This window comes from Xanthomonas sp. DAR33341 (assembly GCF_003992815.1).
In the GTDB taxonomy this organism is placed as follows: Bacteria; Pseudomonadota; Gammaproteobacteria; order Xanthomonadales; family Xanthomonadaceae; genus Xanthomonas; species Xanthomonas cissicola.
In genome coordinates, this window is record NZ_QEYV01000021.1 from 57,672 (window position 1) to 115,342 (window position 57,671).

Consider the following 57,671-nt stretch of genomic DNA (forward strand, 5'->3'; position numbering starts at 1 on the left):
CGCTGTAGCCACACTTCGTAGTCGAGCCTGATGGGGTGCTCGGGCGTGGTGAGGATGTCCTGTAGTTCTTCGATCGCCGCACGCGCCATGCGGTCGGCCAGGCTGTCGCCGATCTCTTCGATCGGCTTGACCCAATTCACCGTGCCGACCAGCTTGGGCCATTCGCGCCGCGCGTAACGCACGATCAATGCAGAAGCGCGCGTCTTGACCTGCTCCTGGTCCAGCCATTCGCCCAGCCGCAGCAACACTTCGTCCAGCAGCTTTTGATGGCGGCCGTCGGTGGTGAGCAGGGCCATGACATCGCCGATGGTGGCAGCGGCGTTCCATTTGCGCAGGCGGTCGACCACGAAACCTTGAATCGCGCGGCGGACGGCTGCCTCGTCGAGCAGTTCCAGCGCCTGCAACATCCAGCCGCGCGTCATCTGCGCCAGCATGCGTGCCTGCTCAGGTTTGGCCAGCCAATCGCCCAGCCGGCTGGCGGGATCGAATACCCGCAGTTTTTCCATCAACGCATCCGGGGCGAGGAATTGGTCGCGCACGAACACTGCCAGCCCATCGGCCAGCCGTTCCTTGCCGCGCGGCAGGATGGCCGTGTGTGGAATCGGCAGGCCCATTGGGCGGCGGAATAGCGCCACCACTGCAAACCAGTCGGCCAATGCGCCCACCGTGGCCGCTTCGCAGAAGGCCGACACCCAGGCCCAGATGCCGTGTTCGCCCATCAGGTGGCTGACGACGAAGCCGGCGAACATCGCCAGCAACAAGGCCACCGCCAACAGCTTCATGCGCTGCAACTGGGCACGACGAGGATCGTTCGGACGGGGAATGCTGAGACTGGGTTCCATCAGTGAAGTGTACCCAGTCGTTTGACCAGGGCATGTCCACGGCAGCTGGCGTCATTGCGCGCCCAAGTTGGTGGCCGCGTCTTGCGTGCCTTGTGCTCCAGCTGCGCGTGGGTTGGGGCGACCCAGCGGCTGTTGCTGTCGTTGGCGCGCGCCTGGGCGCGACGGGCTTTATCGGGGAATGCCTGTCGCGCCCAGGCGCGCTTCTACGTGTTGCTGTCGACTGTCGGGTGCACTCAGCCGCGCAGGCGTTCCAACTGCGCCTGCAATGCGGTCACCTTCGATTGCAGCGCGGCATTTTCGTTTTCCAGTTCGGTGACGCGGCGCTGCAGGGCCTTGATGTCGCGGCGTTCGGCTTCGCCACCTTCGGCTTCGTCGGCCTTGGGCTTGCGCTTGGCGTCGCGCACGCGCTTGGCGGCCTGTTTGAGCTCGGCCTTGCCGGCCTGCGCGGCGGCGCGTTGTTCGTCCTCGGACAGCGTGGCCACCGCAGCGGCGGCGCTGATCGAAATCTCGCCCGCCTTGACCGCCTGCACCACTTCCGGCGCGGCCTGCTTATGGATGCGTTCGATCATCACCACCTGGTTGCTGCTCAGGCGCGCTTCGCGTGCCAGCTCGGCACGGCTCACCGGGCTGGCGCTTTCTTCCCACGGCGGACTGTCGTTGTCGTCAGCGGCGTGTGCGCTGCTCTGGTCCAGGCCAGTGTCGGCCTGGTCGTCGTCCACGGCCGGCGCTTCGGCAGCGGCGTCGGCGTCGCGCTGGCTGCGTTGGCGCGCGGCCAGGATCTCGCGCTTGCGCAACGCCAGTACGCCACGCTGGAAGTCGGACACGCTGCGCCGGCCCAGGTGCTGTTCGATCATCCACAGGTGCACGTCCTGCATGGACTGGAAGCGCGGGTTCTGCACCGTCTGGAACGGCAGGCCGTGCTTCTGGCAGAGACCGTAGCGGTTGTGGCCATCCACCAGCACATCGCCCCACAGCACCAACGCATCGCGGCACCCTTCGGCCAGCAGGCTGCGTTCCAGCGCCTCGTGTTCGTCGGGCGTCAGCGGGTCGATATAGGCCTTGAGTTCTTCTTTGACAACGATGTTCATACGGCAACTGCTGGGGTACGGGGCGGGCATTGTAGTGAGCCTGCCCCGGCTTTGCGCGCTTGACGGGTGCCTGCATGCGTGACACGCGGGCGCCCGTCGCCAGCGCAGTTTGTGGTCATCCGTGGCCAGCCGGGCTTAGTCCACCTGGCGAAGAATCTTGCCTAGCGTCTCCACCATCTGCCCGATCTGCTCCGGGGTGACGATCAGCGGCGGTGACAGTGCGATGACATCGCCGGTGACGCGCACCAGCAGGCCGCCCTCGTGGAAACAGCGCTCGAAGACGTCGTAACCGCGCGCGCCCGGGGCGCCGTCGCGTGGTGCCAGTTCGATCGCGCCGATCAGGCCGATGTTGCGGATGTCGATCACATGCGGCGAGCCGCGCAGGCCGTGCAATGCGTCTTCCCACTGCGGGCCAAGCGTGATCGCGCGCGTGAACAGTTCTTCTTCGGCATAGGTGTCCAGCGTGGCGATCGCCGCTGCACAGGCCAGCGGATGGCCGGAATAGGTGTAGCCGTGAAAGAGCTCGATCGCGTTTTGCGGCCCGTGCATGAAGGCATCGTGGATCGCATCGGCCACCAGCACCGCGCCCATCGGCACGGTGCCGCTGGTCAGGCCCTTGGCGGCGGTGATGATGTCCGGGGTGACGCCGAAGCGCTGTGCGGCGAAGGCGTCGCCCACGCGGCCGAAGCCGGTGATCACCTCGTCGAACACCAATACAATGCCGTGGCGGTCGCAGATGGCGCGCAACCGCTGCAGGTAGCCCTCCGGCGGCAGGATCACGCCGGCCGAACCGGACACCGGTTCGACGAAAACCGCCGCGATGGTGGACGCATCGTGCAAGGTGATCAGCCGTTCCAGATCGTCGGCCAGTTCCGCGCCATGCACAGGCAGCCCGCGCGCGTAGGCGTTGTGCTGCAGATCCAGCGTATGCGGCAAATGGTCGGTGCCGGCCAGCAATGGGCCGAACCACTTGCGGTTGTTGGGCAGCCCGCCGATCGACATGCCGCCGAAGCCGACCCCGTGGTAGGCCTTCTCGCGACCGATGAAGCGGGTGCGCTGGCCTTCGCCGCGCAGCCGGTGGTAGGCAAGCACGATCTTCATCGCGCTATCCACCGCTTCCGAGCCGGAGTTGGTGAAGAACACATGGCCCAGGCCCGGCGGGGCGATTGCGGCCAATCGCTGCGCCAGCACGAAGGGCAGCGGCGAGCCCATCTGGAAGGTCGGCGCGAAATCCAGCGTGCCGGCCTGGTCGCGGATGGCTGCCACGATGCGCTCGCGGCTATGTCCTGCATTGCAGCACCACAGGCCTGCCGTGCCGTCCAGAATCTGGCGCCCTTGGACATCGCGGTAATACATGCCCTGCGCCGAGGCCAGCAGGCGAGGCCGTGCCTTGAACTGGCGATTGGCGGTGAACGGCATCCAGAAGGCATCCAGCTGCGTCGGTGCCTGCAGCGCATCGGCGGCATCGCTGGGAAGGTGGTCGGGCATGGCAGGCTCCGTCGTTCGGGATCGCCCGACTGTACGCAGCTGGCGCCTGGGCCGTCACCTGAGACGCCCGCAGACGCACAGCAAGCAGGCGCGTCGTGCATCCCCCGGTCGAGCGACACCAGGACCGGACCATGCCAGCACGTGCCGCAGTGCTGCGCGTACAGCCGGTGCCGGGAGCGGTTTCGCGACGCGGTTGGCGAAGTGCGGACGGACTAGTCAATTAGTCGCAGCTGCGGCCGCTAACCCCAAGGCACGCTTACGCGACATGGGTATCGGCGGCGCTTTGCAACACTGCAAGGCGCTGGAGAGCATTGCAAACAGGCAAGGATCGCCGATGATGCGCCAGACGACCGCCAGTTGGGCCTGGTCGGTGTCGCTGCCCATATCGCAACGCGTTATTTGATTGCAGCTATCAATCGTATTCGGAACGGCCGACAGGACGTCGCCATCGCCCGCCAGGCGTTGGTGGTGAGTCCTGTCAGCCGTGCTTTCGCAGTTCATCGTTGTCTTTTTGGGGGAAATGAGAATGACGCAAGGGTCCACCGTGGCGACAGCCAGCGGCGCAGACGCCGGTCTACTGTCCAAGGAGCGCATCATTGCGCGGCCGGGGTTCAATCGTTGGTTGGTACCGCCGGCGGCATTGGCGATCCACCTGTGCATCGGCATGGCTTACGGCTTCAGCGTGTTCTGGCTGCCGTTGTCCAAGGCGCTGGGCATCACCGAGTCGATCGCGTGCCCGGCCGATATGGGCCTGTTCGCGCGCATGGTGGCCACCACCTGCGACTGGAAGATCAGCGAACTGCAGTGGATGTACACGCTGTTCTTCGTGTTGCTGGGTTGCTCGGCAGCAATCTGGGGCGGCTGGCTGGAACGGGCCGGCCCGCGCAAGGCCGGCGTGGTCTCGGCGCTGTGCTGGTGCGGTGGGCTGGTGATCTCGGCGGTGGGCATCCACTTCCATCAGATCTGGATGCTGTGGCTGGGCTCGGGTGTGATCGGCGGCATCGGCCTGGGTCTGGGCTACATCTCGCCGGTGTCGACCTTGATCAAGTGGTTCCCGGACCGTCGCGGTATGGCGACGGGCATGGCGATCATGGGCTTTGGCGGCGGCGCGATGATCGGCAGCCCGTTGGCCGATGCGCTGATGCGCCATTTCGCGACCCCCACCTCGGTGGGCGTGATGGAAACCTTCCTGGTGATGGCGGCGCTGTACTTCGTCTTCATGATGGCAGGCGCGTTCGGTTATCGCGTGCCGCCGAGCGGCTGGACCCCGGCCGGCTGGACCGCGCCGGTGGCCAGCAGCAATGCCATGATCACCGCCAACCACGTGCACGTGAAAAAGGTCTGGGGCATCCCCCAGTTCTGGTTGCTGTGGGGCGTGTTGTGCCTGAACGTCTCGGCCGGTATTGGTGTGATCGGCATGTCCTCGCCGATGTTGCAGGAAGTGTTCGGTGGCCGTCTGATCGGCGTGGATGTGGGCTTCGCCAGCCTGGATCCGACCCAACTGGCCAGCATCGCGGCCATCGCGGCCGGCTTCACCGGGTTGCTCAGCCTGTTCAACATCGGCGGCCGGTTCTTCTGGGCCAGCATGTCCGACAAGCTCGGCCGCAAGAACACCTATACGTTGTTCTTCGTACTGGGCATCTGCCTGTACGCAGCGGCTCCGTCGGCTGGCGGCATCGGCGGCATCGCGCTGTTCGCGGGCATCTTCTGCATCATCCTGTCGATGTACGGCGGCGGCTTCGCCACCATTCCGGCGTATCTGGCCGACCTGTTCGGTACCCAGATGGTCGGTGCCATCCACGGCCGGTTGCTGACCGCCTGGGCGACCGCCGGCATCCTGGGCCCGGTGGTGGTGGGTTACATGCGCGAATACCAGCTGGCCCATGGCAGCCCGCCGTCACAGGTCTACAACACCACCATGTACATCCTTGCCGGCATGCTCGTGCTTGGCCTGATCTGCAATCTGTTGGTGCGCCCGGTGGCCGCGCGTCACTTCATGACGCCCGACGAACTGGCACGCGAAAAGCAGCTGGCGCACGAAAAGGTCGACCGCACCGGGCACGGGGTGATTCCACCGGAACAAATGGCACGCATCGGTCATGGCGGCAATCCCGTCCTGGTCGCGTTTGCATGGCTGGCGGTGGGTATCCCGATGCTGTTCGGTATCTGGGTCACGCTGCAAAAAGCCTTCGTGCTGTTCCATTGAGATGAGATGACCAGTCCGTCTTCCCGCTCCGTGCGTCCCGGCAGTGTGGTGCGCACGGTCCGTCGCCATCGCGGCGGCCGCAGCGCCACGGTGCAGGATATGGTGGCGGCCGAAATGCCGGTCGCCTTCATCTACAACGGCGTGCCGTTCGCGGTGATGATGGCCACGCCGGAGGACCTGGAGGATTTCGCACTCGGGTTCTCGTTGAGCGAAGGCATCGTCGATCACGCGCAGGACTTGCGCGTGATCGCGGTGGAGACGTTTCTGGAAGGCGCTTCGCTGCAGATCGAAATTCCGCCCGAGCGGGCAGCCGCGTTGCACCAGCGGCGGCGCAATCTGGACGGGCGCAGCGGTTGCGGGGTGTGCGGCAACGAGTCCATCGAAGCGGTGCTGCGTGTGCCGCCGGTGCTGCAATCGTCCCTGCAGATCGACGTGGATGCCTTGGCGCATGCGTTGGATGCGCTGCACGCACGGCAGCCCATCGCCGCGCAGACCGGCGCCGTGCACGCCGCCGGTTGGGCCGATGCGCAGGGCAATGTGCAGCTGGTCCGCGAAGACGTGGGCCGGCATAACGCCTTGGATAAAGTGATCGGTGCATTGGCGCGCGCGCGCATCGATGCATCGCACGGGTTTGCGGTGGTCACCAGCCGCGCCAGCTTTGAGATGGCCATGAAAGCCGCGCAGGCCCGAATTCCGCTGCTCGCAGCGATTTCGGCACCTACGGCGCTGGCGATCAGCCTGGCCGAAAGTGCGGGACTGACCCTGATCGGGTTTGCCCGCGATCACGATTGTGTCGTTTACAGCCATCCGCAGCGCCTGGATCTGGGCGTTGCCGTGGGAGAGCCCGCATGAGCAAGAAAACCATCAAGCAGTACGACAATCCCGCGGGCGGCTGGGGCGCATTGCGCTCGGTGGCCAAGCACCTGATGGAACAGGACATCGTCGTGCAGGGCGCCAAGACGCTGCTGCACGCCAACCAGCCGGACGGCTTCGACTGCCCCGGTTGCGCCTGGCCGGATCGCGACCATACGTCCACCTTCGAATTCTGCGAAAACGGCGCCAAGGCCGTGGCGGCCGAGTCCACCGCACGTCGCGCCGGGCCGGAGCTGTTCGCTTCGCACACCGTCAGCCTGCTGTCGCAATACAGCGACTACTGGCTGGAAGGGCAGGGTCGACTGACCCACCCGATGCGCTACGACGCTGCGAGCGATCACTACGTGCCGGTGAGCTGGGACGATGCCTTTGCGCAGATCGCGCGGCATCTCAATGGCCTGGTAACGCCGGATGAGGCGATCTTCTACACCTCCGGGCGTACCAGCAACGAGGCAGCGTTCTTGTATCAGTTGTTCGTGCGCGAGTTCGGCACCAACAACTTCCCCGATTGCTCCAACATGTGCCACGAGCCCTCCGGCACGGCGCTGCGTTCGCAGATCGGCGTGGGCAAGGGCACGGTGTCGCTGCACGATTTCGAGCTGGCCGACGCCATCTTCATCTTCGGGCAGAACCCGGGCACCAATCACCCGCGGATGCTGGGCGAGTTGCGTCAGGCGTCCAAGCGCGGTGCGGCGATTGCGGCGTTCAACCCGCTGCGCGAGCGCGGGCTGGAAAAGTTCGCCGACCCGCAGGACAAGCTGGAGATGTTGCACAACGGTTCCACGCGCATCGCTTCGGATTATTTCCAGCTCAAGATCGGCGGCGACCTGGCTGCGGTGAAGGGCATCATCAAGCATGTGCTGGAGCGCGACGCGCAGGCGCAGCGCGATGGTACGCCGCGCTTGCTGGACCTGGAGTTCATCCAGGCGCACACCGCCAATTTCGAGGCCTTCGCTGCCGACGTGCATGCGGAAAGCTGGGGCACCATCGTCGAAGAATCCGGGCTGGACGAAACTGCGCTGCGCAAAGCCGGCGAGATCTATCTCAATGCCGAGCGCGTGATTGCCTGCTGGGGCATGGGGATCACCCAGCACAAGCATTCGGTGGCGACCATCCACATGATCACCAACCTGCTGCTGCTGCGCGGCAACCTGGGCCGTCCCGGCGCGGGCGTCTGCCCGGTGCGCGGGCACAGCAACGTGCAGGGCGACCGCACGATGATGATCTATGAAAAGCCGCCGGCCGCGTTCCTGGACAAGCTGCAATCGGTGTTCGGTTTCGCGCCGCCACGCGCAGACGGGTTCGATACCGTGGGTGCGATCGAGGCGATGCTGGATGGGCGCGGCAAGGTGTTCTTCGCGATGGGTGGCAACTTTGCTGCCGCCACGCCGGATACCGATGCCACGCACCGCGCGTTGCGCAACTGCGAATTGACCGTGCATGTCACCACCAAGCTCAATCGCAGCCACTTGGTGCATGGGCGCGATGCGTTGATCCTGCCGTGTTTGGGGCGCACCGAGATCGACATCCAGGATGCCGGCTCGCAAGGCGTGACGGTGGAAGATTCGATGAGCATGGTGCACCTGTCGGCCGGCATCAATCCGCCGGCCTCGCCGGACCTGCTGTCGGAGCCGGCGATCGTGGCGCGCATGGCCGAAGCCACGTTGGGCGCACGCAGCGCGATCCGCTGGCGTTGGCTGGTAGGCGATTACGACCGCGTGCGCGATCTCATCGCGCAGGTGTTCCCGGACTTTGCCGGTTTCAACGAGCGCGTGCGTACGCCGGGTGGGTTCCGTCTGTCCAACACCGCCCGCGATCGCCAGTGGGTGACGCCGGAACAACGCGCGGTGTTCAAGCCGCATGCGGTGCCCACCGACAACCCCATCCATCGCGCGCGTCGTGGCCACGCCGAGCAGATGGTGTTTACGCTGGCCACCACGCGTTCGCACGATCAATACAACACCACCATTTATGGGTTGGACGACCGCTATCGCGGCGTGTTCGGCGAGCGCCGTGTGCTGTTCATCAATGGGGCGGACATCGCGGCATTGAACATGAAGGCGGGCGATTGGGTTGACCTGGAAAGCCTGTGCGAGGACGGCGTGCGCCGCGAGGCGCGGCGTTTCCTATTGGTGGACTACAACATCCCGCGCGGCTGCCTGGCCGCGTACTACCCAGAAACCAACGCGCTGGTGCCGTTGTCCAGTTTCGCCGACGAGGCGCGTACGCCGACCTCCAAGTCGATTCCGGTGATCGTGCTGCCGCACCGCGCCGAAACCGCTGATGCGGCACCGCGCGATATCGGAGCGGTGCTTGTCCGCTGATCCACAGCTCACCGTGCAGCTGCTGCGTGTGCTTGCCGACGCGCCCGATGGCGTGTCGCTGGCGCGGCTATGCAAGCACCTGGGCGTGCGGATGAGCGTGCTGCTGCGCACGCTCGCCTGGTTGGGGACGGCGAACCTGGACGGTCAACCGGGTCCGGATTGGGTGCGCGTGGAAGATCGCGGCGAGCGGCAATGTGCGGTGCTGACGCCAGTTGGTTTGGCCGAGCATGCGCGGCAAGCCGCGGCGCAGGCGCCGTAGGGCGGCTGCGCGAGTCATTGCCGCTTTGATGAGGATCTGGCGGTCTACGGATTTGGCATCCATTGACGGGCGAAGGTCGAAAGCTTCGACGGTCGAGTGCGCGGTGTGCTTGTTGAAAAGCGGGGGGCAGCGTGTCGCTGCTTGCCTTATTGGAAGCTTTGCAGACCGACCAACTCAACTGTTCCTTGCCCGCCCACCGTCGCGGGATCCGTGGCGGCATGGATGCCGCCACGGAGCCACAAGGACGTACGTGCGGCGTGTCCTGCGATGGTGGGCGGGCAAGGCCCTGCAGCAAACGCGAAGGCCCCACACCTTGCAGGCTGAGCAGTAGACGATCTCCGGTTACGATTTGCCTGACACTGCTGCGAACATCTGGTTCAAGACGAGTGGGACACGATCTACAGCACCGTCAGTCACGCCTGTAACTTTTCACCACCCGGTTCGCCTACGCAAAGCAGTGCTGTGATCTGCCAGAATCGGCCGTCTTGTTTTTTGGATGTCGATCAACGATGACTGCCGCCGCGCCGCTCGCCACACCCACCAATTCACCCGCGCGCGTGCTGTTCGCCAGCCTGATCGGCACCACCATCGAGTTCTTCGATTTCTATATCTACGCCACCGCCGCAGTGCTGGTGTTCCCCACGCTGTTCTTTCCCGCCGGCGATGGCAGTGCGGCGATGCTGCAGTCGTTGGCCACCTTTGCGGTGGCGTTTGTCGCGCGGCCGGTGGGATCGGCGGTGTTCGGTCACTTCGGCGACCGGGTAGGGCGCAAGGCCACGCTGGTGGCGGCGCTGCTAACGATGGGGTTGTCCACCGTGGCGATCGGCCTGCTGCCCAGTTACGCGCAGATCGGTGTATTTGCGCCCGCATTGCTGGCGCTGTGTCGCTTCGGCCAGGGGTTGGGGCTGGGCGGCGAATGGGGCGGGGCCGTGCTGCTGGCCACCGAGAACGCGCCGCCGGGCAAGCGCGTGTGGTACGGCATGTTTCCGCAACTGGGCGCGCCGCTGGGGTTTTTGTTGTCCACTGGCACCTTTCTGGGCATGGGCGCAGTGCTGGACGATGCGCAGTTCATGCAGTGGGGCTGGCGCGTGCCGTTTTTGGCCAGTGCCTTGCTCGTACTGACGGGGCTGTGGGTACGCCTGAGCATCACCGAGACGCCAGATTTCCAGAGGACGCTGGACCGCAAGACGCGTGTCAGGCTGCCGCTGGGCACCGTGGTCTGGCAGCATTGGCCGGCACTGATCGTCGGCACGCTGGGCGCGTTCGCCACCTTCGTGCTGTTTTATCTGATGACGGTCTTTGCACTGGGCTATGGCACCAAGACGCTGGGTTACGACAAGGAACAATTCCTGTTGTTGCAGATGGCCGGCATCGTGTTTTTTGCGCTGGGCATTCCGTTGTCGGCCAAGTTTGGCGACCGGCACGGCGCGCCGCTGGCGATGATGCTGGCCAGCATCGCCATCGTGGCATTCGGCCTGGCGTTTGCGCCGCTGTTTCAGGCCAGCCACCCGTTGCAGGTGCTGGCGTTCCTGTCGCTAGGGTTTTTCTTCATGGGCCTGACCTATGGTCCCTGCGGCACGCTGCTGGCCGAGCTGTATCCCACCGAGGTGCGCTACACCGGCGCGTCGCTGTCGTTCAATCTGGCCAGCATCTTGGGTGCGGCGCCGGCGCCCTACGTGGCCACGCAACTGGCGGCCAGTTACGGCGTGCAATCGGTGGGGTATTACCTGGGCGGGGCGGCGGTGCTGAGCCTGGTCGCGCTGGTAGTGGCGCGGCGCTGGCGTCGCTGACCGGAGATCGCGACGGTTTATGGAGTGTCCGGATCGTGCAGCAGCACGGCGGCGCACGATGACGCGATACCAGGCACGCCTCAGTGCGCTGCCGCAGCGCCGTGCTGCTGATCTGGCTTCTAGCCGAAGATCCGCTTGAGCGTGCGGCCCAGCCAGCCACCGTGCTGATGGGTGCGCGAAAACCGGTCCAGGTGTGCGATCACCTGCGGTGCGTAGGCCTGATCGTCGCCGCGAATATGGTTGAACAGCCAGCGCGAGAGCATGTTGCGCAGCTCGTCGCTGACGTCTTCGCCGGCCTGGAAGCGCAGGCGGTATTCGCCGACCCGTTTGCCGAATACCGCGTGCACGCGCTGGTGCGCCTGGCTGAAGGGATAGCCCGCTTCCTGCATCAATTCTTCTTCGAAGGCGAAGTGCGAGAGCGTGTAATCGATCAGTTCGTTGATCACCTCCGCCACTGCCAGTTGCTGCAGACTGGTCTGCGCAACATGCAGCTGATTGATCATGTCCACAATGCGCCGGTGGTGATGATCGATCACCTCGATCCCGGTGTTGAGGTCGTCCTGCCAGACCAGCAGTGCCATCGAAGTACCTTGCCCAATGCGATGGGCATACGGTAAGCCGCGCGCGCCGGCCGGGCGTTGATCTGGATCAAGGCAGGTCGGCAGGCGCGTCATCCGCACGCGCCGCTTGGGCCTGCAGACGATGCGGGATCAGCTTGCCAGACGCACCTGGTTACGGCCGCCGGCCTTGGCCAGATACAGGTGCTTGTCCGCTTCGTTCAGCAGGTAATGCAGCGACTGGTCGCTTTCGCTGGCGATGCATACGCCGATGCTCACCGTCATGCTCAACGTCTCGTCTCCCACGCGCACGCGCAGGGCGCTGATGCGTTCGCGCAGGGTTTCGAAATAGCTGGTGGCGTTGGCGGCATCCAGCCCGGGCACCAACAGGCAGAATTCTTCGCCACCGAAGCGTGCGACCAGATCTTGCGGCCGCGCATGCCCGGACACCGACGCGGCCACCGCACGCAACGCTTGGTCGCCGGCTTCGTGGCCCCAGGTGTCGTTGATGTGCTTGAAATGGTCGATATCCACCATCGCGGCGGTCACCGTCTGGTCCTCCAACAACAGCTTTGGAATGACCCGTTGGCTCTGTTCCAGAAAATAGCGCCGGTTGGGCAGGCCGGTGAGGAAGTCGCGGGTGGCAAGATCCTGCAGCGTGCCGATCAGTTCCAACTGGTCCACGTTCTGCGACACGCGGCAGAAGAATTCTTCGCGCGAAAAGGGTTTGCGCAGGAAGTCGTTGGCGCCGTTCTTCAGGAAACGCGGGATCAGCGACGAATCGCTGTTGCCGGAGATGCCGATCACCGCCACCTTGTCGCGCGAGCGGATCGCGCGCAGCCGGCGGGTGAATTCCACGCCATCCATTCCAGGCATTTCCTGGTCGACGATGGTCAGGCGAATGTCGGGGTCGCGTTCGATCGCGTCCAGCCCGGCAGCGCCGTCGGCCGCCAGCACCACGCGGTAGCCGTACATCGACAGCAGGGCGCCGGCATAGGTGCGTGCCGACAGCGAGTCGTCCACCACCAGGGCGGCGATCCGGCGATTGCGCTCCAGGCGCTGCACCAGCCATGCCAGGTACTCGATGCTGCCCGGTGCATTTTTCAGCACGTAATCGATGATCTGCTGCTGCAGCACGCGCTGGCGCAGGTCTTCGTCGTACACGCCGCTGACCACCACGGTGGGCAGTTTGCGCGAGAGAAAGAATTCCACGACCTTGTCGCGGTCGCCGTCGACCAGCACCAGGCCGGTGAGGACCAGAAACCAGCCGTCCTCTTCGTCCAATACACGCGCCGCTTCGGCCAGGGTAGAGACGACCGTGACCGGGAGTTCCACGCGTTGCTCGATGGCTTCGCGCAGCATGCTGGTGAACGTGCGCGAGTTCTCCACCAACAGCACCCGCTGCGGTAGGACTGCACTTTCACTATTGCGATGTAGGGTACCTGGGGACATCGGCTGGCCGTCTGGATCGAACCGTCAGGTCAGCTAACGGCCCTGCTCGCCAAAACTTGAGCACCACGTTCCAAAGCGTGGCGGTCACCACAGCGCATCGCGCAGCCGATACCAGCTCATCGCCGCCACCAGCAGCGGGGTCCGCAGCCGCTGCCCGCCAGGGAACGGGCGATGGCCGATGCGTTCGAACACGTCCAGGCGCCGGCTCTGGCCGGCGATGGCCTCGGCAATCACCTGGCCGGCCAGGCCGGTGGCAGCCACGCCATGTCCGGAAAAGCCCTGTGCGAAGTACAGGTTGGGCGCCAGCCGGCCCCAGTGCGGTGCACGGTTGCGCGAGATGTCCACGTAGCCGCCCCACAGCGTTTCCAGCGGCACAGCGTGCAGCTGCGGGAATACCGTGTGCATGCGCCGGGTCATCAGGCGCTGCAAGCCCGCAGGCGGACGCGAGGAGTAACTGGCACGCCCGCCGAACAGCAGGCGGTGATCGGCACTGAGCCGATAGTAATCCAGTGCCCAGTTGGTATCGGCTACCGCCATGTCGTTGGCGATCAGGGCGCGCGCACGCGCTTGTCCCAATGGCGGCGTGGCGCCGACATAGGTGCCGACCGGCATGATGCGCTGCTCCAGGGGCGGGGCGATGCCGTGCAGCAGCGCATTGCCGGCGATCACGCCGAACGCGGCGGTCACGCTGCCGTGGGCGGTATGCATCACCACGCGCGCCCCGGGTTGCTGCCTGGTCACGGCCGAATCTTCGTAGATGCGCACGCCGGCGGCCAGCGCGGCCCGTGCCAGGCCCAATGCATAGGCCAGCGGATGCAGATGGCCGCTGGCGGGGTCGAACATGGCCCCCAGGTACAGCGGGCTGTCCAGCATTTGGCGGGTGCGTGCGCGGTCCCACCACTGCAGCGGGTAGTCGTAGCGTTCGGCCATGCGCACGATGCCGTGCTGCAGCGCCCGTACCTGACGCGGCTTCAGCGGCACATGCGCGTGGCCGTCGCGCCAGTCGCAGGCGATGGCATGGCCGGCGATGCGTGCGCGCAGCAGGCGCATGCCGTCGCGCGAGAAATCGAACAACAGGCGAGCATCGTCGTTGCCGACCAGCGCTTCCAGCGTTTCCTGCTCGCACCCGTAGCCAACGATGGCCTGGCCGCCATTGCGCCCCGACGCGCCCCAGCCCACACGCCGGGCTTCCAGCACGGTGACGGCGTAACCGGCCTCGGCCAGCGCCAGCGCAGCGGTGAGGCCGGTATAGCCACCGCCGAGAATGCAGACGTCGGCGTGCTCGGCGCCTTGCAGGCGCGGTTGTTGGGGTAGGGCTGGCGTGCTGCGTGCGTACCAGCTGTCCGGATACCCGTTGCCCGGCGAGTTGCTGTGCGGCAGTGGCGCGTGCGGGCGAGCCATCACACGGTGCGCAGGTACCGCGCGTAATCCAGGTCCGGTACCTGCGCCTGGTAGTCGAGCAGCTCGCGTCGTTTCTGCTGGCCGAATACGTGCTGGAACTGCGTGCCGAACTGCTCGCCGATGAAGTCGCTGCCGAGGAACGCATCCACCGCGCCTTGCCAGCTGCGTGGGGCGAACGCCGAGTGTGCGTACGCATTGCCGGTGACCGGCGCGGTGGGTTCGGCTAGCTGCCGCAGGCCGTCCAGCATCGCGGCCAGCACGGCTGCAGCGGCCAGATATGGGTTGGCATCGGCGCCGGCAATGCGGTGTTCGATGCGGGTGTTGTGCGCTTCGCTGTGCGGGATGCGCAGTGCCACGGTACGGTTGTTGAAGCCCCAGCTCGCATCCAGCGGCACGAACGCATTGCTGACGAAGCGGCGATAGCTGTTGGCATGCGGGGCGAATATCAAGAGCGAGGCATCTGCATGCCGCTGTAGCCCGGCGATGGCGTGGCGTAGCGACTGCGCAGGCGCGTCGGCGGCGCTGGCCAGCACGTTGTGCCCGGCGGCATCGAGCAGGCTCACATGCACATGCAAACCGCTGCCGGCCTGGCCGGGGAAAGGCTTGGCCATGAAACTGGCCAGCTTGCCCTGCTGCTGCGCAATGGCCTTGATGGTGCGCTTGAGCAGAACCGCCTCGTCGCAGGCGGCCACCGCATCGGCACGGTGTTGCAGATTGATTTCGAACTGGCCGGGTGCATACTCGGCCACGGCGGTGTCGGCCGGAATGCCTTGCTGTCTGCAAGCGACAGTGACCGCATCGGTGAAGTCACGCTGGTCGTCCAGATCCTGCAGCGAATATACCTGCGTGCTGTCGCTGCGTTCGCCGGTGATCGGGTCGCGCGGGGTTTGCGGGCGCCCCTGCGCATCGGCCACCACATCGAACAGATAGAACTCAAGCTCTACGGCGATGACCGGGGTCAGGCCGAGTGCGCCAAACCCCTGCAGCACGCGCTGCAACACCGCCCGCGGGGCGACTTCGAACAGCCCGCCTTCGGGTGTGTGCATCGCCAGCAACAGCTGCGCCATCGGCCGTGGCGCCCAGGGCACCGGTCGTAGCGAGCCTTCGATCGGCCGGCAGATGCGGTCGGCGTCGCCGATCGCGTAGCCAAGACCGGTTTCTTCCACGGTGTTGCCGGTGATGTCGGTGGCGATCAGCGACATCGGCAGGCACACGCCGTCGCGATACACCTTGCTCAGCGCATCGGCGGTTACGCGCTTGCCGCGCAGCACGCCATTGGTGTCGGGCAATAACAGATCGACAGACTCGCACCCGGCGATGCGAGAGAGGGTGTGGGCATCGGCAGCGGGCAGGGACGCGACGGAAGTCTCGGAAGCCATGGGCAACACCTGCGAAGTCGCCGCGCAGCGTAGCAAAGCGCGCGTGAGCAATCGCAAGCGCACTGGCGCGCCTGGCAATGCCGGCGATGGCGCGGTAACTTCGACCGTATCGACGTTCCACCCAACGCATCGGATCTTTGCGCATGGCTGTCGTTCCGCTGGTCGGCCTGCCGACCGATCGAATCCTGCAAGGGCCTCATCCGTTCCTGGCCGCCGGCGAGAAGTACATCCGCGCGGTGGTCGAGGCGGCCGGTGCGATGCCGGTGCTGTTGCCCAGCCTGCAGCCGGCATTGGATGCGGGCGCGTGGCTGGAGCGGCTGGATGGGCTGCTGTTGACCGGAGCGGTCAGCAATGTGGAGCCGCATCACTACAGCGACGAGCCCAGTTGGGAAGGCAACCCGCACGACCCGGCGCGCGATGCCACCAGCCTCGGGCTGATCCCGCAGGCGCTTGCGCGTGGCCTGCCGGTGCTGGCGATCTGCCGCGGGCTGCAGGAAGCCAACGTGGCCTTGGGCGGGCGCCTGCATCAGCGCGTGCACGACGTGCCCGGCATGGCCGATCACCGGGAGGACCCGGGCACACCGATAGACACGCAATACGGTCCGGCGCATGTGGTGCACCTGCATCCCGGCGGTTGGCTGGCGGGCATGAGCGACAGCGCCCAGGTGTGGGTCAATTCCCTGCACGGGCAGGGAATTGCCACGCTGGCCGAGGGCTTGCTGATCGAAGCCACCGCGCCGGACGGTCTGATCGAAGCGTTCCACGGCCCCGGCCCGGGCTTTCTGCTGGCGGTGCAATGGCATCCGGAATGGCGTGTCACACAGCATCCGTTCTACCGTGCCATCTTTCAGGCCTTCGGCGAGGCCTGTCGCCAATACGCCGCGCGACGCGGCAAGTGAGGTTGCATGTCCATCCGCACACGTTCGCGCAAGACCACGTCCACGCAGCCGGAGAGCGCGCTGCGCCGCTGGCTCAAGGAGCGCAGCATCACCGAGGTGGAATGCCTGGTGCCGGACATCACCGGCAACGCCCGCGGCAAGATCATTCCCGCCGACAAGTTCTCGCACGATTACGGCACGCGCCTGCCGGAAGGCATCTTCGCCACTACCGTGACCGGCGATTTCCCGGACGATTACTACGCGCTGACCTCGCCATCGGATTCGGACATGCATCTGCGCCCGGACGCCAGCACCGTGCGCATGGTGCCGTGGGCGGCAGACCCCACCGCGCAGGTCATCCACGACTGCTATACCAAGGATGGCCAGCCGCACGAACTTGCCCCGCGCAACGTGCTGCGCCGCGTGCTGGATGCCTATGCCCAGGCCGAGCTGCAACCGGTGGTGGCGCCAGAGCTGGAATTCTTCCTGGTGCAGAAAAACACCGACCCCGACTTCCCGCTGTTGCCGCCGGCCGGGCGCTCGGGGCGGCCGGAAACGGCGCGGCAGTCGTACTCGATCGACGCAGTCAACGAGTTCGACCCCATCCTGGACCTGATGTACGACTATTGCGATGCGATGGAACTGGACGTGGACACGCTGATCCACGAATCCGGCGCCGCGCAGTTGGAAGTCAACTTCACCCATGCCGACCCGATGTCGCGCGCGGACCAGGTGTTCCTGTTCAAGCGCACCATGCGCGAAGCCGCGCTGCGGCACGGTGTGTATGCCACGTTCCTGGCCAAGCCAATGGAAACCGAGCCAGGCAGTGCGATGCATATCCACCAGAGCCTGCTGCATGCCGGCACCGGCAAGAACGTATTCAGCGGCAAGCGCGAAGGCGGTTTCAGCGATACCTTCGCGCATTATCTGGGTGGCCTGCAGAAATACATCCCGATGGCGATGGGCCTGCTGGCGCCCAACGTCAATTCTTACCGGCGGTTGATGTTCGGCGAGGTGTCGCCGAGCAATGTGCTGTGGGGCTTCGACAACCGCACCTGCGGGCTGCGCGTGCCCATCGATGTGCCGCAGAACATGCGGGTGGAAAGCCGCTTCGCCGGCTCCGACGCCAACCCGTATCTGGCCATGGCCGCGACGCTGGCCTGCGGGTTATTGGGGATCGGCGAAAAGCTCGAGCCGACCGCGCCGATCAGCAGCAATGGCAAGGAGCAAGGCTACGATTTGCCGCGCTCGCTGGGCGAGGCGCTGGATGAGCTGGAAGGCTGCCAGGCGTTGCAGGAGATGTTGGGGCGGCGGTTCGTGCGTGCGTACATCTCGGTGAAGCGAAAAGAGTACGAGACGTTTTTCCGGGTCATCAGTTCGTGGGAACGGGAGTTCCTGCTGTTGAATGTGTGAGCTGCGTGATTGAGACCCGTGCCGAGCGGTTTCCTTCTCCCGTCGGGAGAAGGTGCCCGAAGGGCGGATGAGGGCGACTTTGGCGGCAGTTGAAGTTCTCGAGGCCTACCTGTTTGCCCGGCGTGCAAGGGATTGGCCGGGCGATCTGCAAAGCCATCCACGGTCCGGCAACAGGGCCTGGGTATGCTGGTAACTCCTCATGCGCGGAGCAGGTCGTGGATCCTTCGGTGCTCAAGGCGTTGCAGCAGCTCGACGCCGCCCATCATCTGCATCCGTTCAACGACAATGCGGCGTTGGCGCAGAAGGGCACGCGCATCCTGACGCGCGGTGAGGGCGTGTACGTGTGGGATGCCGATGGCAACCAGTTGCTGGATGCGTTCGGCGGATTGTGGTGCGTCAATGTCGGCTATGGGCGCAAGGAACTGGCGCAGGCAGCGGCAAGGCAGATGGAGCAGCTGGCGTACTACAACAGCTTTTTCCAGTGCACCACCGAGCCCACCATTCAGTTGGCGGCGAAGCTGGCGGAGTTGGCGCCGGGCGATCTGAATCATGCGTTCTTCGCCAACTCCGGGTCCGAGGCCAACGACACCATCCTGCGCCTGGTGCGGCATTTCTGGGCCGTGCAGGGGCAGCCGCAAAAACGCATCTTCATCGGCCGCCATGATGGTTATCACGGCACCACCATGGCCGGCGCCAGCCTAGGAGGCATGAGGGGAATGCATCAGCAGGGCGGGTTGCCGATTGCCGATATCCACCACGTCGCACCGCCGTATCACTTCGGCGATGGCGGGGAGATGGATCCGGAGGAATACGGGTTGCTGGCGGCACGTCGTCTGGAAGACAAGATTCTGGAACTCGGCCCGGAACATGTGGCCGCTTTTATCGGCGAGCCGATCATGGGCGCGACCGGCGTCTACATCCCGCCGCGCAGTTACTGGCCGGAAATCGAGCGGATCTGCCGGCGCTACGACGTCTTGCTGGTCGCCGATGAAGTGATCTGCGGTTTCGGGCGTACTGGCGAATGGTTCGGTGCGGAGTATTTCGGCTTCCAGCCCGACGTGATGACGCTGGCCAAAGGCATCACTTCCGGCTACATCCCGTTGGCGGCAGCCATGTTCAACGACCGCGTGGCCGGTGTGCTCAAGACCCAAGGCGGCGAGCTGGCGCACGGTGGCACCTACGCCGGGCATCCGGTGTGCGCGGCGGTGGCGCTGGAAAACCTGCGCCTGCTGCAGGACGAGGGCATTGTCGAGACCGCGCGCACACAGGTTGCGCCATACCTGGCGCAGCGCTGGGCCGCGCTGGGCGAGCACCGGTTGGTCGGCGAGGCACGCATCGCCGGGCTGGTCGGGGCGCTGGAACTGGTGCCGGACAAACAGCGTCGCGGTGCGTATTTCCCAAGACGCGGGCGGGTAGGGGCGATGTGTCGCGATTTCGCGCTGCGCCGCGGTCTGATCCTACGCGCGACCTACGATGCCATGCTGCTGTCGCCGCCGTTGATCATCACCCCCGCGCAGGTCGATGAATTGTTCGACAAGGCCTGGGCCGCGCTGGACGATACCGCGCAGGCGCTGGGCCGATAGCTCCCGCACAACCGGTCCCACTGCACGGCAGCGGGCCGCGACGAGGACGAGGACGAGTACGAGTACGACCAAGCATGCGCACACATCGGTGCCATCGCGGCGGCTGCCGCGCTCGCCAGCCGGCAAGGCCTCTCTGTGCCGGCCTCGCTGCGCTGGGCAAATCCGGGCGTGGTGGGTAGGCTGGGAAGAGCCCGGATTCGAGACCGGCCGCCCCATCGCGCTGCCTGGAGACCCACATGACGCTGCGACTGCTCGCCCTGACGCTGTCCATCACCCTGTTGTCCGGCTGTGGCGGCGCTGGCGCGCCCGGCAGGGCCGACGCGCAGGCCAAGGTGCTCAACGTCTACAACTATTCCGATTACATCGCCGAAGACACCATTCCCGCGTTCGAAAAGAGCACCGGCATCAAGGTGACCTACGACGTCTTCGACAGCGACGAAATGGTGGAAACCAAGTTGCTGGCCGGCGGCAGCGATTACGACGTGGTGGTGCCCACGCTGAACTTCTTCGGCCGGCAGATCCAGGCCGGCGTCTTCCTGCCGCTGGACAAGAGCAAGATCCCCAATCTGGTCAATCTGGATCCGGACGTGATGCGCCGCATCGCCGCGCAGGACCCGAACAACGCCTATGGCGTGCCGTACATGATCGGCACCACCGGCATCGGCTACAACGTCGACAAGCTCAAGGCGATCTTCGGCAACACCGATGTCGCCAACAGCTGGGATCTGGTGTTCAAGCCGGAGAATCTGTCCAAACTCAAGGACTGTGGCGTGACCATCCTGGACACGCCTTCGGACATGATTCCCATCGCGCTCAATTATCTCGGGCTCGATCCGCACAGCACCACGCCGGCCGAGATCGAAAAGGCGGCCGCGCTGATCAAGGCCATTCGCCCGTACGTGCAGAACTTCCACTCCAGCCAGTACGTCACCTCGCTGGCCAACGGCAACACCTGCCTGGCGGTGGGCTGGTCCGGCGACATCATCCAGGCGCGCGACCGTGCCGTGGAAGCCGGCAACAACATCAAGGTGGCCTACGCCATTCCGAAGGAAGGTGCGCCGCAATGGTTCGACATGCTGGCCATTCCCAAGGATGCCAAGCACCCGGACAACGCCTACGCCTTCATCAATTATCTGTTGAAGCCGGACGTGGCCGCCGCCAATACCAACTTCATCCATTACGCCAACCCGGTGCGCACCGCCACCCCGTTTGTGGATGCGGCGATCCGCAACGACCCCACCATCTACCCGCCTCCGAAGGTGACCGCCAAGATGTTCACCTACGCGATCAATCCGCCGGAAGTGGACCGGCTGTACACGCGGCTGTGGACCGAGATCAAGACCGGGCATTGACCTGCTGCGTTGCCGGTGGATGCTGCGCCCGAGCGCAGTGCTGCCTCGTGCAACGGCCCATGCCACGGGCCCGGCGCGCGGCCTAGGGGTGGCACCGTCGGGACCTGATAGGCCGATTGCCAGCTGACTGGCCCATCACGCAATCTGTACCGGGCAGTTCAAATAATTGTATGGTTGCGCCGCCACTGCCGACGCCGCCGAGACGGCCGCTGCGTGGCGCGCCTCGCCCATCACACAGGACGCATCCTTTTGAGCAACCACGACCATCAGTCCAATGACGGCCAGTCCTCGGCCACGGATGCGCAGGGCGCAGGCGCGCGCGGCGAGCAGGAGCCGCCCAAACCCTCGCCGTTGAAGAACCCCAAGGTGAAGTGGACGCTGATCCTGGTCGGGGTGCTGGTGCTGATCTTGCTGGTGGTGTGGCTGGCCTATTACCTGGTCAAGGGCCGCTACATGCAGGACACCAACAACGCCTATCTGCAGGCCGATTCGGTGGCCGTGGCACCGCGCGTCAGCGGCTACGTGACCAAGGTGCTGGTGAGCGACAACCAGATCGTGGAGGCTGGCCAGCCGCTGCTGCAGATCGACGACCGCACCTACCAGGCCACGCTGCAGCAGGCCGAAGCCGCCATTGCCGCACGCCAGGCCGATATCGTCGCGGCCACCGCCAATGTCTCCGCACAGGAATCGGCGCTGCTGCAGGCGCGCACCCAGGTCACCGCAGCTGCTGCCAGCCTCAAGTTCGCCCAGTCCGAAGTGAAGCGCTTCGCGCCGTTGGCCGCCTCCGGTGCAGATACCCACGAACATCAGGAAAGCCTGCAGCACGATCTGGCACGCGCACGCGCCCAGTACGACGCCGCGCAGGCGCAGGCCAAGGCTGGCGAGAGCCAGATCCAGGCCAGCCGCGCGCAACTGGAACAGGCACAGGCCGGCGTGAAACAGGCCACCGCCGATGCCGACCAGGCGCGCGTGGCGGTGGAAGACACCCGTCTGACCAGCCGTATCCACGGCCGGGTTGGCGACAAGACCGTGCAGGTGGGCCAGTTCCTCGGCGCCGGCACCCGCACCATGACCATCGTGCCGCAGGAATCGCTGTATCTGGTTGCCAATTTCAAGGAAACCCAGGTCGGCCTGATGCGTCCCGGCCAGCCGGCCGAGATCGAGGTCGATGCGCTTTCGGGCGTAAAACTGCACGGCAAAGTCGAGAGCCTGTCGCCGGGCACCGGCTCGCAGTTCGCGTTGCTGCCGCCGGAAGATCGAGGTCGATGCGCTTTCGGGCGTAAAACTGCACGGCAAAGTCGAGAGCCTGTCGCCGGGCACCGGCTCGCAGTTCGCGTTGCTGCCGCCGGAAAATGCCACTGGCAATTTCACCAAGGTGGTCCAGCGCGTGCCGGTGCGCATCCGTGTGCTGGCCGGTGACGAGGCGCGCAAGGTGCTGGTGCCGGGCATGTCGGTGGAAGTCACTGTCGACACGCGCTCGGCCAAGGACGCCAAGCAGCGTGCCGAACAAGAATCCGACCGCGTGCAGGAGCAGGAGCGCGCGCGATGAGTGCAGCGGCCGCCACCGGCCCGCGTGCCGGCGGCAGCGCCCAGCGCGAGAAGGCCGAGCCGGGCGCCTGGCTGGCGGTGCTGGCCGGCACCATCGGCTCGTTCATGGCGACGCTGGATATTTCCATCGTCAATGCCGCGCTGCCCACCATCCAGGGCGAGGTCGGCGCCAGCGGCACCGAAGGTACCTGGATTTCCACCGCCTACCTGGTGGCCGAGATCATCATGATCCCGCTGACCGGCTGGTTCGTGCGCACGCTGGGCCTGCGCAATTTCCTGTTGATCTGTGCGGTGATGTTCACCGCGTTCTCGGTGGTGTGCGGGCTGTCGACGTCGCTGTCGATGATGATCATCGGCCGCGTCGGACAAGGCCTGGCCGGCGGCGCCTTGATTCCGACCGCGCTGACCATCGTCGCCACGCGGTTGCCGCCCAGCCAGCAGACCATGGGCACCGCCTTGTTTGGCATGACCGTGATCATGGGTCCGGTGATCGGCCCGCTGCTCGGCGGCTGGCTGACCGAAAACGTCAGCTGGCACTACGCGTTTTTCATCAACGTGCCGATCTGCGTTGGCCTGGTCGCGTTGCTGCTGCTCGGTCTCAAACACGAAAAGGGCGACTGGGCAGGCCTGCTCAACGCCGATTGGCTGGGCATCTACGGGTTGACCGCGGGTCTGGGCGGGCTGACCGTGGTGCTGGAAGAAGGCCAGCGCGAGCGCTGGTTCGAGTCCAGCGAGATCAATACCCTGAGCCTGATTGCGTTGAGCGGATTCATTGCGCTGGTGATCAGCCAATTCCGGCGCCGCCCTCCGGTGATCCGCCTGTCGCTGCTGCTGCAGCGCAGCTTCGGCGCGGTCTTCATCATGGTCATGGCGGTGGGCATGATCCTGTTCGGCGTCATGTACATGATTCCGCAGTTCCTGGCAGTGATCTCCGGCTACAACACCGAGCAGGCCGGATACGTGCTGCTGCTGTCCGGCCTGCCGACCGTGTTGCTGATGCCGATGATGCCCAAGCTGCTGGAAACGGTGGACGTGCGCATCTTGGTCATTGCCGGGCTGATCTGCTTTGCCGCTGCCTGTTTCGTCAATCTGTCGCTCACTGCCGACACCGTGGGCACGCACTTCGTCGCCGGGCAGCTGCTGCAGGGCTGCGGCCTGGCGTTGGCGATGATGTCGCTCAACCAGGCGGCGATTTCGTCGGTGCCGCCGGAACTGGCAGGCGATGCCTCGGGCCTGTTCAATGCCGGCCGCAACCTGGGCGGCTCGGTCGGGCTGGCGCTGATCTCCACCTTTCAGGAGCGCCGCATGACCTTCCACACCGAAACCATCGGCAGTTCGATCACCGCCAACGCCAGCCGTGCGCAGGAGGCGCTGGCCGGCCTGACCGCACAGATGCAGGGCAGTGCCGGCGGCGAGGCGGCGGCCCGCTCGATCGCCCAGTTCGCCCGCGTCGTGCAACAGCAGGCCCTGGTGATGACCTATAGCGATCTGTTCTGGATCTTCGGCGTGATCGTGGTCTGCACGATTCCGCTGGCCTTTTTGCTCAAGCCGTTACCCAAGGGGGCGCACCTTGCAATGCACTGATTCCATGCGCCTGATCCGCATGCCGCTGGCTGCGGCGTTGAGTACGCTGCTGCTTGGCGGCTGCATGCTCGGCCCCAACTACACCAAGCCGCCAGCGGTTGCCGACGCGGCGATGCAAGCACCCGCCCTGCACCGCGCCAGCGGCGCGGACGTGGTTGCCGCCGCACCCCTGAATCACTGGTGGGAGGAACTGCACGATCCGCTCCTGACCCAATTGGTCGCCCAGGCATTGGCCGATAGCCCCAACCTGCGCGCGGCGCAGGCGCGGCTGCGCGCCAACCGCGCGCTGGCCCAGCAACGCCGCGCCGAACGCCTGCCCAAGCTCAACGCCAGCGCGGTGTATGCCTACGCCGAGCCGCCGCAGACCATTGTCGATACGCTCGGCGGGCTGCAACAGGGTCAACCCGGCCAGCCGCCGGCGGCCGGCAACCAGGCGTTGGATCTGGAAAAGACCGAGATTTACAGCGCCGGTTTCGATGCCAGCTGGGAGCTGGATTTCTTCGGCCGCCGCCGTCGCGCCGCCGAAGGTGCGCTGGCGCAGGCGCAGGCCTCCGAGGCCGAGCTCGCCGATGCGCAAGTGCAGCTGGCCGCCGAAGTCGGGCAGGTTTATCTCAACTACCGCGGCTTGCAGGCGCGCCTGGCCATTGCCGATGCCAACCTGGACAAGATCCGCCAGTCGCTGCAGCTGGTGCAGCAACGCCGCGGGCAGGGCGCCGCCTCGGACCTGCAGGTCGAGCAGATCGCCACCCAGGTGCAGCAACAGCAAGCCCAGCGCCTGCCGCTGGAAATGCAATCGCAGGAGGCGCTGGACCAGCTGGCATTGATGGTCGGGCGCGAGCCCGGCGCGCTGGATGCGCAGCTCAGCGCGCCGCAACCTTTGCCGATGTTGCCGACACAGGTCCGCGTGGACGATGCCGGTGCGTTGATCCGCCGGCGCCCGGACGTGCGCAAGGCCGAGCGCGAGTTGGCCGCCTCCAGCGCGCAGATCGGCGAGGCGTTGAACGGCTACTTCCCGCAGGTGAGTCTGCTGGGCGGGTTGAGCTGGGTCGCCGGCTCGCCGAGCGATTTCAATTCCGATGCGCGGACCACATTGGCGGTGCCGATGCTGCGCTGGTCGATCTTCGACTTCGGCAAGACCCGCGCGCAGGTGGAGCAGGCGCGCGCCGGCAATGCCGGTCGTACGGCGGCGTACGAAGGGACCGTGTTGGCGGCCTTGCAGGATGCCAATTCGGCCTTGGCGCGCTTCGGTTCGGCACGCAAACAATTGGTGGTCGCACGCCAGGCCGAAGCCTCGGCCACGCGTTCGGCCGGGCTGATGCAGCAACGTCGCGATGCCGGCGCCACCTCATCGATCGATCTGCTGGATGTGCAGCGCCAGCAGTTGTCGGCGCAGGACGCCGCCGCGCAGGCGCAGGTGCAGTTGCTGGTGAATTACGTGGCCCTGCAGAAGAGTCTGGGGCTGGGCTGGAGCGAACCGGCGCAGGACGCACGCTGAGACCAGCCAAGGCAATCGTTGACGCGGCAGCTCATGCGCGGCCGCGTCCGGGTTTTGCCATCATGGTCGGCATTGGCCGTTGTGGCGCATGCATTGCGCAATCGAGAGGTTGAATGGCATCCCCCGAGGCCACCCCGCAGCCCCACCTCACCGCTGGCGACGGCGGCTACCTGAGCATCGACGCGGTCCGCAAGGAGTTCGACGGCTTTGTCGCGGTCGACGACGTCAGCCTGCAGATTCGCAAGGGCGAGATCTTCGCGTTGCTCGGTGGTTCGGGCAGCGGCAAATCCACGCTGCTGCGCTGCCTTGCCGGCTTCGAGCGGCCGACCAAGGGGCGCATCGTCCTGGATGGTCAACCCATCGACGCGCTGCCGCCGTACTAGCGCCCGATCAACATGATGTTCCAGTCGTACGCGCTGTTTCCGCATATGAGCGTGGAGCAGAACATCGCCTTCGGGCTGAAGCAGGAAGGCTTGTCCAAGGCTGCGATCGCCACCCGCGTCGGCGAGATGCTCGCGCTGGTGCAGCTTGGCGCGCTGGCCAGGCGCAAGCCGCACCAGCTCTCCGGCGGGCAGCAGCAGCGCGTGGCCCTGGCGCGCTCGCTGGCCAAGCGGCCCAAGCTGCTGTTGCTGGACGAACCGATGGGTGCGCTGGATAAAAAACTGCGCTCGCAGATGCAGCTGGAACTGGTCAACATCATCGAAACCTCCGGCGTGACCTGCGTCATGGTCACCCACGATCAGGAAGAGGCCATGACCATGGCTACGCGGATCGCGTTGATGGACCAGGGCTGGATCCAGCAGGTCGGCACGCCCGATGAAATCTACGAGCAGCCGGCCAACCGGTTTGCGGCCGAGTTCATCGGCTCGGTCAATCTGATCGATGCGCTCATCGCCGACGACGCGCCCGAATACGTCACCTTGAAAACGCCTGCGTTCGATGCCTGCATCCGCATCGGCCACGGCATCACCGGCTTCGAAGGGCAGGCGGTGGCGTTCGCGCTGCGCCCGGAAAAACTCGCGATCGGCAAGGACGAGCCGGCGCAGGCCTGCAACAAGGCGCAGGGCGTGATCGAAGACATCGCCTATTTCGGCAGCCATTCGGTGTACCACGTGCGCTTGCCCAGCGGGGTCAAGCTGATGGCCAATTTCGCCAATCGCCAGCGTTGGGCCAGCGAAGCGTTGACCTGGGGCGACACCGTGTGGGTAGGGTGGGGCGAAGACGACGGCGTGGTGCTCACCGCATGAAACGCGTGCTCATACGCGGGTTAGCGGGCGCGCGCTGGGGCGTGATCGCCGCACCATATCTGTGGATGCTGGTGTTCTTCGCGATTCCGTTCCTGATCGTGCTGAAGATTTCCTTCGCCGAGCGCGCCACCGCGATGCCGCCGTATACGCCGCTATTGGCGGTTGCTGCCGACGGTGCGGTGAGCCTCAAACTGCATCTGGGCGCCTATCTGGCCTTGCTGCGCGATAGCCAGTACGTGGCTGCCTACCTGAGTTCGATCAAGATCGCGGCCATTTCCACCGCACTGGCGCTGTTGATCGGCTACCCGATGGCCTACGTGATCGCGCGGCTGCCGCTGGCCACACGCAACGTGGCGATGATGCTGGTGGTGCTGCCGTCGTGGACGTCGTTTCTGATCCGCGTGTACGCGTGGATCGGCATTCTCGATGGCAATGGTGTGCTCAATCAGGCGCTGTTGGCGCTGGGTGTGATCGAGCAGCCGTTGCAATTGTTGTACACGCCGATCGCCGCTTACATCGGCATCGTGTACTGCTATCTGCCGTTCATGGTGTTGCCGCTGTACGCCAACCTGGTCAAGCACGATCAGCGCCTGCTCGAAGCAGCCTACGACCTGGGTGCGCGGCCATGGCAGGCATTCGTCCGCATCACCTTGCCACTATCGCGCAACGGCATCGTGGCCGGCTGCATGCTGGTGATGATTCCGGCGGTCGGCGAGTTCGTCATCCCGGAAATGCTGGGCGGGCCGAACACCTTGATGATCGGGCGCGTGCTGTGGGGCGAGTTCTTCAATAACCGCGACTGGCCGGTGGCAGCGGCAGTGGCCACGGTGATGTTGCTGCTGCTGTTGCTGCCGATCGTGATCTTCCACCGTTACCAGCAGCGTGAGCTGGAAGGGCGCCTGACATGATGCGCGCGTCGCGCGGTGGGCGCCTGCTCGGCGGCAGCGTGCTCGCGCTGGGTTTCGGCTTCTTGTACCTGCCGATCCTGTTGTTGATGGTGTATTCGTTCAACGCCTCGCGCCTGGCGACGGTGTGGGGCGGGTTTTCGGCCAGGTGGTACGGCGAATTAGTGCGCGACCGGCAATTGCTCGACGCAGCCTGGGTCAGCCTGGAGGTGGCGTTCTGGACGGCCTGCGCATCGACGGTGCTGGGCACGATGGCCGCCATGGCGATGGTGCGCATGCGGCGTTTTCCCGGCAAAACCCTGTTCGGCGCACTGATCACCGCGCCGTTGGTGATGCCCGAAGTCATCATCGGTCTGTCGATCCTGCTGTTGTTGGTGTCGATGGGTGGCGTGCTCGGCATCGCGCCGCGCGGCGCGGTAGCGATCTGGGTAGCGCATGTCACCTTCACCGTATCGTTCGTGACCGTGGTGATTTCTTCGCGGCTGCAGGAACTGGACCGCTCGCTTGAAGAAGCCGCGATGGATCTCGGTGCCACGCCGCTGAAAGTGTTTTTCCGGATCACCTTGCCGATCATCGCGCCGGCCCTGGCATCGGGCTGGCTGCTGGCCTTTACGCTGTCGCTGGACGATGTGGTGATCGCCAGTTTCCTGGCCGGGCCCAGTTCCACCACCTTGCCGATCAAGGTGTTTTCGTCGGTGCGTCTGGGCATCAGTCCGAAGATCAATGCGCTGGCCACGCTTATGGTGCTGGCGGTGTCGGTAGCCGCGCTGATCGGCTGGTGGCTGCTGGCGCGCAGCGAAAAACGTCGCCTGCGCGATGCGCAGTTGGCACTGCAACGCGAAGGTTGATCGCGACAGGAAGGCGCGAGGCGTAGATGCGTGCAGCGGCGGGTGACCGTTGGACAGGGCAGGTTCCGAAACCAGTGCGACTGCATGCACCAGGTGGCGCCGGCGGCCGGTGCTTGCGAACACAGTGTTGCAGCAGTTTCAGGCGATTGTGACGCGCCCCGAACTTGCCGGCGTCTAGCATGACCGCCTCGCAACAGGAGACCGTCATGTCCTACGACACCGTCAACCCCGCCAACGGCCAGGTCGAGCATACCCAGCAGACCCTGGACGCCCCTGCCATCGAAGCGCGTCTGGCTGCTTCCGCCAAGGCATTTCCGGCCTGGGCCGCGTTGCCGCTGGCCGAGCGTGGCGCCTTGCTGCGCCGCATTGGCGAGGAGCTGACCAGGCGCCGCGAGGACCTGCAACGCATCATGACCGCCGAGATGGGCAAGCTGCGCCGCGAGGCGTTGGCCGAGATCGACAAGTGCGCGCAGGCCTGCGCCTATTACGCCGAACACGCCGCCGACTACCTGGCGCGGCGCGACATTCCTACCGAAGCGCAATCCAGCTATGTGCGCTACGAACCGCTGGGCTGCGTGTTCGCGGTCATGCCGTGGAATTTTCCGTTGTGGCAGGCGTTCCGGTTTCTGGCGCCAAGCCTGATGGCCGGCAACGTGTCGCTGCTCAAGCACGCCAGCAACGTGCCGCGCTGCGCTGACGCCATGAAAGAGGTGTTGGACGCCGCCGGCATTCCGCCGGGCGTGTTCGATGTGCTGCATATCGATAACGACCAGGCTGCCGATGTACTGCGCGATGACCGCATTGCTGCAGTAACGCTGACCGGCAGCGAACGCGCCGGTCGCTCGCTGGCCGCCAATGCAGGCGACCAGCTCAAGAAGTGCGTGATGGAGCTCGGCGGCAGCGACGCGTTCGTGGTGCTCGAAGACGCCGATCTGGCGCACACCGTGCCATCGGCCGTGCAGTCGCGCTTCGACAATAGCGGGCAGACCTGCATCGCCGCCAAGCGTTTCATCGTGGTGGATGCGATCGCCGACCGGTTCATCGAGCGCTTCGTCGCGGCGGCAGCCCAGCGCGTCGTGGGCGACCCGCAGCAGGACAGCACCACGCTGGCGCCGATGGCGCGTGCCGACCTGCGCGACGAATTGCACAAGCAGGTGCAGGCCAGCGTGGCGAAGGGCGCCAAGGTCTTGTTGGGCGGCGAACCGGTCGCCGGCTCGCATGCCGGCTATCCGGCGACCATTCTCGACACTGTCGCTCCCGGCATGCCGGCATACGACGAAGAATTCTTCGGCCCGGTCGCCTCGATCATCCGGGTTGCCGACGAAGCCGAAGCGGTGCGCGTGGCCAATGACACCACCTTCGGTCTCGGCGGCAGCGTGTGGACGGCCGACGCCAGGCGCGGCGAGCGCGTGGCGCAGCAGCTGCAGTGCGGCGCGGCGTTCGTCAACTCCGTGGTCAAGAGCGATGTGCGCTTGCCGTTCGGCGGCATCAAACGCTCCGGCTTCGGCCGCGAGCTGGCCGAGCACGGCATCCATGAGTTCATGAACGTCAAGACGATCTATGTCGCTTGAGAGTTGGGAATAGTGAATCGGGAATCGGGAATCGGGAATCGGTAGAGCGGCTCGCTAGGGCGTTGGCGTGAATGCACAACCGCACTTTCTCCATTCCGCCTACATCTGGGAGATCAAGGAAACCGCTCTTACGATTCCCGATTCCACAATCCCTGGCCGCAACGCGGCCCTAGAGCCACTTGGCGCGCTTGAACAGGCGATACAGCACCAGGCACGAGCCCACGACGCCGGAGACCAGCAATGGGTAGGCGTAGCGGGCATCGAGTTCGGGCATGTGGGCGAAGTTCATGCCGTACCAGCTGGTGATCAAGGTAGGGGCGGCCAGCAGGGCGGCCCAGGCGCCGAGGCGCTTGACGGTTTCGCCCTGGGCCAGCGTCACCATCGATAGGTTGACGCTGAGCGCCGTGCCCAGCATTTCGCGCAGGGTGTCGATAGCATCGCTGGTGCGCACCGCGTGATCGAGCACGTCGCGCAGATAGATGCCGACTTCTTCGTGGATCAGTGAGCCGGGGTTGCGCTTGAGGTGCGAGAGCACGTCCTGCAGTGGCGCCACCACCAACCGCATCTTGTTGAGTTCGCGCTTGAGCTCATACAGGCGCACCACCGTCTCGCGCTTGTAGTCGTCGGCGAAGATGTCTTTTTCCAGGCGTTCCAGCGTGTCGCGGAACTCGTCCATGATCGGCAGGTAATTGTCGACCACGAAATCGAGCACGCCGTACAGGCAGAACGACGCGCCCATGTGCAGCATCGCCGGCTCGCGCTCGACCCGATGCCGCACCGGCGCGTACGACAGCGACGCGCCATGCCGCACCGTCAACAGAAAGCGCCTTCCCAGGAAGGCATGCGTTTCGCCATAGCGGATGCGTTCGTTGACCAGCTGCGCCGTGTTGACCACCACGAACAGCGAGTTGCCGTAACTCTCGGCCTTGGGGCGTTGATGCGCCTTGAGCGCGTCTTCGATCGCCAGATCGTGCAGGCCGAATTCGTCCTGCAACTTGCGCAGCACCGATTCCTGCGGCTCGTACAGCCCCACCCAGACGAAGCCAGCCGGCTGCTGGAGCACATCGCTGATGTGCTCCAGGCTGATGTCGTGGCGCTTGCCTTCGCCGTCGTAGTAAGCGCAGGTGATGACGCAGGACGGATTATCGGGATGATGGCCTTGGCTGTTCATGAGCGCATCCTTCAATCAGCGCGTACGGACGGGCAGGTCACGCGGTCGCAGGGCAATGGCAAGTGCGGTGTGGATCGGCAGCAGCAGCATCACCCATTGCAGGTTGTCCTGCGCCTGGAAGGACAGCCAGTGGATCACCAGCGCCGCCAGCGCGCACGCCGCCACAACCCAGGAAAGCACGTTGAACCAGCGGCCCGGCCGATGGCCCAGCTGCAGCCGTATGCCGCCGAACCACAGCAGCATGCATAGCGGGTTGACCAGCAGCAGGTTGCGGTTGCCCCACGCCGACGCGTGGGCAGTGAATCCCCACAGATACACCAGCAGGCCGCCGCCGATGGCGCATAACAGCCAGAACGGCAACGCCAGTCCAGCCAACAAGCGCTGCCTGCGGCCCAGGGCCAGTACGCCGGCTGCAACGATGAGGCCGGTCAACAGCCACGGCCACCAGTGTCGCTGTTGTTCGGCGGGCTCCGGCGCGATGCGATGCGGTAGCAGCACCTGCGTGGATTGCACCAACGGGCGACCGGCACTGTTGTGCACCTGGGTCAGGCTGTCTGCCAGCCGCATCGGCACGAAGGCCTCTTCCCAACGCGACAGCGGACGATCTGCGTACGGCCCCAGGCCCAGGTCGAAGCCCAGCCACATCCAGGGGGCAGGGGAGGCCAGGCGCACCGCTTCGCTGCGGAAGGTATTGCCACGCGAACGACCGGCCAGCTGCGATTTCAGCGCGCCGCCCATCGCACGGTCCAGCGTGTCGCGCACCATGGTGGCGCAGTTGGCCATGAAGTAGTCGTAGTGGTAGCGCGCGTTTTCCGGTTGGCTACGTACCGCCAGACCCTCGGCCAGCGCGCGCGCCTGGTCTGGCGGCAGATCCAGCCACTGGACGCTGACACCGCGCCCGGCATCGCGATATTGCGACAGGTCTTCTTCCAGCGGCAGCGCGACCAGGTAGTACATCATGTCGCCGCGCGCAAAACGCGGTACGAAGTCCGGCTCGCTCGGGTCGAAGAAGCCGAAGTTGTACGAGGTGGCCTGCTGCGTACGCGGGTCGACCACCACGATGGCATCGTGGCCGAAACGTTCGAAAAACACTTCGCCCGGCTGCATGGTGACTACGCCGACGCGTGGCGCCGGTGCAACGGTCAGCGCAGCTTCCTGCGAAGCATTGCCTTGGACAGCCTGGGCCGCTGCGAGCGGGGCGACTAGCAGCGTGAACAGGAGCAGTGCCCAGCAGGCAATCCACTGCCAGGCGCCACCGCGCTGCGGCGCCGTGCAGGCACTGCGGCTCAGCTGGTTCAAGCGTCGTCCTGCGGATCGGGCGGCAGAATGGTGACGTGGAAGGCGTGCACGCGTCGCGCATCGGCCTTTGCCACGCGGAATGCGAAGCGCCCCAGCGTCAGCTCTTCGCCGGTTTCGGGCAGGTGCCCGATCGCATCGGTGACCAGCCCACCGACGGTGTCGTACTCGTCGTCGGGGAACTCGGCGCCAAAGCGCTCGTTGAAGTCTTCGATCGGCGTCAGCGCATCGACCACATAGCGTCCATCGGCCTGGATCGCGATGAGCGAATTCTCTTCTTCGGCATCGTCGTGCTCGTCGTCGATCTCGCCGACGATCTGTTCCAGCACGTCCTCGATGGTGACCAGCCCGGCAACACCGCCGTATTCGTCCACCACGATCGCCATGTGGTTGCGCGAGAGGCGAAATTCCTTGAGCAGGACGTTGAGCTTCTTGGACTCGGGGATCAGCACCGCCGGGCGCAGCAGTTCGCGCACGTTGCCAGGGCCGTTGTCGGCCACCACGCCGCGCAACAGGTCCTTGGCCAGCAGGATGCCGAGCACTTCGTCCTTGTTCTCGCCGTGGACGGGGAAGCGCGAATGGCCGGATTCGACCACCTGCTTCATCAGGTCGATGAAGCGCGCTTCCACCGGCAGCGAGACCATCTGCGAGCGCGAGATCATCACATCGCCCACGGTCAGTTCGGACACGGAGATCGCGCCTTCCATCATGCGCAAAGTGTCTGCGGCGATGAGACCGTCCTGTTCGGCGGTCCGCAGCAAGGCGACGAGTTCGTCGCGGGTATGGGGTTCGCCGGAGAAGGCAGCGCTGAGGCGCTCGAGCCAGCTACGGCGTTTTTCCGGTGTTTCTAGGGATTGGCTACTGTCGTCTTCGGACATCGTGACGGGGAAGGGCACCCGGCAAACCAGGCGTTAGCCATCAGTCTAGCAGGAAGCCGGCACGGCGCTGTGGATGCGCCGTGGCCTGGCCCGGCTCAGGGCAGATCCAGGCTGTAGCCGCAGCCGACCACGGTCTTGCCCGGATGCGATTTGACGTTGGTCACGCTCAGTACGACCGATTCGATCATCGCCTCGCCGGTCTTGGGGTTGGTGGTGTCTTCGCTGACCAGCTCGCGCCCGTACATGACCTTCTCGGCGTTGTCCACGCCCAGTTCCAGATCCAACTGCTTGGCGAGCGGGCGCGGGTCGGGCAGGTCCAGGATCGCCATGATGCTGGCGCCGGAAAACGCGATGTGATCGGTACTGTGGCCGAACACGCGAATGGGCGTATTGAGCGTGTACTCGGTCATGAACAGGTTGGATTGATCCAGTGGCGTCCAGCCCAGCGCCACCGCCTTGAGCGGGTCGGCCAGTACCGGGGCCAACGCGCTGAAATCGCCGATACGCTGGCGGCATTCGATCAAGGCGGCAAGGTCCGGGCGCACCGGCGCGGTCTGTGCCCAGGCGCCGGGCGCGCTCAACAGCAGCAGGGCGCCGGCAATGCAAAAACGCATCAGTGTTCTCCTGCGTAAGGGTCGTCGATGCCGAGGTCGGCCAGGATCTCGCGCTCCAGTTGCTCCATCGCCTCGGCCTCCTTGTCGTCTTCGTGATCCCAGCCAAGCAAGTGCAAGGTGCCATGCACGGTCAGGTGCGCGTAGTGCGCAGCCAGCGATTTGCCTTGCTCGGCGGCCTCGCGCGCCACCACCGGCGCGCAGATCACCAGATCGCCCAGCAGCGGCATCTTGATGCCCTTGGGCAGGCCTTCCGGCAGTTCGGCGGGGAAGCTCAGCACGTTGGTGGCGTAATCCTTGCCTCGGTAATGGTGATTGAGCGAGCAGCCTTCCTTCTCGTCGACCACGCGCACTGCCAGATCGGCCTCGCGGATGCGCCCCTTCAACGCTGCGGCCACCCACTTGCGAAAACTCACCGCCGACGGCAGGCCGGCGCGCGGCAGCGCATAGCTGACGGCAACGTCGAGGCGGACAGGGCCTTTGGTCATGGCGATACCAGCATTGAGCTCAGACAGGAGCCACAGTATCGCGCGTGTGTTGCCTCACTGCGACTTCCACTCGCTGGGATCGTAGGCGATTTCGATTACCTCGGCTGTCTCGACCAGCTCTTCGATGCCGGCCTGCTTGGTCGAGCCGCGGCAATTGAGGCCAAGATGCGTCTTGATTTGACGCGCCATCTCAGCGGCGCCTTGATCGGGCGTGGCCTTGGCATCGAGGTGGACGGTCAGGTCCGCGCACCCGCCAACATTGCTGACTTGGATGGCCGGTACGAGCGCGCGCGCAGCCTGGTCGGCGAGTGCGTCGAACCTGCTCTGCGCGACTGCTTGCTGCGCTGCCGATACCCGCACCTTGATGTAGTACAGCTGCTTATAGAACAGGTAGCCGTTGGACAGTAGCGGCATGCCGGACGACGACAGGTCCATGCTGAGCTGCAGCTTTTCCCCAACGATGCGTTCGGCGTCCGCGATGGCCGCGATCACCTTGGCATCCACGGCATTGGCCGGGATGCTTTTCGGGACACCCTCGCTGGTCAATACGAACCTGCTCTGGTCCAGCTCGTCCAGCCGCGAATAGGTGCCTTGTTTGCGCGCCGCGGCGAGGTCCTCGCGAAAGGCGATCATGCCGTGCTCGATGGCCTCGGCTTGAGCGCGTTGCCCGGCTGGATAAACGAACACATCGATATTCAATTCCGGATGCTCAGCCATCGCGTAATGGAATCCAGCCCCCGAGACCTTGGCTGCCGGGTTGTAGGAGCTGCGGGCGAGCGTAAACGGACCAACGTTCCTCGGTGCAGCCAGGTAACTGGTCTCGATGTAAGCGCGCGAGGATGCCGGTGGTCCATCCGGCGTGGCCGATAACGCAACTGGGGCAGCACCCAGCATGCAGGCGAAGAACAACACGCGACAACCGACCATGTGCACCTCCTGTGCAGAACGATGCCGCAAGTGTATCGCCCTGAAGCGGCGGGTTGGCGTGTCTGGCTCAGTGCCGCTGCAGACCAACCGGCGCGAGGCGCTGTGCGATGACCGCGCTACTTGGAGGTTTCCCGGCGTGTCCCGCGTTGCACCGGGTCGTGCCGAGCAGGGCATCCGCGGTCACCTCCCGCCAGCCTGCTTCATGCCGCAGGTTCGGCAGGCTTTTCGGCCAGATCGCGCTTGTCATAGGCGGTCACGATGCGCTGCACCAATGGGTGACGCACCACGTCGCGCGCTTCGAAGAAGGTGAAACTGGTGCCTTCCACATCGCGCAGCACTTCGATCGCATCGCGCAGGCCGGATTTGACATGCTTGGGCAGATCGATCTGGGTGAGATCGCCGGTGACCACCGCCGTGGAGCCGAAGCCCAGGCGGGTCAGGAACATCTTCATCTGTTCGATGGTGGTGTTCTGCGCTTCGTCCAGAATCACGTAGGCATCGTTGAGCGTGCGGCCGCGCATATAGGCCAGCGGCGCGATTTCGATGACGTTGCGCTCCAGCAACTTGACCACTTTTTCCACGCCGAGCATCTCGTACAGCGCATCGTAGAGCGGGCGCAGGTACGGGTCGACCTTCTGGCTGAGATCGCCAGGCAGAAAGCCGAGTTTTTCGCCGGCTTCCACTGCCGGGCGCACCAGAATCAGCCGCTGCACACGCGACTCGTTGAGCGCTTCAACCGCGCTTGCTACCGCCAGGAAGGTCTTGCCGGTCCCGGCCGGACCGATGCCGAAATTGATGTCGTGGGTGGCGATCGCGTGTAGGTATTTGGCCTGGTTGGCGCCACGGCCGCGCACGGTGCCGCGCTTGACCTTGATCGCCACATCCTGGGCCTGGTACGCGCGCTCGGCCACATGTTCGAGGTTGGCCTGGTTGAGCCGCAGGTGGATTGCGTGCGTGTCGAAGGTGGTGGTTGCGGCCTCCTCGTACAACGCGGTCAACAGCGACTGGGCGGCGGCGATGGCCGGCTCCGGTCCGGTCACCCGGAAGACGTTGCCACGGTTGGCGATCTCGACGCCAAGCTTGAGTTCGATCTGGCGCAGATGCGCATCGAACGGACCGGCCAGATTGGCCAGGCGCTCGATGTCCTCGGGTTCCAGGGTGAAGTCGCGATGTGCGGGTGCGTTCATGGTTGGATCGGACAGCGCACCTGGGTGCGCGTCGGTAGGGCGGGAGCGAAAGGGTAGCGCGCGGCATGTGATCCCACCAACACAGCGGACGGCGCGGCACCCGGCCATGCAACCGTCCGCAGTCGCGTGCAGGTTTTCCACAAGCGCTGTGGAGTCACGCATCACTAACCTGTGGATAAAACGCGTCGCGCTTACTTGCGCAAGGTTTGCCGGGGCGGTGGTGAAAAAATCGCCAGTGTCGCCAGGGTTGTCCACACGCGATGTGGATCGAATTCCGCAAAGCCTGTGGGTAAGTATGACGAGGCCTTGCGCCGCAAGGCGCGACAGCTGTGTGGTGAAATTTTGACCATTTCGCGCGACACGCTTCGGCGCGTGGTTGCCTTGCTTGGAGGAGCGCCGCATTGCGCAGCGCCCACGCGCCATCAATGTGGGCTGTCGTCCAATTGAATCCGACCACGCAGCGAATTGCTCATTGCCTCGGTGATCAACACATCGACGAACTGTCCGATCAAACGTGGGTTGCCCGGGAAATTCACCGGGCGCATGTTTTCGCTCTTGCCGGTCAATTCGTTCGGATCGCGCCGCGAGGGGCCTTCCACCAGCACGCGCTGCACGCTGCCCACCATCGATTGCGAAATGCTCGCCGCGTGCGCATTGATATGCGCCTGCAGACGCGCAAGACGCGCCTGCTTCACTGCCTCCGGCGTGTCGTCCTGCAGGTCCGATGCCGGGGTGCCGGGGCGACGCGAATACACGAACGAAAAGCTCTGGTCGAAGCCTACGTCTTCGATCAGCTTCATGGTCTTTTCGAAGTCGGCTTCGGTCTCGCCAGGAAAGCCGACGATGAAGTCCGAACTGATCGAGATGTCCGGGCGCACTGCGCGCAGCTTGCGGATCTTCGACTTGAATTCCAGCGCGGTGTAGCCACGCTTCATCGCCGACAGAATGCGGTCGCTGCCGGCCTGCACCGGCAGGTGCAGGTAGTTGGCCAGCTGCGGCACATCGCGGTAGGCATCCACCAGCGAATCGGAAAACTCCAGCGGATGCGAGGTGGTGAAGCGGATGCGGCCGATGCCCTCGATCTGCGCGATGGTGCGGATCAGCAGGCCCAGATCGGCGTACTGCGCGGCGTCGCCGGCATCGGCGCCATACGCACCGCGATACGCATTGACGTTCTGGCCGAGCAGGTTGATCTCGCGCACGCCTTGCGCTGCCAATTGCGCCACTTCCACCAGCACGTCTTCGAACGGCCGGCTGACTTCTTCGCCACGGGTGTAGGGCACCACGCAGAACGAGCAGTATTTGGAGCAGCCTTCCATGATCGACACGAACGCCGAGGGGCCCTCGGCACGCGGCTCGGGCAGGCGGTCAAACTTCTCGATCTCCGGGAAGCTGATGTCCACCTGCGACTTGCCCGATTCGCGCCGCGCGCGGATCAGCTCCGGCAGCCGATGCAGCGTTTGCGGACCGAACACCAGGTCCACGTAGGGCGCGCGCTTGACGATGGCTTCGCCTTCCTGCGACGCCACGCAGCCGCCGACGCCGATGATCACCGGCTTGCCGCCGGCCTTCAGCGCCTTCCAGCGACCCAGCTGGCTGAACACCTTTTCCTGCGCCTTTTCGCGGATGGAGCAGGTGTTGACCAGCACTACATCCGCTTCTTCCGGATTGGCGGTCAGCTCCAGCCCTTCGGAGGCGGCAAGCACGTCGGCCATCTTGGCCGAGTCGTACTCGTTCATCTGGCATCCGTGGGTCTTGATATAGAGCTTGCCGCGCACCACGGCAGGCGCCGATGGGCGCGCGACGGGCAAGGGCAACAGGGCGGGTGCGTCCACGGCAGTGGCCGCGGACAGGTCGGAAACGGGTGTCCCGGGCATGGCGCTTATTCCAGGCGGGTAGAAGAGAGCCGCGCAGTTTACCCGCTTGCGCTGGCGCCGTCCGTGGGCGCGCGCCCGGCGTCGACGGCTTCGGCGCGCGCCACCGCCGGGCGCGCGACCATCCGGGCGATATAGGCGCGGGTCGGGGCGGGCGGATCGATCAGGCCAAACTCCACCATCCACGCCAAGGCGCCGCCCCACAGCACATCGGCCGCACTGCAGCGCTCGCCCAGCAGGTAATCGCCCTTGGCCAGCTGCGCATCCACCACCTGCAGCACGGTGTCGGCGTCGGCATAAGGCGAGAGCGAGCGCGGCGGGGCGCTGCGCTTGAGCGCAAGATCGATGATCGCCGGTTCGAAGGCAGAGCCGTAGAACGCAAGCCAGCGCAGGTAGGCGCCACGGTCGGTGTCGCCCGGCGCCGGCGACAGACCGGCTTCCGGATACAGCTCGGCCAGGTACTGATAGATGGCGCCCTGTTCGGTGACCACGCTGGTGCCATGAACAATGGTTGGAATCTTGCCCATCGGGTTGATCGCAAGGAATTCCGGCGTGCGCTGCTGCTCCTTTTCCAGATCGATGGGCTGCAGGCGGTAGCGTGCGCCCAGTTCTTCCAGCAAGACCAGCACTCCGCGCGAGCGGGAGCGGGGGTTGTGGAAGAGGATGACGTGGCGGTCGTCGGACATTGCGGTCTCCAGGTGGCTGCGGTGGCGAGCGGGTGGTGTGATGGCTGGTATCACGACTGTACGGGCCACTTGCGGACAGTTTCTGTCCGCAATACGGTGGCGCGATGGCTTCCACTGCTGTCCGCCTGTTGCGTCTGCTTTCCCTGCTGCAAGGTGGCCGGAGCTGGTCCGGTGTGGCGCTGGCAGAACGTTTGGGCATCCATCCGCGCAGCCTGCGACGCGATATCGAACGCCTGCGCGAAGCGGGTTACCCGGTGCATGCAACGCCCGGCAGCGGCGGAGGCTACCGGCTGGGGCAGGGCGCTGCGGCATTACCGCTGCTATTGGAAGAAGACGAGGCGCTGACCGTGGCGGTCGCCTTGCGCGCCGCCGCGCCAGCGGTGCGCGGGATGGACGCCGCCGCCGCACGCGTGATGGCCAAACTGGATCCCCTGCTGCCGCGCCGCAGCGGCCAGCGCGCCAGTGCCGCGCATGCCGCCATGGCCAGCATGCCGGCTGCCGAAACGGAATCGCTGGTCGATGCGGACCTGCTCGGCCAGTTGGCGGCCGCCTGCCGCGACCGGGCCACGCTGCGGCTGGGCTATCGGCGCCATTCGGGTACGGCCATCACCCGTAACGTCGAGCCGGCGCTGCTGGTGAACTACGGGCGGCGCTGGTACCTGCTGGTCTGGGACTGCGAACGCCAGGACTGGCGCAGCCTGCGCGCGGACCGGATCGATCAGGCGCTCGCCACCGGCGCGCGGTTCGCTCCCCGCGCATTGCCCGAAGAGCCGCTACAGCTGTTGCGCAAGGCGATCGGCGAAGCACCGTTCCCGTGCCGGGCGCGGGTGCGTTTGGCCGGCACGGTCGAGGCATTGGCAGCGCGCATCCCGCCCTGGCTGGGTGCATTGCAGGCCGATGGTCCCGCACATTGCTGGCTGGGTCTTGGCGCGCCGAGCTTGCCCGCGCTGGCAGCCAACCTGTTGTTGCTGGACCTGCCGTTCGACGCGATTGCGCCGGCCGAAGTCCGCCCCACCTTGACGCAGGCGCTGGACACGTTGCGCACGCAGCTGGACCGCCTGCCGCAGTGAGGGCGGCCAACAAGCCGCAGCGAGCGGTGGTCAGGTCGGCGGCGGCGCGCTAGTGATCGGAGTCGGAGCCGGAGTGCGCGATCGGCACTCAAGGATGTGAGCGCCGGTTTCGCCAGCCTGGTGGCTGCGCAGGCGCTTCGGTGGTTGCTCCAGCGCTGGCCGACACTTGGCAAGCCCTGGGCAAGCTGGGACACTCCGCGCATGAAGGGGATGTCAAGATTGCTGGGGCTGATGCTCGTCACGTTGTCGGCTGCGCCGGTCAGCGCCGGCACGCTGTACAAGTGCGTCGGCGCTGACGGTATCACCAGCTACCTGAGCAAGCGCCAGAGCGGCGCCACCTGCAGCGTCATCAGCAGCTATACCCCCGACCGTTCGGCCCGCCGCCCGCCTTCATCTCCCTCGGCCGGGCGTCTGGCCGTCAGTCCCGCGCCCAGCATGGCCAATATCGACAGCGGCGCGCCGGCCACCATGATCAGCCAGCCAGTCAGCCAGCCGCCGCGGCATGCCGCCGAGGTCGCTTCGGCGCCGGCTCCGCGTGCGTTGACGGAGTCGTCCGTCTCGGTCGTCACGCCGCCAGCGCCATCAGCAGCCAATCCGCGCCGGGTCGTCAGCGGGCAGGTGTACTCCTATATGAAGGACGGCGTGCGCCACTACACCAGCGCCCGTCCGCGCCAGGTCGCCAGCATCGAAGGCCTGCGCACCATCCATTACAGCTTTATCGAAACCTGCTACGCCTGCGGTGCCAAGCCCGGGGTTAATTTCGGTGCGATCCGGCTCAACACCAACGCCTACCAGCAGGAAATCGCAGCGGCGGCGCGCGAGTTCGGAGTGGAAGAATCGATCGTGCGCGCGATCATCCACGCCGAATCGGCCTACAACCCGCTCGCGCTCAGTCGCGCCGGTGCGCAAGGCCTGATGCAGTTGATGCCGGGCACGGCACGCAGGTTCGGCGTTAGCGATGCCTATGATGCAGCGCAAAATATTCGCGGCGGGGTGCAGTATCTGTCCTGGCTGCTGAAACGCTTCAATGGCGACCTCACCCTGGCCGCTGCCGGCTACAACGCCGGCGAGGGCGCGGTGGACCGTTATGGCGGCGTACCGCCGTATAGCGAGACCCAGCGGTACGTGCAACGCGTGGGCGTATTGGCCGGCCGCTATCGTGGCCAGGCGACTGCAGCCAACTAGAGCGGCTGATGGATGACCGTGCAGCCGGTCGGCGGGCGCGGCCGGTACTCCGGACATGGCGCAAGCGCCGCGGCGTCGGCGCGATCCACTCCCCGGACCGCTGCTGACGTATGGGTCGCCGCTCTTGCGAATATTCGCCACGGCGCTGCGCAGCGTGCGACTGGGCGAGTGCTCCCGTATCGGCGACATCGGTTGCAGCGCCCACAGCCAGTCGTGGACGATCGTGATTGCTGCGCTTGCACCATGCCCACGCATCCACCGCACGCGTGCATTGCCGTTGCAGCCCATGCTAGAGCACTACGTCACAGCCATCCGTCTCCCACGCTCCTTGAACTCCATCTGATCGGCTGCCGTCTGCATCGGCCGTTGCATCGCATAGGGCCGACTGCGTACATTGCGTTGTCTGTGCATTAAGCGTTCCGCTACACTGCGGTCGATTCATCGCGGCTGGACCCCCCGCCAGCCGTTGGCAGCCTCACGCTACCTAATCAAGATCGGAGAGCCGGATGGCCAACGATGGGGTTAACGCACCTGCTGATATCGGGCGTCGTCGGTTTTTAACCGCGACAACGGCCGTGGTCGGTGCGGTCGGAGCAGGATTCGTTGCAGTTCCGTTCGTGAAGTCGTGGAATCCCAGTGCGCGCGCCAAGTTGGCCGGCGCACCGGTCACCGCCGACATCAGCGCCTTGCAGGAAGGCCAGCGCATGGTCCTTGAATGGCGCGGTCAGCCCATCTGGATCGTCAAGCGCTCCAAGGCCATGCTCGACGCACTCCCGTCGCTGGACGACCGGCTCAAGGACCCCAAGTCCGAGAACAAGGATCAGCAGCCGGAGTACGTGCTGAAAAACCCGGAATATCGCTCGATCAAATCCGACATTTCGGTGCTGGTCGGGCTATGTACGCATCTGGGCTGCTCGCCGGAGATGGTCGCCGAAATCCGCCCCGAGCCTTACGACCCGCAGTGGAAGGGCGGTTATTTCTGCCCTTGCCACAAGTCGCGCTTCGACATGTCTGGCCGCGTCTTCGACGGCGTGCCGGCTCCGATCAATCTGCTGGTGCCCCCACACCACTACGTGGACGACAACACCTTGGTGATCGGCGTCGATCCTGACGATGCCGGTGCGTCGACCAAAACCACGGGGGCTGCCTGATGAGCAATGTTCTGGTCCGTACCGCCAACGGCGTGTTCGATTGGGTCAACGAGCGCGCGCCCGGGCTGATGCCCATGTATCGCAAGCACGTCAGCGAGTACTACGCGCCGAAGAACTTCAATCTCTGGTACTACTTCGGTTCGCTGGCTATCGTGGTGCTGGTCAACCAGATCGTCACCGGCATCTTCCTGACGATGCACTACAAGACCAGCGCCGCCGATGCATTCGCGTCGATCGAATACATCATGCGCGACGTGGAGTGGGGTTGGCTGATCCGCTACATGCACAGCACCGGCGCCTCGCTGTTTTTCATCGTGGTGTACCTGCACATGTTCCGCGGCTTGATGTACGGCAGCTACCAGAAGCCGCGCGAGCTGGTGTGGATTCTCGGCATGTTGATCTACCTGGTGCTGATGGCCGAAGCCTTCATGGGCTATGTCCTGCCGTGGGGACAGATGTCGTTCTGGGGCGCGAAGGTGATCATCTCGCTGTTCGGCGCCATTCCGGTGATCGGCAATGGGCTGACCGAGTGGATCATGGGCGACTACCTGCCCGGGGATGCCACGCTCAACCGCTTCTTCGCCTTGCACGTAATCGCACTGCCGTTGGTGCTGCTGCTGTTGATCGTGCTGCACATCGGCGCGCTGCACGAAGTAGGCTCCAACAACCCGGACGGCGTGGACATCAAGAAAGGTCCGAAGGGCAATCGCTGGGATGCGCATAAGCCGGCCGACGGCATTCCGTTCCACCCCTATTACACGGTCAAGGACCTGGTCGGCGTCGGATTCCTGCTGTTGATCGCTGCCTTCATCATCTTCTTCGCGCCGGCGTTCGGCGGCCTGTTCCTGGAGCACGACAACTTCACCGAAGCCAACAGGCTGGTGACGCCGGAGCACATCAAGCCGGTGTGGTACTACACGCCGTACTATGCCATGTTGCGCGTGGTGCCCAACAAGCTCGGTGGCGTGCTGGTGATGTTCTCGGCCATCGCGATCCTGTTCCTGGTGCCCTGGCTGGATCGCGCCAAGGTACGCTCGGTGCGCTACCGCGGCTGGATTTCCAAGCTGGCGTTGGGCGTGCTGGTGGTGTGCTTCGTCTGGCTGGGCGTGATCGGTTCCGGCCCCGGCACCGACGCGCACGAAACCTATGTCGGGCGGGTGTTGACCTTCCTGTACTTCGCCTTCTTCATCACCATGCCGGTGTGGACGCGGCTGGACAAAACCAAGCCGGTGCCGGAGCGGGTGACGACCCATGACTAATCCCAACGTGACGTCTTGGAAGTCGCGCGTGGTCGCCTTGCTCTGCGGCCTGATGGTCGCTGGCGGTGCGGTGGCGGCCGAAGGCGGGGCGGTGCAGCAGGCAGGTAACGACCTGAGCGATCGCGCGTCGCTGCAACGCGGTGCGCAGTTGTTCATGAACTACTGCTCCGGCTGCCATTCGTTGAAGTACCTGCGCTATTCGCGCATGGCCAGCGATCTGGGCTTGAGCGAAGAGGAGGTCATGACCAACCTCAACTTCACCGGCGCCAAAGTCGGCGAACACATCGAAGGCACCATGCCGCACGATGCGGCGACCAAATGGTTCGGCAAGGCGCCGCCGGATCTGACCTTGATCGCACGCGTGCGCGGTACGGACTGGGTCTACACCTATCTCAAGTCGTTTTATCTGGATCAGACCCGCCCGCTGGGCTGGAACAACAAGCTGTTTCCGAACGCCTCCATGCCCAACCCGCTATGGGAGTTGCAAGGCCTGCAGCAGGCGCAGTTCGGCCCGGCCGACAAGGCCACCGGCGACAAGCCGGTAGAGGCATTGAAGCTTGGGCAGCCGGGGCGTCAAACGCCGGTGGAATTCGACCAGACCGTGCGGGATATCGCCAACTTCCTCGAGTACGCCGGCGAGCCAGCTGCATTGAAGCGCCAGAGCATGGGCGTGTGGGTGGTCCTGTTCCTGGCGCTGCTCACCTTCATCGCTTATTTGCTGAAGAAGGAATACTGGAAGGACGTGCATTGAGCGCTGCGTAGGCCGTCATCGGCTGCGGGAGCGAACAATTGCAGTGCAGGGCGGGCATCGCCAGGTGCTTGGAGACCTCGCTGATCGCCGAGCCTTGCGCCGCTCCCAACGGGAAAGCGCTTGCCTCCTCTCCCGTGCGGAGAGAGGGGGCAGGGCGATGGTTGGCAGGGCGAACGGCCCGTCTACCCGGGCCAGGTAGATCCCTGCGACCGTGTTGCAGCGCCCACACGTCCTGCGGTTCTCTGGGAGCAGCGCAACAGCCGGCTTATCGGAACATTAATAAGCCCTATCACTCTTGGCTTTTGCGTGACGTGATTGCACACTCGATAGACCGTGGTGACTGTCGGCGTTGGGCCGGCCGCGCCGATGCGGCCGGCGGATTCCGGTCGTCGGAGAGCCTTGAATGGCGACGAGTGTGCGTATGCGGAATACCTTGACTTTGTTTTCGTCCAACGACGACGTGTTGTGCCACCGGGTTCGTCTGGTCCTGGCGGCGAAAGGGGTGACCTACGACCTGGTGCCGGTCGACCCGCAAAATCCTCCCGAAGATCTGATCGATCTCAATCCCTATCATTCGGTGCCGACGCTGGTCGAACGCGACCTGGTGCTGTACGCCGCGTCGGTGGTCAGCGAATACCTGGACGAGCGCTATCCGCATCCGCCGCTGATGCCGGTCGACCCGCTCTCGCGTGCGCGGCTGCGCCTGGCGATGTTGCGCATCGAGCATGACTGGGTGCCGCAAGTCCAGGCGATCCAGCTCGGCAACAAGACGCAGGCCGAGGCCGGCCGCAAGCGTCTGAAAGAACTGCTCACCGCATCGGTGCCGTTGTTCAAGGCCAGCAAATTCTTCCTCAATCCGGAAATGAGTCTGGCCGATTGTGCGATGGCGCCGATCATCTGGCGACTGGACGCGTTGGAAATCAGCCTGCCCAAGGACGGCAAGGCGATCGAGGATTACGGCAACCGGATCTTCCGCAACCCGGGCTTTATCCGCAGCCTGACCGATCAGGAAAAGAAGCTGCGCGATCTGCCGGGCTGATGCGACGGCTGTATGCCAACAGACCGACTTCCGATCGCATGGCCGCCGCGACGGGCCATGTACGGGTAAAATGACGCAATGAGCGAAGATTTCCCCCGCATGACCAGCCATCGCCCGTACCTGTTGCGGGCCTTGGTCGAATGGATCAACGACAACGGCATGACGCCGCACGTTTTGGTGGATGCCGGCCTGCCCGGTGTGCAGGTGCCTGCCAGTGCCGTCAAGGACGGTCGCGTCGTCTTGAATATCGCCGAGCGTGCCGTGGTCGGCCTGCAGGTGGACAACGAAAGCGTGAGCTTCACTGCACGCTTCGGTGGCGTGAGCCATCCGGTGATGGTGCCGATGGCTGCCGTGTTGGCGGTCTATGCGCGCGAAACCGGGCAGGGCATGGCGCTGCCGGACGACATCCCCGGCACCAGCAGCGAGCCACCGGATCCGGGCTCGCCACCGCCGAGCGCGCCGACGCCGGACGAGCCGCCCAGTGGTGGCAAGCGCCCGCATCTTCGCGTGGTGAAGTAAGGACAGCGCACCGCCCCCTGCGCCGCCGCAAGGCGAGTGCAGGCCGGTGCTCGGCATCGGCAGGTGCCCCCAGTAAACTGAGGGTCCCGCGTGCCGTCCACGGTCAACGGTGACGGCGTCCCAGGTTCTGCTGGCTGCGGTGAAAGCGGCCAGCGTATGACCTGCAGCCTCGCCAAGTGGAGGGTTCGATTGCACGTGGAGCGCACCCGTCATGTCGATTGCAGCGCGCCGGATGCGTCCGGCGCACTCGAGGACGCATACGAGTACGAGTACGACATCTATCGCTTCGTGGACGGCGAGCGTTGTCTGATTGCGCGCAGCTACATCGACACGCCGAGTGAGGCGCATTTTCTCAGCATCGAAATTGCCGGCAAGTCGCGTCTATTGAAGGATGCCGACCTGCCGGATCCGGTGTGGCTGTTCGCCCGGGCGCAGCTGCGTCGAGAGGGCAAGCTGCAGTTGTGCTGGCTGAGCGGCAGGGACAATGGCTACGAGCCCGTTCCCGCGGATTCGACGTCTTTGGAATAAGTGGCCGGCTGTGTGGAGTGCCGCCGACTGATGCAACGGCCAGCCGCGTGCACAGACGGCGACAGCGCGCAGCGACAGCTCTCGACGATTGCGGGAATCCACAGGGAAGCTGGCGGGCCAATCGCTGTAACCCGGACATGTGAAGCTGCAGGTATGTCAGGTGTCAGCGCGCACGTGACCTGCAACTGCGCGCCTCACTCCAGACGTTCATGCTCCGGGTGCAATGCCCTGACGGTAGCGACCTGCGGCCCGGTGAAGGCAATCAGTTGATCGCCGCGCAGCACCAGCTTGCCGCTATGGCGATCCACGCCGTCGTAGGAATAGTCGAAGCGGAAGGTGCGCTCGAAGCCCAGCCAGCCGCTGGGCATCCTGCATACGCGGATATTGGTGGAATGCACGCTCTGGTCCAGCCATTGCACGTCGGCCGCGCGGCAGGCATTGCGGCCAAGAATGTCGGCGCGTTCGGCAGCCGCGCGCGAGGAGTTCCAGAACGCGAACAGCGCGGCGCCGGCGATCATGAAAAGAATCAGGCTGGGCATGCCGTCAATGTGCCACGGCACGTGGCCGGCGGACAATCGCCGGGCCGGCGCCGCAGCGTTGCGAAGGCGTCGCCTTGTCGATGGCAGAGGCCGTCACCATTGCGCTAAGAGCGGCTAACAAAACGTAGCGAGCAGGTGTCAGGTGGGCGCGGACGGCGCGCTCAGAACCGGAGTGTACGCGAGGTACATGCCGATTCCGAGCACCGGCCGCGCCCGCCTGGCGGCTGCGCAGTCGTTTTGTTAGCCGCTCTAAATCGCTCACTACCGGCCTGGCCCGTGGCTTGTCTGGACCGCTGCGTAGCCCCATTGATGGTGGTTCCCACCGAGTTACATCCGCGCGCCTTGCCGTCATGATGAGCCCTTGCCGTCATGATGAGCAATGGTGTCGGGCATTGCCAATGCATCCTGTCCTGCAACACTTCCATCCTGTGGTCGCTGCATGGTTCGCGCAGACCTTCGCTGCGCCGACACCGGCGCAGATCGCTGCGTGGCCGGCGATCCAGGCCGGACGCCACACGCTGGTGGCCGCGCCCACCGGCTCGGGCAAGACGCTAACGGCGTTCTTCGCCGCCATCGATGCGTTGATCCGCGACGGGCTGGCCAATGGCGGTGCGTTGCCCGACGAAACCCGTGTGGTCTACGTCTCGCCGTTAAAGGCCTTGTCCAATGACATCCACCTCAACCTGGACGCGCCCTTGCAGGGCATCCGTGCGGCGCTGGTCGCCGGCGGCTTGCCGGATGTGCCGATTCGTACCGCGGTGCGTACCGGCGACACCCCGCAGCGCGAGCGCGCGCAGGCGCGTCGCACGCCGCCGCATATTCTGGTGACCACCCCGGAGTCGCTGTACGTGCTGTTGGGGTCGGCATCCGGGCGCACGTCGCTGCGGCAGGTGCGCACCGTGATCGTCGATGAAATCCACGCCGTGGCGTCGGACAAGCGCGGCAGCCACCTGAGCCTGACGCTGGAGCGCTTGCAGCGGCTGGTCGTGCAGCCGATCACGCGGGTGGGGCTGTCGGCGACGCAGAAGCCCATCGAAACGGTGGCGCAATTCCTGGTCGGTGTCGACGCAGACGGCGTGCCGCCGCCGTGCGAGATCGTCGATATCGGCTACACCCGCAGGCGTGATCTGGCCCTGGCGTTGCCGCCCACGCCGCTGAGCGTGGTGATGTCCAACGACCAGTGGCTGCAGGTGTATGCCGATGTGGCCGCACTGGCGCAGCAACATCGCACCACGCTGGTGTTCGTCAACACGCGGCGCATGGCCGAACGCGCGGCGCGGCATCTGGGCGATCTGCTCGGCAAACAGCGCGTGTCGGCGCATCACGGCAGCCTGTCGCGCGAGACGCGCCTGCTGGCCGAGCAACGGCTCAAGGCCGGCGATCTCACCGTGTTGGTGGCGACCGCTTCGCTGGAACTGGGGCTGGATATCGGCGATGTCGATCTGGTCTGCCAGCTCGGTTCGCCGCGCTCGATCGCCACCTTCCTGCAACGTGCCGGGCGTTCCGGACACAAGGTCGGCGGTACGCCCAAGGCGCGCCTGTTTCCGCAGACCCGCGACGAACTGGTCGAATGCGCCGCGCTGCTGGACAGCATCCGCCGCGGCGAACTGGATGCCTTGCGCATTGTGCCGGCGCCGCTGGACGTGTTGGCGCAGCAGATCGTTGCCGAAGCCGCATGCGAAGACTGGGACGAAGATGCGCTGTTCGCGCTGGTGCGGCGCGCGTGGCCGTTCGCCGGGCTGAGCCGTGCCTCCTTCGACAGCGTGGTGCGCATGTTATGCGATGGCTTCAGCACTCGGCTCGGTCCGCGCGCCGGATATCTGCATCGCGATGCGGTGCATCGGCGCTTGCACGCACGGCGCGGTGCGCGCATGACGGCGCTCACCTCCGGCGGCACCATTCCCGAAACCGGCGACTACAGCGTGGTGCTGGAACCGCAGGCCGAAAAGATCGGCACGGTAAACGAGGATTTCGCCGTCGAAAGCCTTACCGGCGATGTGTTCCAGCTGGGCAATGCGAGTTACCGCATCCTGCGCGTGGAGGCCGGGCGCGTGCGCGTGGAAGATGCCAAGGGCGCGCCGCCGAACATTCCGTTCTGGCTGGGCGAAGCGCCGGGTCGTAGCGATGAGCTGTCTGCGGCGGTGTCGCGCCTGCGTGGCGAGATTGCCGCGCGGCTGGACACCGCGCCGCACCAGGCGGCTCGCGACTGGCTGCAGCGCGAGCTGGAGATGTCCGCCGAAGCGGCGCGACAACTGGTGGATTATCTGGCAAACGCTTGCACCGCATTGGGCGCGATGCCCACCCAGCAGTGCCTGGTCATGGAGCGCTTCTTCGATGCCAGCGGCGGTACCCAGCTGGTCATCCATTCGCCGTACGGCAGCCGCATCAATCGTGCGTGGGGGCTGGCGCTGCGCAAGCGCTTCTGCCGCACCTTCAATTTCGAATTGCAGGCTGCAGCCACCGAAGATGCGATTGTGCTGTCGCTGTCGACCAGTCATAGCTTTGCGCTGGAAGAAGTTGGCCGTTACCTGCATTCGTCGTCGGCCGAGCATGTGTTGATCCAGGCATTGCTGGATGCGCCGCTGTTCGGCGTGCGCTGGCGCTGGAACGCCACCAACGCCATGGCGCTGCCGCGCTTCAGTGGCGGCAACAAGGTGGCGCCGCAGTTGCAACGGATGAAGTCTGAAGATTTGCTCGCCACGGTATTCCCGGACCAGGTGGCCTGTGCGGAAAATCTGGTCGGCGAACGCGAGGTGCCCGACCACCCGTTGGTGGCGCAGACCCTGGAAGATTGCCTGCACCACGCCATGGATAGCGAAGGCTGGCTGCAGGTGTTGCGCGGCCTGGAATCGGGCGCGGTGACGCTGGTCGCGCGCGACCTGGCGGCGCCGTCGCCGCTGGCCGCCGAAGCCTTGAACGCGCGTCCCTATGCATTTCTCGACGATGCGCCCCTGGAAGAACGCCGTACTCAGGCCGTGCAAAGTCGGCGCTACACGCCGCAGACCAGCGACGACCTGGGACAGCTCGATCCGCAAGCGATTGCCGCAGTGTGCGAAGAAGCCTGGCCACAGCCGCGCGATGCCGAAGAAATGCACGAGGCACTGGTGGGGCTGGGCGTGTTGCCGGTCGCAGAGGCCACTGATGCGCAGTGGCAGGCATGGTTGGCCGCGCTGGCCGCAGCTGGTCGTGCCAGCTGCATTGCCATGCATGGCATCCCGGCACTGTGGATCAGCGCCGAGCGCATCGACTGGTTCTTGCCGTTGTATCGGCAAGCAACTGCGCAGCCGCCGCTGCAGGCACCGGCCGAGTGCCGCGTTGCCGACTGGCAGCGCGACTGGGCGGTGCGCGAACTGCTGCGCGGGCGCTTGTCCGCCGTTGGCCCGGCACAGGTGCCGGCCTTGTCCAACGCGTTGCAGGTGCCCGAGCCAGAGATCGTGCTGGCGTTGGCGGCCTTGCAACGCGAGGGCTACGTCATGGCCGGGCGGTTCAGTGCGCACGTGCAGGCCGAAGAGTGGTGCGAGCGCCATCTGTTGGCACGCATCCACCGCTACACGTTGGGGCGTCTGCGCCGCGAGATCGAACCGGTATCGCAGCGCGATTACGCGCGTTTTCTGTTCGAGTGGCAGCACGTGGACAGCAGCAGCCGGGTGGCTGGGCCGGATGCGCTGGCCGGCGTGGTGGGGCAGCTCGAAGGCTTCGAGGCGCCTGCAGTGCTGTGGGAGAGCGAGCTATTGCCGGCGCGCATCCGCGACTATCAACCGGCCTGGCTGGACGAGTTGTGCACCGCCGGGCGCACGCTGTGGGCACGCTTGCGGCCCGGCAGCGGCCGCGGCGGCGGCGCACTGCGCAGCACGCCGATCGTGCTGCTGCCACGGCGCGAAGCGCAGCGTTGGAGCGCATTGGCGCGCGATGCCGACGACGCGCCATTGGGCTCCCGCGCGCAACGCGTCATGCAGGTGCTGCAGCAGCAAGGCGCGCTGTTCTTCGATGAAATCGCCGACGCGGCGCATCTGATGAATACCGAGCTGGAAGATGCATTAAGCGAGCTGGTGATGCGCGGCCGCGCGCATTGCGACAGCTATGCCGGTCTGCGCGCGCTGCTGGTGCCGGCGTCCAAGCGGCCGTCGGCACTGTCGCGGCAACGTCGCCGCGCCAGCGCGCTGGGCATCCGCGATGCGGGCCGCTGGGCGCCGGCGCGGGCGCTGCCCGACTTGCCGCTTGCCGAAGCCGCGCAGCGCCATCAGGACACGCTCGAACACCTCGCGCGCACGCTGTTGCGGCGCTACGGCGTGGTGTGCTGGCGGCTGCTCGAACGCGAGGCCGCATGGCTGCCGCCGTGGCGGGAATTGCTGCGCATGTATCAACGGCTGGAAGCGCGCGGCGAAATCCGCGGCGGGCGGTTCATCGCCGGGCTGTCCGGCGAGCAGTTTGCGTTGCCGGACGCGATTGCGGCCTTGCGCCGTGTGCGCGCGCAGCCATTGCCGCAGCAGTGGATCTGCGTCAGTGCCAGCGACCCAAGCAATCTGCTCGGCAGTCTGCTGCCGGGCGAGCGGGTCGCGCGCGTGCCGGGCAATCGTGTCGTTTCGCTGGATGGGCTGCCCATGGCGGTCTGGGCGGCAGACCGCTTCCAGGCCTTGCAGGAGCTTACGCCCGAGCAAGCCGAGCAGGCGCTGCGTCTGCTACAGCGCGGACCGGGCGCGGCAGAACAATCGCCGATGGAGCGCTGGTTGGCTCAATCGCCGGCAAGCGCCGTGCCTTTTCCGGTCACGCGCGGAAGCGGACGCGATAAATAGCGGCTATCTGCAACCACCCAGCGCCATGGCGCATCCACGGCCTTGCGGATGCCGATGCGCGGCGTGGCCACTGGATTGGACGGAGGCGGCGCGCCGTCGTCTTCGATCCAGAGCCGCGCGGCCGCGGTGCTGAGATCCAGCCCATTGTCCGCAGCGGTCACGCCGAACGCCTGCGCCAGGCGGCCTGGGCCGGTGGTCAACGCAGTGAACGGGGCGGCGCCGCGCGCGGCCTGCATGCGGTCGATACCGTCCAGCGGTTCCAATGCGCGGATCAGCACCGCATGCCCGGGCGCACCGCCGCAGACCACGTTGATTGCCCAATGCATGCCATAGATGAAATACACATACAGGTGCCCGGGCGCACCGAACATCACCCGCGTGCGCGGGGTCATGCCGCGGAACGAGTGCGCGGCCGGGTCGTCGCTACCGCAGTAGGCTTCCACTTCGGTGATGCGCCCGCAGCGTCCGTCAGCACTGACCAGCACCTTGTTGAGCAATCGCGGCGCGACCTGGCGGGCGTCGTGGGCAAGAACGTGCGGGGCAAGGGCTTTGCAGGCATGGCCAAAGCATAGCTGCGTGGACGTGATGTCCCAGCGGATTGGCCTGGACAGCGCACGGGCGGGGGTAGGGTTTTTCCGAATATGGGCTGTGACGAGCGCGTGATGTGTCACAAAAGCGCAGATTCGATTGGATGAATAGGCATTCCGGCCCTGGATGCATCTCAAGCGGGTTTTGTCGTCGCCGATAGCCATTAGCGATGGGTTAGACCAGCCGTAGCGCCATGCGATACGCGCAGCGCCATCGCCATCCTGCAGCGCATGTCGCCCACGCACCCTTTTTGAGAGAACTCCCCAATGTTAGGCAACTTCAGAATCGGAACCAGACTGATCGTGGCATTCCTGATCGTCTCGGCCATCGGCGCATGCATCGGGTGGGTGGGCTATTCCAACTCCGGCCGCATCAGCGCGCTGTCGAGCTCGTTGTACGAGCGCGAGTTGCTCGGCATGTCCCACGTCAAGGAAGCCAACATCAACCTCATCTATGCCGGCCGCGCGCGCGCCAACCTGTTGTTGGCCAGCAGTGCAGAAGAGCGCCAGTCGCATGTGCAGAACATCGACAAATACACCGCCAAGGTGGTCGATCACATGGCCCGTGCGCGGGAAAGCTTCCAGAGCGAGGAAGGCAAGAACAAGCTGGCGCAATTCGATCGCGCCTGGCAGAAGTATCTGGACGAGCGCGGCCGCTTCATCGAGGTCGCCAACCGCGAAGCGCTGCGCGAGGCCAATCCGGAACTGGCCGCGCTATCGCGCGCGGTCCGTGCCAGCTCGGACGAAGTGGATAACCTGATGACCGACCTGAGCGGCCTGCGCGAGCGCAGCGCCGCGGCGGCCAACGCGGAAGCCGGTGCGATCCACGCGCGCAGTTCCAGGCTGCTGGTCGCCATCATCTGCAGCGGCGTGTTGCTCGGCGCCATTCTCGGTGTGGTAATCAGCCGCAGCGTCACCGGGCCGATCCGCCGCGCGGTGGCGGTGGCCAACGGCTTGTCGGAAGGCGATCTCACCATGCGCATCGATGTGCACGGCCGCGACGAAACCGCGCAATTGCTCGAAGCGATGCGCACCATGGTCGGGAAGCTGTCGCAGGTGGTCGGCGAGGTCAATACCAGTGCCGAAACCCTTGCCAGCGCGTCGGAAGAAGTCAGCGCCACCGCGCAGTCGCTGTCGCAGGCGGCAAGCGAACAGGCCGCCGGTGTGGAAGAGACCAGTGCTTCGCTGGAGCAGATGACCGCATCGATCAGCCAGAACACCGAGAACGCGCGTATCACCGACGGCATGGCCACCCAGGCCGCCAAGGAGACCGTGGAGGGAGGCGAAGCGGTGGTTGCCACCACCCAGGCGATGAAGCAGATCGCGCAGAAGATCGGCATCATCGACGACATCGCGTACCAGACCAATCTGCTCGCGCTCAATGCCGCGATCGAAGCCGCGCGCGCCGGCGAACATGGCAAGGGGTTTGCCGTGGTCGCTGCGGAGGTGCGCAAGCTGGCCGAACGCAGCCAGGTGGCCGCGCAGGAAATTGGCGAGGTGGCCAGTTCCAGCGTGGAATTGGCGGACCGCGCGGGCCGTTTGCTGGATTCGATCGTGCCCAGCATCAAGCGCACCTCCGACCTGGTGCAGGAAATATCCGCTGCCTCCGAGGAGCAATCTTCCGGCGTCAGCCAGATCAATTCGGCGGTCGTGCAGTTGAGCCAGACCACCCAGCAGAACGCCAGCGCATCCGAAGAACTGGCCGCCACTGCCGAGGAAATGAGCGCGCAGGCCGAACAGCTGCAGCAGAGCATGGCGTTCTTCCGGCTGGGCGGGCAGGGCGCGCCGACTGCGCCGCCCAAGCGCGGCAAGCAGGTCGCCGCGCGACCGGCGCGTGCGGCGGGCACGCGTGGCTGGCGCAGCAACGCAGCGCCGGCGTATGCGATGTCCGAGGGCCCCGACGAAGGCCAGTTCGCGCGTTTCTGAGAGAGCGACCAATGACCGCACCGACGCTTGATGTGATGCCCGGCGACGCCGATGTCGCCGCGCAATATCTGACCTTTCAACTGGATGGCGAAACCTTCGCCACCAGCATTCTCGGCATTCGCGAGATCATTCAGTACCGCGCTCCCACACCGGTGCCGTCGATGCCGGATTGCGTGCGCGGGGTGATCAATCTACGCGGCGCGGTAGTGCCGGTGGTGGACCTGCAATCGCGGCTGGGGCGCGCGGACAGCGCGATCGGCAAACGCAGCTGCATCGTAATTCTGGCCACCGAGCAGGCGCAGGGCACGCAGGTGATTGGGGTGCTGGTGGATGCAGTCAATGCAGTGATCGAACTGGCCGACCAGGACATCGAAGCGGCGCCGTCGTTCGGCACGCATATCCGCCGCGATCTGCTGCGCGGCATGGGCAAGGTCGGCGAGCGCTTTGTGGTACTGCTGGAGATGGAGCAGGTGCTGCAGGTGGACGAGATCGCCGGAAACACCGACGCACTGGCGGCCTGAGCGACAGCCGTGCCGCAGGGCGATCGGCGCGGGCTGCGTCGATCAGGCCCGCAGCTGCCACCCGTCGAAGCAATGCACGCGGTTGCGGCCATCGTCACGCGCCCGCTGCAACGCGTGCCGCGCACGGGCCAGCAAGGTAGCGCTGTCGAGCGAGGTTGGCGTGGCGACATCCACCAGACCTGCGCTGAGCGTCAGCGGGCCGGTCGGCCAGTGCGCGTCTTCCACCGCCTTGCGCAAGTCTTCGGCAGCAGCAAGGGCTGCAGATGCTGCGGTCGCCGGCAGCGCCACGCAGAATTGATCGCAGGCCAGGCGCGCCACGATTGCGGCAGGCGGAAGCTGCGCTTCCAGCAATGTAGCGACCTGCAGCAAGGTGGCATCGGCCGCTGGCGCGCCGGCCTGCAATTTTTGCCGCTTGAAGCCATCCAGTTCGAGCAGCATGAAACCCAGTGGCGCATCCGCGGCAGAGCTGGGCGCATCGGCAAGCGCGTGCAAGGCGTGCTCCAGCCCGGCGCGATTCCATCGCCCGGTGAGCGCATCGCGCAGTGCATCCAGCTCCACCAGTCGCGCGGCCTGTTGCAGTTCGAGGGTGCTGACGACTTGCCTGGCCAATGCTTGCAGCGCGTCGCGCTCGGCCACCGACAGTCGCCGCGGAACGCGATCCAGCACGCACAGGGTGCCCAGCGCGATGCCGTCCGGGGTCAACAACGGCGCGCCTGCATAGAAGCGGATCTGCGGCTCGCCTGTCACCAGCGCGTTGCCCACAAACCGCTCGTCCAGATGGGTGTCGCCGACTTCCATCACCTGATCGGGTTCGAGAATGGCGTGCGCGCAAAACGACAGCTCACGCGGCGTCTCGTTCTGCTGCATGCCGATCCTGGACTTGAACCATTGGCGATGCGTATCGACCAGCGAGATCAGCGCCATCGGCATCCGGCAGACCGCGGCCGCGATCGAAGTGAACGCGTCGTAGCTCGGCTCCGGTGAGGTGTCCAGCAGGCGGTAAGCATGCAGTGCCTCCACGCGCTCATCTTCGTTGGCTGGCAGGCGCGCCCCGATCGTGGCGTTGACGCCGCCTGGCAGCAACGTTGCGTGGATCAGGTTCAACGCGGGTGCGTCGGGTATCTGCATGCAAAACACCACCGGGAACAAGGCGCCATCAAGGCGATGAGGGTTAATGCGACAAGGCACTGGCCGATGCGATCGCCACCTTGGCAATGCACTGCTTCCCAGGGCAGCGGCATACCGGCGAGCGCCTGGCAGGATCTTGCCACAGGAGCGGCGTGGCTGGCCGGCGCCCGCTTCCAGTTCCGCAGACGCAGCATTCTCAGCTGCGCAATAGGGTGCAACGCGCCGCCGGCGATGCAGCACGGGGGTTCCCCGCATCAGCGTTGCCGCGGCGCTGCCCGGTGCCAGGCTGCAGGTTTGGCCAACTCACTTTCCCTGACCAGCCTTGCCAGATGGGCGACGGCTCTGCTCGTCGTGCACCTTCAGATCTTCCTGGCCCGGGCGCTGCTTGGCGGCATCGTCGTGCCGGCGGTCTTGCTGGCTCTCGGTCACGCCGTGCGCATCGTCGGCGACCTCGTCGGGCTGTTGGTCTTTCTTGCTCATGGTGTGGGTCCGCTGTGGAGTGAAGCCGGACGTTAGCGCGCGCGATGTGATCCCCACGCCACGGCGACCGGCCCGCCTGCACCGCAGGTGGTCCCACAGTCCCCCTCAAAACGCGCAAGCCCCGGAAACATGAGGTTTCCAGGGCTCGTGCGTTTGACTCGATGGTGGAGCGGAAGGGGATCGAACCCTCGACCTTCGCGATGCGAACGCGACGCTCTCCCAGCTGAGCTACCGCCCCACGTGCTTCGATTCTACCCACAAGCCGCGCGGTTCGCCAAGCGAAGGATGCGGCCGGCGGTGCGGGGCGGCACCGTCGTGCGGGCTTTCGCCTTACTCGCGAACCAGCGGAAACTTCAGGTCCGGGTTCTTGGCCTTCCATTCCTTGTACGACACCGACCCTTCCCAGGCGGCGAAAGCCTTCGGCGTGCGACCACGACCGGACCAGGTTTCACCGGTGTGCGGCAGCTCGTACTTGGGCTTCACTTCGCTGCGGCCGCTCTTGACCACTTCCTTGCGCGCGGCAGTGGTGCCCAGGTAAGCGGCGATGTCGTTGCGCTGCTTGGTGTTGAAGTGGCCGGCGAACTGTTCGAGCAGCGAAACGATGGTGGCATGCGCAGAGGATGCCTCGCTGGCGCGCTCGGTTTTCTCCTGTTCTTCCAGCTTCTGCAGTTCGTCCAGCAGCTTGGCTTTGGCTTGCGCGATGGAATCCAGTTTCGAAGAGGTATTGCTCACAGAGGTATGGCCTCGGAATAAGAGTGGACACGCCGCCCGAAGGGCGCGCGGCATTATGGCATGTGGCCCGGGAGCGGCCGTTATGGAGCAGGGCTTGCACATTGCGTGAACAGGCCTTTCACGACGCCTGTTCGAACGCTTTCGCATTGTCGCTACGGGCGCTGCCGGGCCGAAGGCTCACGTTAGCAGACCCGACCACGACGATACAGGAGCATGTCATGAGTGACGACAAACGCAACGTCGGATCGCCAGACCGCGACCG

At 65.4% G+C, this 57,671-nt stretch carries 47 protein-coding genes, 1 tRNA gene, 1 other RNA gene and 2 pseudogenes (2 of these 51 cut by a window edge); 28 read left to right on the forward strand and 23 right to left on the reverse strand.

Annotated features, from left to right (window positions below):
* The 3 genes from EO156_RS07970 to EO156_RS07980 all read right to left on the reverse strand — a co-directional run.
* Positions 1-842 carry the 5' portion of a DUF445 family protein gene (locus EO156_RS07970; RefSeq protein WP_016851520.1) on the reverse strand. 463 nt of this gene lie to the left of the window's left edge, so only the first 842 of its 1,305 coding nucleotides appear in the window; the start codon lies at positions 840-842; its stop codon lies beyond the left edge, outside the window.
* A gap of 233 nt (positions 843-1,075) precedes the next feature.
* Positions 1,076-1,930 carry a hypothetical protein gene (locus EO156_RS07975; protein ID WP_016851519.1) on the reverse strand — a complete coding sequence of 285 codons (855 nt, stop codon included), beginning with the start codon at positions 1,928-1,930 and terminating at the stop codon, positions 1,076-1,078.
* A 135-nt stretch (positions 1,931-2,065) separates the two neighbouring features.
* The gene (locus EO156_RS07980) at positions 2,066-3,418 is read right to left on the reverse strand and encodes an aspartate aminotransferase family protein (protein WP_005915328.1); all 1,353 of its coding nucleotides are present in this window, start codon (positions 3,416-3,418) and stop codon (positions 2,066-2,068) included.
* Between the two features lie 526 nt (positions 3,419-3,944).
* On the opposite strand from EO156_RS07980, the gene EO156_RS07995 reads away from it, so the two are divergent.
* From EO156_RS07995 to EO156_RS08020, 5 genes are all read left to right on the forward strand, one after another.
* Positions 3,945-5,624, forward strand: a complete 1,680-nt coding sequence (locus EO156_RS07995) for an OFA family MFS transporter (RefSeq protein WP_005915324.1) — start codon at positions 3,945-3,947, stop codon at positions 5,622-5,624.
* Between the two features lie 6 nt (positions 5,625-5,630).
* Positions 5,631-6,476: a formate dehydrogenase accessory sulfurtransferase FdhD gene (gene fdhD / locus EO156_RS08000; RefSeq protein WP_005915322.1), complete on the forward strand. Its 846-nt coding sequence runs from the start codon at positions 5,631-5,633 to the stop codon at positions 6,474-6,476.
* Positions 6,473-8,821 carry an FdhF/YdeP family oxidoreductase gene (locus EO156_RS08005; RefSeq protein WP_016851518.1) on the forward strand — a complete coding sequence of 783 codons (2,349 nt, stop codon included), beginning with the start codon at positions 6,473-6,475 and terminating at the stop codon, positions 8,819-8,821. The genes fdhD and EO156_RS08005 overlap by 4 nt, the downstream gene beginning before the upstream one ends.
* Positions 8,811-9,080 carry a hypothetical protein gene (locus EO156_RS08010; protein WP_015463329.1) on the forward strand — a complete coding sequence of 90 codons (270 nt, stop codon included), beginning with the start codon at positions 8,811-8,813 and terminating at the stop codon, positions 9,078-9,080. Before EO156_RS08005 ends, EO156_RS08010 begins: the two co-directional genes overlap by 11 nt.
* 509 nt (positions 9,081-9,589) lie before the next feature.
* Positions 9,590-10,870: an MFS transporter gene (locus tag EO156_RS08020; RefSeq protein ID WP_005915315.1), complete on the forward strand. Its 1,281-nt coding sequence runs from the start codon at positions 9,590-9,592 to the stop codon at positions 10,868-10,870.
* Positions 10,871-10,989: 119 nt separating this feature from the next.
* Here EO156_RS08020 and EO156_RS08025 read toward each other — a convergent pair whose 3' ends face one another.
* From EO156_RS08025 to EO156_RS08040, 4 genes are all read right to left on the reverse strand, one after another.
* Positions 10,990-11,451 (reverse strand): bacteriohemerythrin, encoded by a 462-nt coding sequence (locus EO156_RS08025; protein WP_026007303.1) that lies wholly within the window; start codon positions 11,449-11,451, stop codon positions 10,990-10,992.
* 129 nt (positions 11,452-11,580) lie between these two features.
* On the reverse strand, positions 11,581-12,879 hold the full coding sequence (locus tag EO156_RS08030; protein WP_005915311.1) for a diguanylate cyclase: 1,299 nt from the start codon (positions 12,877-12,879) through the stop codon (positions 11,581-11,583).
* Between the two features lie 84 nt (positions 12,880-12,963).
* A complete protein-coding gene (locus EO156_RS08035; protein WP_016851516.1) occupies positions 12,964-14,283 on the reverse strand; it encodes an FAD-dependent oxidoreductase in 1,320 nt (439 codons plus the stop codon).
* A complete protein-coding gene (locus EO156_RS08040; protein ID WP_016851515.1) occupies positions 14,280-15,659 on the reverse strand; it encodes a glutamine synthetase family protein in 1,380 nt (459 codons plus the stop codon). The genes EO156_RS08035 and EO156_RS08040 overlap by 4 nt, the downstream gene beginning before the upstream one ends.
* A 143-nt stretch (positions 15,660-15,802) precedes the next feature.
* Here EO156_RS08040 and EO156_RS08045 point away from each other — a divergent pair, with 143 nt between their 5' ends.
* The 11 genes and pseudogenes from EO156_RS08045 (at position 15,803) to EO156_RS08095 (ending at position 30,083) form a co-directional block, all read left to right on the forward strand.
* Entirely contained in the window at positions 15,803-16,558 is a 756-nt protein-coding gene (locus EO156_RS08045; RefSeq protein ID WP_016851514.1) for a gamma-glutamyl-gamma-aminobutyrate hydrolase family protein, read from the forward strand.
* Positions 16,559-16,564: 6 nt separating this feature from the next.
* On the forward strand, positions 16,565-17,950 hold the full coding sequence (locus EO156_RS08050; protein ID WP_003488314.1) for a glutamine synthetase family protein: 1,386 nt from the start codon (positions 16,565-16,567) through the stop codon (positions 17,948-17,950).
* Positions 17,951-18,165: 215 nt separating this feature from the next.
* Positions 18,166-19,533, forward strand: coding sequence for an aspartate aminotransferase family protein (locus tag EO156_RS08055; protein WP_016851513.1), 1,368 nt, complete (start codon positions 18,166-18,168; stop codon positions 19,531-19,533).
* 236 nt (positions 19,534-19,769) lie between these two features.
* Entirely contained in the window at positions 19,770-20,885 is a 1,116-nt protein-coding gene (locus tag EO156_RS08060; RefSeq protein WP_016851512.1) for a polyamine ABC transporter substrate-binding protein, read from the forward strand.
* A 249-nt stretch (positions 20,886-21,134) separates the two neighbouring features.
* Positions 21,135-22,434, forward strand: a pseudogene (locus EO156_RS08065) (HlyD family secretion protein).
* The gene (locus EO156_RS08070; RefSeq protein ID WP_003488321.1) at positions 22,431-24,017 is read left to right on the forward strand and encodes a DHA2 family efflux MFS transporter permease subunit; all 1,587 of its coding nucleotides are present in this window, start codon (positions 22,431-22,433) and stop codon (positions 24,015-24,017) included. The pseudogene EO156_RS08065 and the gene EO156_RS08070 overlap by 4 nt, the downstream one beginning before the upstream one ends.
* Before the next feature lie 4 nt (positions 24,018-24,021).
* Positions 24,022-25,512 (forward strand): efflux transporter outer membrane subunit, encoded by a 1,491-nt coding sequence (locus EO156_RS08075; protein WP_003488323.1) that lies wholly within the window; start codon positions 24,022-24,024, stop codon positions 25,510-25,512.
* 113 nt (positions 25,513-25,625) lie between these two features.
* Positions 25,626-26,759, forward strand: a pseudogene (gene potA / locus EO156_RS08080) (polyamine ABC transporter ATP-binding protein).
* On the forward strand, positions 26,756-27,667 hold the full coding sequence (locus EO156_RS08085; protein WP_016849508.1) for an ABC transporter permease subunit: 912 nt from the start codon (positions 26,756-26,758) through the stop codon (positions 27,665-27,667). Before potA ends, EO156_RS08085 begins: the two are co-directional and overlap by 4 nt.
* The gene (locus tag EO156_RS08090) at positions 27,664-28,512 is read left to right on the forward strand and encodes an ABC transporter permease subunit (protein ID WP_016849507.1); all 849 of its coding nucleotides are present in this window, start codon (positions 27,664-27,666) and stop codon (positions 28,510-28,512) included. The genes EO156_RS08085 and EO156_RS08090 overlap by 4 nt, the downstream gene beginning before the upstream one ends.
* A 179-nt stretch (positions 28,513-28,691) precedes the next feature.
* Positions 28,692-30,083: an NAD-dependent succinate-semialdehyde dehydrogenase gene (locus EO156_RS08095; RefSeq protein WP_016849506.1), complete on the forward strand. Its 1,392-nt coding sequence runs from the start codon at positions 28,692-28,694 to the stop codon at positions 30,081-30,083.
* Positions 30,084-30,252: 169 nt separating this feature from the next.
* Here the strand turns inward: EO156_RS08095 and EO156_RS08100 are convergent, their stop codons facing one another.
* From EO156_RS08100 to EO156_RS08145, 9 genes are all read right to left on the reverse strand, one after another.
* On the reverse strand, positions 30,253-31,254 hold the full coding sequence (locus EO156_RS08100; RefSeq protein ID WP_026006916.1) for a magnesium and cobalt transport protein CorA: 1,002 nt from the start codon (positions 31,252-31,254) through the stop codon (positions 30,253-30,255).
* Positions 31,255-31,269: 15 nt separating this feature from the next.
* Positions 31,270-32,553, reverse strand: a complete 1,284-nt coding sequence (locus EO156_RS08105; RefSeq protein ID WP_005922986.1) for a DUF4105 domain-containing protein — start codon at positions 32,551-32,553, stop codon at positions 31,270-31,272.
* Entirely contained in the window at positions 32,550-33,428 is an 879-nt protein-coding gene (locus tag EO156_RS08110) for a transporter associated domain-containing protein (protein ID WP_003488337.1), read from the reverse strand. The genes EO156_RS08105 and EO156_RS08110 overlap by 4 nt, the downstream gene beginning before the upstream one ends.
* Positions 33,429-33,523: 95 nt before the next feature.
* The gene (locus EO156_RS08115; protein WP_003488338.1) at positions 33,524-34,042 is read right to left on the reverse strand and encodes a hypothetical protein; all 519 of its coding nucleotides are present in this window, start codon (positions 34,040-34,042) and stop codon (positions 33,524-33,526) included.
* On the reverse strand, positions 34,042-34,527 hold the full coding sequence (gene ybeY / locus EO156_RS08120) for an rRNA maturation RNase YbeY (RefSeq protein WP_003488340.1): 486 nt from the start codon (positions 34,525-34,527) through the stop codon (positions 34,042-34,044). The genes EO156_RS08115 and ybeY overlap by 1 nt, the downstream gene beginning before the upstream one ends.
* A gap of 54 nt (positions 34,528-34,581) precedes the next feature.
* On the reverse strand, positions 34,582-35,244 hold the full coding sequence (locus EO156_RS08125) for a hypothetical protein (protein WP_016849504.1): 663 nt from the start codon (positions 35,242-35,244) through the stop codon (positions 34,582-34,584).
* A gap of 410 nt (positions 35,245-35,654) precedes the next feature.
* Positions 35,655-36,641, reverse strand: a complete 987-nt coding sequence (locus EO156_RS08130) for a PhoH family protein (protein WP_016849503.1) — start codon at positions 36,639-36,641, stop codon at positions 35,655-35,657.
* Positions 36,642-37,063: 422 nt separating this feature from the next.
* On the reverse strand, positions 37,064-38,518 hold the full coding sequence (gene miaB, locus EO156_RS08140) for a tRNA (N6-isopentenyl adenosine(37)-C2)-methylthiotransferase MiaB (protein ID WP_016849502.1): 1,455 nt from the start codon (positions 38,516-38,518) through the stop codon (positions 37,064-37,066).
* 38 nt (positions 38,519-38,556) lie between these two features.
* On the reverse strand, positions 38,557-39,201 hold the full coding sequence (locus EO156_RS08145; protein WP_033482789.1) for a glutathione S-transferase family protein: 645 nt from the start codon (positions 39,199-39,201) through the stop codon (positions 38,557-38,559).
* 104 nt (positions 39,202-39,305) lie between these two features.
* On the opposite strand from EO156_RS08145, the gene EO156_RS08150 reads away from it, so the two are divergent.
* The 8 genes from EO156_RS08150 to EO156_RS08190 all read left to right on the forward strand — a co-directional run bounded on the left by EO156_RS08150 (position 39,306) and on the right by EO156_RS08190 (position 46,703).
* A complete protein-coding gene (locus EO156_RS08150) occupies positions 39,306-40,271 on the forward strand; it encodes a WYL domain-containing protein (protein ID WP_029829101.1) in 966 nt (321 codons plus the stop codon).
* Positions 40,272-40,472: 201 nt separating this feature from the next.
* Entirely contained in the window at positions 40,473-41,456 is a 984-nt protein-coding gene (locus EO156_RS08155; protein ID WP_029829099.1) for a lytic transglycosylase domain-containing protein, read from the forward strand.
* A 506-nt stretch (positions 41,457-41,962) separates the two neighbouring features.
* A complete protein-coding gene (petA, locus tag EO156_RS08165; RefSeq protein ID WP_003485955.1) occupies positions 41,963-42,607 on the forward strand; it encodes a ubiquinol-cytochrome c reductase iron-sulfur subunit in 645 nt (214 codons plus the stop codon).
* Positions 42,607-43,866: a cytochrome bc complex cytochrome b subunit gene (locus tag EO156_RS08170; protein ID WP_011051600.1), complete on the forward strand. Its 1,260-nt coding sequence runs from the start codon at positions 42,607-42,609 to the stop codon at positions 43,864-43,866. The genes petA and EO156_RS08170 overlap by 1 nt, the downstream gene beginning before the upstream one ends.
* The gene (locus EO156_RS08175; RefSeq protein WP_016849999.1) at positions 43,859-44,617 is read left to right on the forward strand and encodes a cytochrome c1; all 759 of its coding nucleotides are present in this window, start codon (positions 43,859-43,861) and stop codon (positions 44,615-44,617) included. Before EO156_RS08170 ends, EO156_RS08175 begins: the two co-directional genes overlap by 8 nt.
* Before the next feature lie 403 nt (positions 44,618-45,020).
* Positions 45,021-45,656 carry a glutathione S-transferase N-terminal domain-containing protein gene (locus tag EO156_RS08180; protein WP_005915265.1) on the forward strand — a complete coding sequence of 212 codons (636 nt, stop codon included), beginning with the start codon at positions 45,021-45,023 and terminating at the stop codon, positions 45,654-45,656.
* Positions 45,657-45,734: 78 nt separating this feature from the next.
* The gene (locus tag EO156_RS08185; RefSeq protein WP_005915263.1) at positions 45,735-46,175 is read left to right on the forward strand and encodes a ClpXP protease specificity-enhancing factor; all 441 of its coding nucleotides are present in this window, start codon (positions 45,735-45,737) and stop codon (positions 46,173-46,175) included.
* 189 nt (positions 46,176-46,364) lie between these two features.
* Entirely contained in the window at positions 46,365-46,703 is a 339-nt protein-coding gene (locus EO156_RS08190) for a hypothetical protein (protein WP_016850000.1), read from the forward strand.
* A gap of 194 nt (positions 46,704-46,897) precedes the next feature.
* Here EO156_RS08190 and EO156_RS08195 read toward each other — a convergent pair whose 3' ends face one another.
* Both EO156_RS08195 and EO156_RS08200 read right to left on the reverse strand, forming a co-directional pair.
* A complete protein-coding gene (locus EO156_RS08195) occupies positions 46,898-47,278 on the reverse strand; it encodes a DUF3301 domain-containing protein (RefSeq protein ID WP_016850001.1) in 381 nt (126 codons plus the stop codon).
* A 76-nt stretch (positions 47,279-47,354) separates the two neighbouring features.
* A non-coding RNA gene (locus EO156_RS08200) (sX9 sRNA) lies at positions 47,355-47,431 on the reverse strand.
* Between the two features lie 209 nt (positions 47,432-47,640).
* On the opposite strand from EO156_RS08200, the gene EO156_RS08205 reads away from it, so the two are divergent.
* Positions 47,641-52,035 carry a DEAD/DEAH box helicase gene (locus EO156_RS08205; protein ID WP_029829096.1) on the forward strand — a complete coding sequence of 1,465 codons (4,395 nt, stop codon included), beginning with the start codon at positions 47,641-47,643 and terminating at the stop codon, positions 52,033-52,035.
* Here the strand turns inward: EO156_RS08205 and EO156_RS08210 are convergent.
* Complete coding sequence (locus EO156_RS08210; RefSeq protein ID WP_050595557.1) at positions 51,975-52,622, reverse strand: DNA-3-methyladenine glycosylase; 648 nt, start codon at positions 52,620-52,622, stop codon at positions 51,975-51,977. The genes EO156_RS08205 and EO156_RS08210 overlap by 61 nt on opposite strands.
* Before the next feature lie 267 nt (positions 52,623-52,889).
* On the opposite strand from EO156_RS08210, the gene EO156_RS08215 reads away from it, so the two are divergent.
* Positions 52,890-54,548, forward strand: coding sequence for a methyl-accepting chemotaxis protein (locus tag EO156_RS08215; RefSeq protein WP_029829094.1), 1,659 nt, complete (start codon positions 52,890-52,892; stop codon positions 54,546-54,548).
* 11 nt (positions 54,549-54,559) lie between these two features.
* Positions 54,560-55,069, forward strand: a complete 510-nt coding sequence (locus EO156_RS08220) for a chemotaxis protein CheW (RefSeq protein WP_003485975.1) — start codon at positions 54,560-54,562, stop codon at positions 55,067-55,069.
* A gap of 42 nt (positions 55,070-55,111) precedes the next feature.
* Here the strand turns inward: EO156_RS08220 and EO156_RS08225 are convergent, their stop codons facing one another.
* The 4 genes from EO156_RS08225 to EO156_RS08235 all read right to left on the reverse strand — a co-directional run bounded on the left by EO156_RS08225 (position 55,112) and on the right by EO156_RS08235 (position 57,409).
* Positions 55,112-56,218 (reverse strand): diguanylate cyclase, encoded by a 1,107-nt coding sequence (locus EO156_RS08225; RefSeq protein ID WP_016849926.1) that lies wholly within the window; start codon positions 56,216-56,218, stop codon positions 55,112-55,114.
* A gap of 282 nt (positions 56,219-56,500) precedes the next feature.
* A complete protein-coding gene (locus EO156_RS23920; RefSeq protein WP_003485979.1) occupies positions 56,501-56,677 on the reverse strand; it encodes a hypothetical protein in 177 nt (58 codons plus the stop codon).
* A gap of 162 nt (positions 56,678-56,839) precedes the next feature.
* Positions 56,840-56,915 (reverse strand) — tRNA-Ala (locus EO156_RS08230).
* 92 nt (positions 56,916-57,007) lie between these two features.
* Positions 57,008-57,409: an H-NS family nucleoid-associated regulatory protein gene (locus EO156_RS08235; protein ID WP_003485983.1), complete on the reverse strand. Its 402-nt coding sequence runs from the start codon at positions 57,407-57,409 to the stop codon at positions 57,008-57,010.
* 218 nt (positions 57,410-57,627) lie between these two features.
* Between EO156_RS08235 and EO156_RS08240 the strand changes: the two genes are divergently transcribed.
* Positions 57,628-57,671: the beginning of a DUF3606 domain-containing protein gene (locus EO156_RS08240; RefSeq protein WP_003485985.1), read on the forward strand. The gene runs 133 nt beyond the window's last position; the window shows 44 of its 177 coding nt (coding positions 1-44); its start codon is at positions 57,628-57,630; the stop codon falls past the right edge of the window.

What these genes read in the sequence shown, in the direction of transcription:
- EO156_RS07975 (WP_016851519.1), bottom strand. Translation starts at nt 1,930, where the DNA reads ATGAACATCGTTGTCAAAGAAGAACTCAAGGCCTATATCGACCCGCTG.
- EO156_RS07980 (WP_005915328.1), bottom strand. Translation starts at nt 3,418, where the DNA reads ATGCCCGACCACCTTCCCAGCGATGCCGCCGATGCGCTGCAGGCACCG.
- EO156_RS07995 (WP_005915324.1), top strand. Translation starts at nt 3,945, where the DNA reads ATGACGCAAGGGTCCACCGTGGCGACAGCCAGCGGCGCAGACGCCGGT.
- fdhD (WP_005915322.1), top strand. Translation starts at nt 5,631, where the DNA reads ATGACCAGTCCGTCTTCCCGCTCCGTGCGTCCCGGCAGTGTGGTGCGC.
- EO156_RS08005 (WP_016851518.1), top strand. Translation starts at nt 6,473, where the DNA reads ATGAGCAAGAAAACCATCAAGCAGTACGACAATCCCGCGGGCGGCTGG.
- EO156_RS08020 (WP_005915315.1), top strand. Translation starts at nt 9,590, where the DNA reads ATGACTGCCGCCGCGCCGCTCGCCACACCCACCAATTCACCCGCGCGC.
- EO156_RS08025 (WP_026007303.1), bottom strand. Translation starts at nt 11,451, where the DNA reads ATGGCACTGCTGGTCTGGCAGGACGACCTCAACACCGGGATCGAGGTG.
- EO156_RS08030 (WP_005915311.1), bottom strand. Translation starts at nt 12,879, where the DNA reads ATGTCCCCAGGTACCCTACATCGCAATAGTGAAAGTGCAGTCCTACCG.
- EO156_RS08040 (WP_016851515.1), bottom strand. Translation starts at nt 15,659, where the DNA reads ATGGCTTCCGAGACTTCCGTCGCGTCCCTGCCCGCTGCCGATGCCCAC.
- EO156_RS08045 (WP_016851514.1), top strand. Translation starts at nt 15,803, where the DNA reads ATGGCTGTCGTTCCGCTGGTCGGCCTGCCGACCGATCGAATCCTGCAA.
- EO156_RS08050 (WP_003488314.1), top strand. Translation starts at nt 16,565, where the DNA reads ATGTCCATCCGCACACGTTCGCGCAAGACCACGTCCACGCAGCCGGAG.
- EO156_RS08060 (WP_016851512.1), top strand. Translation starts at nt 19,770, where the DNA reads ATGACGCTGCGACTGCTCGCCCTGACGCTGTCCATCACCCTGTTGTCC.
- EO156_RS08070 (WP_003488321.1), top strand. Translation starts at nt 22,431, where the DNA reads ATGAGTGCAGCGGCCGCCACCGGCCCGCGTGCCGGCGGCAGCGCCCAG.
- EO156_RS08075 (WP_003488323.1), top strand. Translation starts at nt 24,022, where the DNA reads ATGCGCCTGATCCGCATGCCGCTGGCTGCGGCGTTGAGTACGCTGCTG.
- EO156_RS08085 (WP_016849508.1), top strand. Translation starts at nt 26,756, where the DNA reads ATGAAACGCGTGCTCATACGCGGGTTAGCGGGCGCGCGCTGGGGCGTG.
- EO156_RS08090 (WP_016849507.1), top strand. Translation starts at nt 27,664, where the DNA reads ATGATGCGCGCGTCGCGCGGTGGGCGCCTGCTCGGCGGCAGCGTGCTC.
- EO156_RS08095 (WP_016849506.1), top strand. Translation starts at nt 28,692, where the DNA reads ATGACCGCCTCGCAACAGGAGACCGTCATGTCCTACGACACCGTCAAC.
- EO156_RS08100 (WP_026006916.1), bottom strand. Translation starts at nt 31,254, where the DNA reads ATGAACAGCCAAGGCCATCATCCCGATAATCCGTCCTGCGTCATCACC.
- EO156_RS08110 (WP_003488337.1), bottom strand. Translation starts at nt 33,428, where the DNA reads ATGTCCGAAGACGACAGTAGCCAATCCCTAGAAACACCGGAAAAACGC.
- EO156_RS08115 (WP_003488338.1), bottom strand. Translation starts at nt 34,042, where the DNA reads ATGCGTTTTTGCATTGCCGGCGCCCTGCTGCTGTTGAGCGCGCCCGGC.
- ybeY (WP_003488340.1), bottom strand. Translation starts at nt 34,527, where the DNA reads ATGACCAAAGGCCCTGTCCGCCTCGACGTTGCCGTCAGCTATGCGCTG.
- EO156_RS08125 (WP_016849504.1), bottom strand. Translation starts at nt 35,244, where the DNA reads ATGGCTGAGCATCCGGAATTGAATATCGATGTGTTCGTTTATCCAGCC.
- EO156_RS08130 (WP_016849503.1), bottom strand. Translation starts at nt 36,641, where the DNA reads ATGAACGCACCCGCACATCGCGACTTCACCCTGGAACCCGAGGACATC.
- miaB (WP_016849502.1), bottom strand. Translation starts at nt 38,518, where the DNA reads ATGCCCGGGACACCCGTTTCCGACCTGTCCGCGGCCACTGCCGTGGAC.
- EO156_RS08145 (WP_033482789.1), bottom strand. Translation starts at nt 39,201, where the DNA reads ATGTCCGACGACCGCCACGTCATCCTCTTCCACAACCCCCGCTCCCGC.
- EO156_RS08150 (WP_029829101.1), top strand. Translation starts at nt 39,306, where the DNA reads ATGGCTTCCACTGCTGTCCGCCTGTTGCGTCTGCTTTCCCTGCTGCAA.
- EO156_RS08155 (WP_029829099.1), top strand. Translation starts at nt 40,473, where the DNA reads ATGAAGGGGATGTCAAGATTGCTGGGGCTGATGCTCGTCACGTTGTCG.
- petA (WP_003485955.1), top strand. Translation starts at nt 41,963, where the DNA reads ATGGCCAACGATGGGGTTAACGCACCTGCTGATATCGGGCGTCGTCGG.
- EO156_RS08170 (WP_011051600.1), top strand. Translation starts at nt 42,607, where the DNA reads ATGAGCAATGTTCTGGTCCGTACCGCCAACGGCGTGTTCGATTGGGTC.
- EO156_RS08175 (WP_016849999.1), top strand. Translation starts at nt 43,859, where the DNA reads ATGACTAATCCCAACGTGACGTCTTGGAAGTCGCGCGTGGTCGCCTTG.
- EO156_RS08180 (WP_005915265.1), top strand. Translation starts at nt 45,021, where the DNA reads ATGGCGACGAGTGTGCGTATGCGGAATACCTTGACTTTGTTTTCGTCC.
- EO156_RS08185 (WP_005915263.1), top strand. Translation starts at nt 45,735, where the DNA reads ATGAGCGAAGATTTCCCCCGCATGACCAGCCATCGCCCGTACCTGTTG.
- EO156_RS08205 (WP_029829096.1), top strand. Translation starts at nt 47,641, where the DNA reads ATGCATCCTGTCCTGCAACACTTCCATCCTGTGGTCGCTGCATGGTTC.
- EO156_RS08215 (WP_029829094.1), top strand. Translation starts at nt 52,890, where the DNA reads ATGTTAGGCAACTTCAGAATCGGAACCAGACTGATCGTGGCATTCCTG.
- EO156_RS08220 (WP_003485975.1), top strand. Translation starts at nt 54,560, where the DNA reads ATGACCGCACCGACGCTTGATGTGATGCCCGGCGACGCCGATGTCGCC.
- EO156_RS23920 (WP_003485979.1), bottom strand. Translation starts at nt 56,677, where the DNA reads ATGAGCAAGAAAGACCAACAGCCCGACGAGGTCGCCGACGATGCGCAC.